The organism is Streptomyces chlorus, from assembly GCF_042655885.1.
GTDB classification, from domain to species: Bacteria; Actinomycetota; Actinomycetes; order Streptomycetales; family Streptomycetaceae; genus Streptomyces; species Streptomyces chlorus.
Window position 1 is genome coordinate 35,109 of sequence record NZ_JBHSOA010000047.1, and the last position, 57,340, is coordinate 92,448.

Here is a 57,340-nt window from a genome sequence, read left to right on the forward strand (position 1 = left end):
CCCGCCGTCGTCGTTTCCCCCGGTCAGGGTTCCCCCTCCGGGCCGCTGCGGCCGCTGTCCTCGGCCATCAGCGCCGGGGCGTACGCCGCAGATCCAGCCGCTCCTTCTCGGAGAGTCCGCCCCAGACGCCGAAGCGCAGGTCGTTGGTCATGGCGTAGTCGAGGCAGGTGGCCCGGATGGGGCACAGGCCGCAGATCCGCTTGGCGTCACGAACCGAGCTGCCGGGCTCGGGGAAGAAGAAATCTCCCCCGGTCTGCGCGCACAGGGCCTCCTCCTGCCACGCGAGGTCGGGCGACGCGATGGTGTCGATGTGCATGCCCGACAGCGTGCCGGGCGGTGAAAAACATTCGCTCAACGACGGATCAACGCGGCGCCCTGGACCTCGGACCCGCGCCCGCCTCCGCCCCCGCGCCCACTCCCACATCGGCACCCGCCCGCTCCGACCGCACGAACGATGCCCGCACCGGCGCCGAAACACACGGCGGCGCGCGGAGCGTTCTCGCGCGAAGGCGCGGGTACCGTCGGGCAGGGGCCGCGGGCCTCACGCGGAGGCGCGGCGTACCAGGGTCGTCGGGAAGATCACGCTGGAGGGGGCCCCGCCCACGGTCTCGCGCGCGGCGGCGGTGCGGTCGAGGCCGCGCAGCAGGAGCCGGGCCATCAGCCGGCCCATCTCCTCGATGTCCTGACGGACGGTGGTCAGCGGGGGGTCGGTCTGCTCGGCGAACGGCAGCATGTCGTCGAAGCCGACCACCGCCACGTCGTCCGGCACCCGCCGCCCGTGCTCGCGCAGCACCCGCAGCGCGCCCACCGCCGTGAGGTCGTTGGCGGCGAACACGGCGTCCAGACCGGGGCAGTTCTCCAACAGCTCCCGCATCGCCCGCTCGCCGCCGGCCAGGGTGAAGTCGCCCTCCGCGACGAGCTGCGGGTCGGCGTCGACCATGGCGTCCCGGTAGCCGTCCAGCCGGTCCACGGCCGAGGTCTGGTCCAGGGCGCCGGTGATGTGCGCGACCCGGCCGCGGCCGAGGCCGAGCAGGTGCCGTACGGCGTCGCGGGCGCCGCCGCGGTTGTCGCTGTCGACGTAGACGACGCCGTTCCCACCGCCGGACCAGTCGGGCCGGCCGCCGAACACGACCGGGACCCCCGCGCGCTGGATCAGCTCGGGCAGCGGGTCGTCGAGATGCAGTGAGAAGACCAGCGCGCCGTCGACATGGCCGCCGGCCAGGTAGCGGGCGACGCGGGCATGGTCGTGGCGGCCCTCGGTGAGCAGCAGTACGAGCTGGTTGTCGTGCGCCGTCAGCTCCCTGCTGATGCCGCGCAGCTGGCGGGCGAAGAAGGGGTCGGCGAAGACGCGGCTCTCGGGTTCGGCGACGACCACGGCGATGGCGTCGTGCCGGTTCGTCACCAGGCTGCGGGCGGCCCGGTTGGGCACGTAGCCGAGCTCCTCCACCGCTTGCCGGACCCGCTCGGCCAGGGGTTCGGTGACGCCGTCGGCGCCGTTGACCACACGGGAGACGGTGGCCCGCGAGACCCCGGCCCGCGCGGCCACGGCCTCCAGGGTGGGGCGCGGCACTGTCTCGGTCACGTCGGGGGCTCCTCACCTGCGGCTGCGGATCAGGATAGCCCCGGTGCCCCGAGCGGTGAGAGCGCTCTCGCCGGAGGGTGCCCCGCTGTACGGCCGTGTCCCCTGACCCGTGCCCCCTGACCCGCGGCCCGAACCCCGTCAGTGCTCGTGTTCCCCGCTCTCGCTCTTTTCCGGGGCGGGCTCCTGGCCGTGCCGGTGTTCGTTCGGGTCGTAGCCGGGGATCGTGCCGTCCGGCTTCTTCACCAGGAACAGCCCGGTCATGCCCATGTCGGAGTGGCTCTGGACGTGACAGTGGTACATCCAGGCGCCCGCCCCCACCCCCTCCCCCGCGATGATCTGGAAGCCGAAGGAGTCCGCGGGTCCGACGATCTTGTTGTCGATGACCTGGCTCGGGTCGTCGGGTCCGGTGAGCATGCCGGTGCGGTTGTCGGCCCAGCGGTGACCGTGCATGTGGAAGGTGTGGTAGTACTCGCCGTGCGTGATCATGACGATCTCGACGCGGTCGCCGACGGTGGCCTCGAGGTCGGGGCCGGTGTGGGCGGGCCTGTTGTTGATCGTCATGTCGTTGAAGACGATCGTGTGCGTGCGGTCCGGCAGGACGTCTCCCTTGCGCCGCACGATCACCGCGCCGTACAGGCCGTTGCGGATGCCGCCGGTGCCGTGTTCCGTACCGACGACGTGGTCGTGGTAGTGCCAGTAGCCGGCGCTGCCCGACCGCCAGGTGCCGTCCGAGCGCCGTCCGGGCTTGTGGGTGCGCCAGGTGTAGGTGCGGGTGCCGCCGGGTGCGACGTCGCTGCGGTTCATCTTGGTGCCGTCGCTGGAGATCTCGTAGTCCAGGCCGTGGACGTGCAGGCTCACCGGTACGTCCATGGTGTTCTCGAACTCGACGTGCAGCGTGTCGCCCTCGTTGAGCTCTATCAGCGGGCCGGGGACGGACGCCTTGCCCTTCTCCAGGCCGTAGCCCATCTTTCCGCCGTCCAGGCGCTCGGCGTACAGCTTGATGTGCCTCACCTCGCCGCCCGCGGGAGCCGTCCTTGCCGGTGTCGGTGCGCTCACCGCCTCGGAGGACCCGAGGGACAACGATGTCGCCGCGACCGCGCCACCCAGCAGCACCCGCCGGTTGAAGCCGCGTCTATCCATGCCGAACTCCCCTTACTGGTACGGGACTCGATGGTGCCGAGCATCGAAAGGCGTGTGCACGCCGGCCGTGAAGTGGCTGTCATGAACCTGAGAGACCGTAGCGGCCACTCCCCCGTTTATCCACACTCAGGACAAAGTTCGTTTCATTGCGGCCATAGGTATTGGCGAGTGACGCAAAGGGGTCTAGCGTCCTTGACGCTGTTGCTGCGACCAAGGAGGGGTGGGTGGCCACGTGCGGTTCACATCGCATCAAGGACCCATGCGCTTGCACGGGTTGAGCACGAGAAGCGCAAGAAGCACGAGAGCGAACAGAACGAGGCGAAGGGCCTGGGCGGCGACCGTTGCCGCCGGGGTCGTCGTCGCCGGACTGCTGTCGGGTCCCGCCGCCCATGCACGCCCGGCCCCGGATCCGGCCCTGACAACGATGTCGATCAAGTCGCCCCCGGGCGGCGCGAACGTACGGGTGCTGCTGTTCCACGGTTCCGCCGCGGCCGGCGACGAGTCGTCGCTGGTGAACGCCGGGATCGAGGCGATCGAGAAGATCGGGCTGTCCGGTCCGCAGAACCAGCGGTTCGAGGTCACGGCGACGGACAACGCCTCGGTCTTCACCAACGACACCAGGCTGAGCCGCTTCAACGCGGTCGTGTTCCTCACCGGCGGCGGGGATGTCCTCGACCCGGCCCAGGAGGCGGGCCTGGAGGCCTACATGGAGGCCGGCGGCGGGTTCGTCGGCATTCATGACGCGGCCCGCGCGGAGCCGTACTCGGACTGGTTCACCGGTCTCATCGGCGCCCGCCCGGCCGCGTCCGGCCCAACGAACGTCCAGCGGGCGACCGTCGAGGTCGGCGACCGGCAGCACCCGGCGGCCAAGGGCCTGCCGCAGGAGTGGAAGCGGCCCGACACGTGGCTGAACTGGACGCGGAACCCCTCCGGCGAGGTGCACACCGTCGCCCGGGTCCGCGAGTCGACCTACCAGCCGGGGGCGAGCGCCAACGGCGCGGACCACCCCGTGAGCTGGTGCCGCGACTACGACGGCGGACGGTCCTTCTACACCGGGATGGGCGGCACGGTGTCGTCGTACGACGAGACCGACTTCCGCGACCACCTGCGCGGCGCGCTGCTGTGGACCACCCGGCTGGTACGGGCCGACTGCAAGGCCACCATCAACGGCAACTACGAGGCCAAGCGGCTGACCCGGCCCAACCAGCCGGGCCAGAACGACCAGATCGGCGAGCCGCACGGACTGGTCACCGCCCCCGACGGCCGCGTCTTCTCCATCGGCCGCGGCGGCGCCGACTCCTCGCAGCCCGTGGTCACCGACTGGAACAACCCGGACATCGGCAAGGGCAAGGGCGAGATCCACGTCTACGACCCGAGGACCGAGAAGGTCACCCTGGCCGGGGCGCTCACCGTCTTCGGCAACAAGGGCGGCGGCGACGAACTGGTCAAGGTCGAGGAGGGCCTGCTCGGCATCGAGCTGGACCCGCGGTTCGAGCGGAACGGGTGGGTGTACCTGCATTACACGCCCCACTCGGAGATCGACCGCGACAAGCGCATGGCCGAACGGCGGGTCTCCCGCTTCACGTTCGACGAGTCCACCGGCAAGCTGGACCTGGCCAGCGAGAAGGTCCTGCTGGACTGGCCGGTGCAGATCCACAGTTGCTGCCACTCGGGCGGCGGGCTGGCCTGGGACTCCAAGGGCAACCTGTACATCGCCACCGGTGACAACAACTCCAGTGGCTTCAGCGGTGGTTACTCGGGCAACAACCCCGAGCCGAACTACAAGGGCGTCTCCTTCGCGGACGCGCGCCGCACGGCCGGCAACACCAACAACCTCAACGGCAAGATCCTGCGCATCCACCCGGAGCCGGACGGCACGTACACCCTCCCCGAGGGCAACCTGTTCACCGGTAAGGAGAGTGCCGAGGGCGGCGGCAAGACGCGCGGCGAGATCTATGTGATGGGCGTGCGCAACCCGGCGCGCATTTCCGTCGATCCGCGGACCGACGTGCTCTACGCCGGCTGGGTCGGCCCGGACGCCGGTCAGCCGTCGACGACCTGGGGCCCGGCCAAGTACGACACCTTCGCCGTGATCACGAAGGCGTCCAACCGCGGCTGGCCCTACTGCATGGGCAACAACCAGCCCTACCGGGACCGCAATCTGCCCGATCCGTCGCGGCCGCTGGGCTGGTACGACTGCGACCACCCGAAGAACGAGTCGCCGAACAACGACGGTCTGGTCAATCTGCCGCCGGTGACCGGCAACAACATCTGGTACTCACCGCAGGGCGGTGGCCCGGACTTCCCCCGCGACGCGAACGGTGTCCCGTCCTACAAGCAGGACGAGGCCACCTACAAGCTGCCCTGGCTCAAGGGCGGCGGCCAGGCCGCGATGAACGGGCCGGTCTACCGCTACGACGAGGCCGGCGGCAGTGACACCAAGTGGCCGGCCTACTGGGACGGCAAGTGGTTCGTCGGCGACTTCTACGACGCCGACCAGCCGCGCAACGCGGTGCTCATGAACCCGAAGACGCAGGGCGACGGCGGACTGCCGGTGCACTCGGAGTCGCTGAAGAAGATCGTGCCGGTCGGCGATGCCGGCATCAAGAACCTGATGGACTGGAAGTTCGGTCCGGACGGCGCGCTGTACGTCCTCGACTACGGCCGCGGCTTCTTCACCTCGGACTCCAAGTCCGCGCTGTGGCGGGTCACCTACACGGGCGGCGGACCGACCCCGGCCGCCGGTCAGCTGGCGAGGAAGGCCGAGTGAAACCAGTGATGCGCCAACAACGAAGAGTCTGGGCCGCCCTGCTGGCCACCCTCCTCATGATGCTCGGCCTGCAGACTGTCTCCGCCGCCGGCGAGCCGGAGGCGGGGCAGGCGGGGAAGGCCGGGGCCGCGGCGGACCAGGTGCTCACCTGGACCGCGGGCAACGGCATCGACAAGTACCTCTCGGCACCGGCGACCGCGGTGGCCGGACCGGCGACGATCGTCTTCGAGAACAGCGTGGCCACCGGCAACACCACCGGTATGCCGCACACGCTGACGTTCGCCACGTCGGACCCCGAGTTCAACAACGACGTCCAGCTGAACATCCTCGCCAACCCCGGTGACGCCCAGGGCGGCCGGCACACCGCCGAGGTCACGCTCACCCCGGGCCGCTACTTCTACCACTGCACGATTCCCGGCCACGGCATGATGCAGGGCATCCTGGTGGTGACCGAGGGCAGCGGGGAGGACACCACGGCGCCGAAGGCGACGGCCGAGGTGACCGGCACGAGGAACGCCGAAGGCGCGTACGTCGGTTCGGCGAGCGTCGCCCTCACGGCGACCGACGAGGGCTCGGGCGTCGACCGGATCGAGTACGCGATCGGCGCCGACGGCGCCTGGCAGCCGTACACCGCACCGGTGGTGGTCGACCAGGTCGGCACGCACACGGTGCGCTACCGCGCCCTGGACAGGGCGGGCAACGTCTCGGCGGAGAAGAGCGTCGAGTTCACCGTCGTCGCCCCGCCGACGGACGACACCACCGCGCCGGAGACCTCGGCGACGGTGGACGGCGAGAAGAACGCCGACGGCGCCTACATCGACATGGCGACCGTCACCGTCAGCGCCTCCGACACGGGCTCCGGTGTCAACACCATCGAGTACGCGGTCGGTGCGGCGGGCGCCTGGCAGGCGTACAGCGGCCCGGTGATGGTGCATCAGGTCGGCACCCACACCGTGCGCTACCGCGCCACCGACCGGGCGGGCAACGTCTCGGCGGCCAAGAGCGTCGCCTTCACCGTCGTCACCGCGCCCCCGCAGGACACCACCCCGCCGGTGACGGGCGTGGGCGTCGAGGGGTCGAAGAACTCCGCCGGGGCCTACATCGGCAGTGCGAAGGTGACCATCAGCGCCACCGACGCGGGCGGTTCCGGCGTCGCGTCCATCGAGTACTCGCTCGACTCCGGGCCCTACCTGGCGTACACAGGGCCCGTGGTCGTCGACCGGGCGGGCCGGCACACCGTGGCGTACCGGGCGCGCGACAAGGCGGGCAACACCTCCGCACCGCTCACGGTGAGCTTCACCGTCGTGACCGGCCAGGTCCCGCCGCCGCCCTGCCCCGAGTACGACGAGCGCCTGACGGTGATCGTCGGCGAGGTCGACTCGGGTGTACCCAATCGGGTCACCAACAACCGGTGCCGGATCGGCGAGTTGATCGAGGACGAGAAGGAGTGGACGTCCAGCGCGCTGTTCCTGAAGCACGTGAAGAGCGTGCTGGACAAGCTCAGGAAGGAAGGTGTCGTCGACCAGCGCGAGTACCGGGCCGTCAACCAGGCGGCCCGCCAGTCCGGGATCGGCGAGCCGGGCCAGACCGACGGCTACCGCAAGATCCTCGACGGCAGCGCGGCGGCGTTCGCCAAGTGGCAGCAGGTGGGCGGTGGTTCGTTCGCGCTGAACCCGGACGGATCGATCACGTCCGGCACCACGAAGTCCGGGCTCGGCATGCTGTGGTTCCCCGAGCGCAAGTACGGCGACTTCTCGCTGAAGCTGCAGTGGCGTGACGACGCCCCGGGTGCCGGGAACGCCAACTCCGGCGTGTTCGTGCGGTTCCCGCAGATCCACGACCACCCGGAGGAGACCCGGCCGGAGTGGGCCGCCATCAAGTACGGACACGAGGTCCAGGTGTTCGACTCGCCCACCGGCGACATGTACAAGACCGGTTCGGTCTACGGCTTCGACCGGGTGGGCCTGGCCGGCGCGGGGGTGACCCAGAAGGGCACCTGGAACGACTACGAGATCCGGGTGGAGGGCCAGCACTACTCGGTCTTCCGCAACGGTGTGCTGATCAACGAGTTCGACAACACCGGTGGTCAGGACTTCACCCCGCCGCGCTCGGACGACCCGGGCACGGACGGGCGGCGGTTCGCCTCCGGTTACCTCGGCCTCCAGGTGCACGGCACGACGGACGTGGTCTCGTACCGGGACGTCCGGATCAAGGAACTGCCGTGAAACCACTGCCGTGAAACGGTTGCGGTAGCACGAACTGCCGTGACACAGCGCTGATTTCCCTGCGAAGGTGAAGCGGTGCGCCGGGTCAGGAAGCCGCGGTTCCGGGCTTCCTGACCCGGCTCGGCTGTACCCGGCCGGGTTCCCCCGGCATCTTCGGATACTCGGGCGGGTAGGGCAGATCGCCGAGTCCGTGGTCGTGCTCGTCCCGTCGGGCGAGTTCGAGCAGGGGTTCGAGCGAGAATCTGTGATCGCCCATGTCCGCGTGCACATCGCCGAGTTCGGCGAAGCGCGCGGGCATGGTCGCGAGATCGAAGTCCCTGGGGTGCGCGACGGGCACCTCGTCCCAGCGCAGCGGCGCCGAGACGGGTGCGTGCGGGCGGGGGCGTACGGAGCAGGCGGAGGCGATGATGCGGTCGCGGGCCGTCTGGTTGTAGTCCACGAAGATCCGCTCTCCGCGTTCTGAGCGGGCGGGGATGTGCCGGACAGGCTATAGGGCCTCTCGTTCGGATCATGCCGGGTTCACGGCTGCATGAGGACCTTGACCGCGCCGTCCCGCTTGCGCTGGAACATGTCGTAGGCCAGGGGTGCGTCCGACAGCGGCAGGCGGTGGGTGGCGAAGTCCTCGACGCCGAGGGGGTCGCCGTCCGTGAGGTGGGAGATGATCTCGTCGCTCCAGTGGCGGACGTTCGCCTGCCCCATGCGCATCTGTATCTGCTTGTCGAACATGGTGAGCAGGGGCATCGGGTCGGCCGTGCCGCCGTAGACGCCGGACACCGAGACGGTGCCGCCGCGGCGCACCAGGTCGATCGCGGTGTGCAGGGCGGCGAGCCGGTCGACGCTGAAGCGTTCGGCCAGGGGGCCGCTGAGTTTCCGGGGCAGCAGCGCCGCGGTGTTCTGCACCATGCGGGCCGCCGCGCTGCCGTGTGCCTCGGTGCCGACGGCGTCGATCACGGCGTCGGGGCCGCGGCCGTCGGTCCGGTCACGGATCGCGGTGACGAGTTCCTTCTCGTCGTCGAAGGAGCGCAAATCGAAGGTTTCCACGCCCCGTTCCTGCGCCCGGCGCAGTCGTTCCGGGACCAGGTCCACGCCGAAGACCCGGTCTGCGCCCTTGAGCCGGGCGACCCGGCAGGCCATGTCACCGATGGGACCGAGGCCGAGCACGGCGATACTGCCGCCCTTCGGGACGTCGGCGTAGGCCACCGCCTGCCAGGCGGTGGGCAGGACGTCGGAGAGGTAGACGAACCGGTCGTCGGGCGGCCCCTCGGGGACCTTGATCGGGCCGTACTGGGCCTGCGGGACCCGCAGGTACTCGGCCTGGCCGCCCGGCACCGCACCGTAGAGGCGGGTGTAGCCGAACAGGGCCGCGCCCATGCCCTCGGCGCTGACCTGGGTGGTCTCGCACTGGGTGGGCAGGCCCGTGAGGCACATCCAGCAGTTGCCGCAGGCGATCTGGAACGGCACGACGACACGGTCACCGGCCTGGAGGTCCGGTACGCCGGCACCGACCTCCTCGACGATGCCCATGGGCTCGTGACCGAGGATGTCACCCGGGGTCATGAACGGGGTGAGCACCTCGTAGAGGTGCAGGTCGGAACCGCACAGTCCGGTGGACGTGACGCGGATGACGGCGTCCGTCGGTTCCTCGATCCGCGGGTCGGGCACCTCCTCCACGCGAACGTCCCGCTTTCCCTGCCAGGTCACTGCCCTCATCGCCGCCTGCTCCCTGCGTCGTCGTGGCCGGTACGCCGTCCGTACGGTCCGCCGGTGCGTGCTGTCTGCCGTCCGTACGGCGGGCGCTCCGGGTACCCGGGTGGCCGATGCCGAACCGCTCCCCCACTGGGCCGATCGGCGGAAGCCACCGCGCGGGAGCACCACCGATCAGGTATGGCCACCGACAATCAGAAAAGCGCACAATCGAGACAACCGATGATGTGAGGCAGGCAGAGTGGCGACGGTGGGCACGGGACGAAGAGCACGCGCACGACGCGTCGCGACGGCGAGAGCGCTGCTGGCGACGCTGCTGGCGGCCGGTCTGGCGGCGGGCTGCACGGCGTCGAACGGTCCGGGTGACGACGGACGCGGCTCGCCGCGTCCGTCGCGCCCGGGCGAAACGGACGAAACCCACGGGGGCGACCGCCCGCCGGTCCTCGCGGTGAAGATCGACAACGTCCCCGCGGCCCGCCCCCAGACGGGCCTGGAGTCGGCGGACGTGGTGTACGTCGAGCAGGTCGAGGGCGGCCTGAGCCGGCTGATGGCGATCTACGCCACCCGGCTGCCCGAGTCCGTCGGGCCGGTGCGCAGCGCCCGGGAGGCCGACCTGGAGCTGCTGCGCCAGTTCGACCGGCCGATCCTGGCGTTCTCCGGGGCGCAGGGCAGACTGCTGCCGCTGATCGACCGGGCGCCGCTGGAGCCCCTGACGCCCGGGACACCCGGCTCGGGGGCGGGCGTCTACGTCCGGGGCACCACGCGGTCCGCCCCGCACAACCTCTTCCTCCAGCCCCGGCAGCTCATGGACGAGCCGCCCGGCCGGGCCTCGCTGACCACCGGCTTCCGCCACGGCCCGCCGCCCCCGGGCGGCGAACCCACGAGCACGCGCACGGTGCGCTATCCGGCGGCCCGCTTCACCTTCAGCTGGTCCGACGCCCGCGACCGCTGGCTGGTCTCCATGGACGGCACCCCCGCGGTCACCGCGCGGGGCGAGCCGGTGGCGCCCGCGACCGTCGTCGTTCAGTACGTGACCGTCCGCCCGTCCGACTACCACGACTCCCGCGGCAACAACACGCCGTACACCGAGACGGTGGGCTCCGGGACGGCCACCGTGCTGCGCGACGGGCGCGCCCACGACGTCCACTGGAGCCGCCCGGACGCCTCGGACGGCACCGCGTTCACGACGGACGACGGCACCGAGGTGAACTTCGCGCAGGGGCAGGTGTGGGTGGTCTACACGAAGGCCACCTGATCAGCTCGGGGCGACCGGCGGGACCACCGGACCCGCCGGACCGCCGGACCGCCGGATCACCGGGCCACCGGGCCACCGGGCCACCGGGCCACCGGGCCACCGGGCCACCGGGCCACCGGGGTACCGGGGTACCGGGGTACCGGGGTACCGGGTTACCGGATCACCGGATCACCGGATCACCGGAGCCGTAGGCTCGCCGGGGTGGCGCAGCCCCTCGGCCGCGTCCGCCACCCGCCGGATCAACGTGAAGAAGGCGGCCTGCTCGTCGGCGTCCAGCGGGCCCAGGAAGATCTGGTTCATCCGGGCGGTGCGCACCGCCAGCTTGCGGTGGGTGCGCAGGCCGTCATCCGTGAGCCGGAGCAGGAAACGGCGTCCGTCCTGCGGGTCACGGACCTTGTCCAGCAGTTCCCGCCGGATGAGCCGGCCGATCACCTCGGCGATGGTGGACCGGTCCAGCCCGACCCGCTCCCCCACGGTGCGCTGGTCCAGGCCCGGCTCGGCGACGAGCGCGTTGAGGACCGCGAACTGCGGGGAGGTGATCTCCTCGGAGACCATCGTGTTCCACAGCAGGTGGTGCGCCTGCTGGAGCCGCCGGGCCAGGTGCCCGGGATGGGTGGTGAGGTCCACCGCGGCCATGTACGCCCCTCACTGCCGATGCCGTCGATCCATTACTGCAGTCGGTTACTGCAGTTCGTTGCTGCGATTCGTTGGTGCACTGAACAATACCCGTGCAAGACCGACCCTGTCTGCGGTCCATACCGACATCGACGCAGGAGGCACCGGGGTATTGACGCCCCTGCCCAGCGATGGCAGCGTGAGGGAACCGCTGCGAAAATACTCAGTGCCCTGACTAATTCGGGACTGGCGACGCAGACCGACGACACGCGTCCGGCCGACCGGGCCGGAAGGGATGGGGTACCTCGGATGGACAAGGTGGTGGCCTCTGTGACGAACGTTCTCACTCAGCACGACATCGACCAGGAGATCGCGGCCGAGCACGCCGCGTACGAGAAGCGGGTGGCGAGCGGTGCCCCGGTCGAGCACCACCCACGCCGCGACTACCGGCCGTACCGTTCGTCGGTGCTGCGCCACCCCCGGCAGCCGGCGATCGCGGTCGACGTGACCAAGGACCCCGAGCTGGTGGAGCTGTCCTCCCCCGCCTGGGGGGAACGGGACGTCACCGAGACCGACAACGACCTCACCCGGCAGCACCCCGGCGAGCCCCTCGGAGAGCGGATCACCGTCTCCGGACGGCTGCTGGACCGCGACGGCCGTCCCGTGCGCGGCCAGCTGGTGGAGGTCTGGCAGGCCAACTCGGCCGGACGGTACGCCCATCAGCGTGAGCAGCATGACGCACCGCTGGACCCGAACTTCACCGGCGCCGGCCGCACCCTCACCGACGCCGAGGGCTTCTACCGCTTCACGACCATCCAGCCGGGACCGTATCCATGGCGCAACCACGTCAACGCGTGGCGCCCGGCGCACATCCATTTCTCCGTCTTCGGCACCGCTTTCACCCAGCGGCTGGTGACGCAGATGTACTTCCCCAGCGACCCGCTGTTCCCGTACGACCCGATTCTGCAGTCGGTGACCGACGACGCGGCCCGTCAGCGGCTGGTGGCGACCTACGACCACAGTCTGTCGGTGCCGGAGTTCTCCCTCGGCTACCACTGGGACATCGTGCTCGACGGGCCGCGGGCCACCTGGATGGAAGAAGGGCGCTGACCGTCATGACGAAGATCGACACGGGCAATCCGGAGAACGTGCTGCCCACCCCCTCGCACACCGTCGGCCCCTTCTACGGCTATGCGCTGCCGTTCCGCGGCGGTGAGGACATCGCGCCGGCCGGCCACCCGGACACCGTCACCGTGCACGGCTACGTGTACGACGGCGAGGGCAACCCGCTGCCGGACGCGCTGCTGGAGGTGTGGGGGCCGGACCCGGAGGGCAACCTGGCGACCGCCGACGGTTCGATGCGGCGGGACCCGGCGAGCGGCGACTTCCTGGGCCGCAACGGGGTGGAGTTCACCGGCTTCGGCCGGATCCAGACCGACGCCGACGGCCACTGGTACGTGCGCACGCTGCGGCCGGGGGCACGGGGGCGAAGCGCGCCGCACCTCAGTCTGTGTGTGTTCGCGCGGGGCCTGCTGACGCATCTGTTCACCCGGATCCACCTGCCGGGCGACGAGGCCGCGCTCGCGGCGGACCCGCTGCTGTCCCGGCTCGACGCGGACCGCCGCGACACGCTGATCGCGGCGGACGAGGGGCGGGGGACGTACCGTTTCGACGTCCGCCTTCAAGGCGAGGGCGAAACGGTCTTCCTGGAGTTCCAGTGACATCAGCCGATGCCGGCACCGGTCTGCTCGCCCCCGGGTGGGCCGGTTCCCCGGCCGCCGCCGAGGCCGGGGACGGTGCCGTCCTGCGGGCGCTGCTCGACGCCGAGGCCGCGCTGACCCGGGCGCAGGCGGCGGCCGGGCTCGCCCCCGCCGAGGCGGCGGCGGCGGTCACGGAGGTGGCCGCCGACCCCGGGCGCTTCGACCTCGCGTCCCTCGCCGAGCGGGCGCGGGGCGGTGGGAACCCGGTGATCCCGCTGGTCGCGGATCTGACCCGGGCGGTGGGCGAGCCCTACGGCCCCTATGTGCACCGGGGGGCGACCAGCCAGGACATCATGGACACCGCTCTGATGCTGGTGGCCCACCGCGCCCTCGGCCCGCTCCTCGACGACCTCGACCGCGCCCAGCGGGCGCTGTCCGGCCTCGCCGCCGAGCACCGCGACACGGTGCTGCCGGGACGCACGCTGACCCAGCACGCGGTGCCGACGACGTTCGGGCTGAAGGCCGCCGGGTGGCGCTCCCTCGTGCTCGACGCCCGCGACCGGACGACGGCCGTACGTGTTTCGCTCCCCGCCCAACTCGGCGGCGCAGCAGGGACGTTGGCCGCGTTCACAGCGTACGGGGCGACGCACCCGACCGGACTTCCCGCGCTCTACGCCCGGGAGCTCGGACTGCGCACGCCCGCTCTCCCCTGGCACACGTTGCGCACGCCGGTCGCCGATCTCGCCGGCGCTCTCGCCTTCACCGCCGGGGCCCTGGGCAAGCTCGCGGCGGACGTGCTCACGTACTCCCGCACCGAGATCGCGGAGGTCTCCGAGGGCAGCGGCGGCGGGTCCTCGGCCATGCCGCACAAGGCCAATCCGGTGCGTTCGACGCTGATCGCGGCGGCGGCCCGCCAGGCGCCGCAGCTCGCGGCCACGCTGTACGGCTCGCTGGTGGCCGAGGACGAGCGGCCGGCCGGGTCCTGGCACGCCGAGTGGGAGCCGCTGCGGGAGCTGCTGCGCCTGGCCGGCGGCGCGGCCCGGAACGCGGCCGAACTCACCGGTGGACTGCGGGTGCACGCGGACGTGATGCGCGAACACCTCGGCCTGACCCATGGGTTGATCGTCTCCGAGCGGCTGTCCGCCGAACTGGCACCCCTTCTCGGGCGCGGCCGGGCGAAGGAACTGCTCACCGGCCTGGCGCGGCGCGCGTACGCGGAGGGCCGTGACCTCGGCACGCTGCTCGGCGACATGCTCGATGAACTCCTCGCGGAGGAACCGGAGCTGGCCGAGCGCCCGGAGTGGAAGGGCTTCGACCTCACCGCCGCGACCGACCCCACCCGTTACACCGGCTCCGCCGGGCCCCTCACCGACCGTGCACTGGAGCGCTCGTGACCGACACTCTCCTCAACCACCGTATCGAAGGCTCCGGTTCCGCTCACCCGCTGCTGCTCGGCCCCTCGCTGGGCACGTCGTACGCCCTGTGGGACAAGGTGGCGCCCGAACTGTCGGCCACGCACCGGGTGGTCCGCTGGGACCTGCCGGGACACGGCGGTTCGGCGCCGGGGCTGATCGGCCCCGGCGCGACCGTCGGCGATCTGGCGGATCTGGTGATCGCACTCGCCGACACGCTCGGCATCGAACGGTTCGCCTACGCGGGGGTGTCGCTGGGCGGCGCGGTGGGTCTTGAGCTGGCCGTGCGGTATCCGCAGCGGGTGTCGTCGCTGGCCGTGATCTGTTCCTCGGCGCACTTCAACGGCGCGAAGGCGTGGGAGGAGCGGGCGGCACTGGTGCGGAGCGAGGGCCTCGCGGGGCTTGCAAAGAGCGCGGACTCCCGCTGGTTCACGCCCGGTTTCACGGTGCCGGAGCTGGTCCGCGACCACCGGGACGCCGATCCCGGGGCGTATGCCGCCTGCTGCGACGCGCTGGCCGCGTTCGATCTGCGGGACCGCCTCGCACAGATCGGGGCGCCGACGCTGCTGGTGGCCGGCCGGGAGGATCCGGCGACGCCCCCGGCGCATCTGCGTGAGATCGCCGACGCGGTGCCGGGGGCGGGGCTCGTCGAGATCCCGGGTGCCTCGCATCTGGCGCCGGCGGAGCGCCCGGAGGCGGTGCTGACGGCGCTGCGGGCCCACTTCGGCGGGGACGCGACGAGCGGGATGCGGGTACGGCGCGAGGTTCTCGGGGACACGCACGTGGACCGGGCCCAGGCGCGGCAGACGCCGTTCACGGCGCGGTTCCAGGACTTCATCTCGCGCTACGCCTGGGGCGAGGTGTGGACCGATCCCACGCTCAGCCGCCGCGAACGCAGCATGATCACGCTCACCGCCCTGGTCGCCCACGGCCACTACGACGAACTGGCCATGCACGTCCGCGCGGCCCGGCGCAACGGGCTGACCCCGGAGGAGATCGGGGCCGTCCTGCTGCAGACGGCGGTGTACTGCGGAGTCCCGGCGGCCAACTCGGCGTTCGCCACGGCCCAGCGGGTGCTGGCGGAGGAGACCGAGGGGCCGTAGTGACACGCTGCCGACCCAGTGGGCGACGGGCAGGAAAGGGTCCGGGACGGCGGGACGCCACGGTCCGTCAGCGGGCGGGCCGTGCGGGCCCGGACCGGCGGGGCGGCCGGTGAACGGGCTGATCCTCTTCCCTCGGTGACGTCGGTGACGTCGGTGACGTCAGTGACGTCGGTGACGAGTCTGCTGCCGCCCAGCACTGTGGACCGGCACCGGTCGGGGCGCGGGCCCGCGGCCGACCGGACGTCCCGGGCAGGTCCTCACCGGCCGGCGCCCCACCCGGGAACATGCGGGTGACACTGCGCCCGGTGGCCGAGCGGGACGCGGTCGGCTGTGAGCCCGAGCGTCACAGGGGCCGGTTGCCCCGCTCTCCTCCCGGGGTCGTGGCCGAGCCGGCGGTCCAGTGCCCTGAGCCGGAGATCCTTGGGCAGTTCCTGCCGGGCGCTCGATGCATCCGCGGTGGCCGAGGGAGGCTGTGGCCAGAGGCATTCGTGAGCTCCACCGGATTCGGCGGATGCATCACATCCGCCGATCTGCCGAGGAATTTCCGGCTCAGGTCACTGGGCCCGGCCGGTCGTCGTGGTCAGTTCGGCCTCGGCGCGGGCGGCCAGGCCGTCCGCGCCGCAGGAGCGTGCGAGAGCCAGGCCCCGTTCCAGGTCGGTCCGCGAGCGGGCGAGGATGCCGTACTCGACGCGGGCCGCCGCGTGTTCGTACTGGCAGGGTGAGGACTCCAGGTAGGCGACGGCCCGGGCGGCGAGCCGCACCGCCCGCCGGCCGGTCTCCAGGGCGGCGGCGCAGCGCAGGGCCTCGCCTATGGCGGTGTCCGTGCCGAAGCGCTCGGCCTGGCTGCGGTACTCGACGGCGAGCCGGGCGGCACGGGCCGGGTCCTCGGTGGCGAGGGCGCGGGCGAGGTCGGCGGCCCAGAACAGGTGGACGGGGTTGTGGTGGCCGCGGGAGGCCGCAGCCTTCTCGGCGGCCTCCAGTTCGTTGATGCCGTCCTTCGTACGGCCGACCGCGAGCAGCAGCCTGCCGCGCACCGAGCGGGGGTCGGGCAGCACGATGGTGGACGGATAGGGCGGCGCGAACCCGTGCCGTTCGGCGACTTCCCAGGCCTCGTCCACATGGCCGCGGACGAGCAGGGTGTCGACCAGGTTGCAGGTCGCCGTCCAGTACAGGGGCAGGCCGCGGCCCACGCGTTCGGCCAGACGCAGGGATTCGCGCAGCGACTTCTCCGCCGCCACGAGGCGGCCCCGCCTGCGGTGCGCGAGACCGACGTAGGCGTGGGCGAGGGCCAGGTGGCCGCCGCTCCAGCCGGCTGTCTCGTAGGAGCGCAGGGCCTCGCTGTAGAGACTTTCGGCGCGGTCGAGGCGGTCGGTGTAGACGTACGTGCCGGCCAGCATCAGCAGCAGTTCGACGCCCCACTCGGCGTCGGTCCAGCCGAGTCCGGGCGCGAGGCGGCCGTTGACGAGGACGCGGTCACTGTTCTCGGCGACCACTTCGGCGTTCTCGCCGCGCATCATGGCGTCGAAGCCGCGCAGAATGAGCAGCGCGCGTTCGGAGTTGTCCCGGCCGGTGCAGGTGGCGGCGAGGGCGGCGAGGCGTTCGGAACGGCCGGGAGCGGTGGTCTCGCCGGCGTGGAGGCCCTCCCACATGAACTGCACGGCCTGCAGCCGCATCCGGGCGGGGCCGGGTTCCAGCCGGGCGGCCTCCTCCTCGACGGTGCGGACGGCCTCCTCCATCTGGTTGTTGTGCAGCAGCGCCTGGGAGAGCCGGACCACGGCGTCCACCCGCGCGTCCCCGTCGAGGCCGGACATGCCGAGCGCGGTCCGCAGATGGCCGATGGTCCGGGCGGGCGCGGTGAGGAAGGTGGCGCAGCCCAGTTCGTAGAGCACGCGCGCGTGGACCTCGGGGCGGGGCGGTTCCTCCAGGGCACGCTCCAGGCAGCGGCGGGCGGCGTCCGGGGCGCCGACGGCGAGGTGTTCACCGGCGGCGTCCCGCAGTTGCCGGACGAGTTCCTCGTCGTCGTCCGGGTGCACTTCGAGGAGGTGGCGGGAGGCGGACGCGGCGCCGCGTCCGGAGTCGGTGACGATCCGGGCGGCGATGCCGTGCATGGCGCGGCGCAGCGCGTCGGGGATGGAGTTGTAGACGGCGGTGGCGATCAGCGGGTGGACGAACTCGAGGTCGGCGGGTCCGGTACGGCCGGTGCAGGGGTCGGGGTCGGTGAGGATACGGGTGCTGCGCAGCCGCTCGGCGCAGCGGATGGCGTCGTCGTGGTCGAGGGTGGCGAGCTCGGCCACCAGGTCGACGGTGATGTCGCTGCCGAGGATGGCGGCGGCCCAGGCGAACCGGGTGGCGTCTATGCCGAGTTCTTCCAGCCGGGCGACGAGCCCGCCGCCGCGGGCGGAGCGGTTCAGCGCGCGCAGTTCACCGGCGTGCGCCTCGACGGGTTCGAGTTCGCTGTCCTGGACCTTGGCGAGGAGTTCCACGGTCTCGTAGGGGTTGCCGCCCGTGACGGCCCACACCTCGCGGCAGAACGCGGCGTCCGCGTTCTCGCCGAGGGTGGCGCGGGTGAGGCCGGCCGCGGCGGGCGGGGTCAGCGCGCTGAGGACAGTGACCGGGTGCTCGGCCGCGGCGGCGATGGCGTCCAGGTGGCGGGTGCTCACCCCAGAGACGCCTCCGGGCCGGCGGGCGACCACGACAAGAACGGGCAGGTCCGCCAGGCTTTCCGCGAAAGCGGAGAGCCAATTCAGAGTCTCCTGGTCGACCCAGTGGGCGTCGTCGATCGTCAGTACCAGCGGCCAGTCCCGGCGGGCCAGCCGGCGCACGGCGGCGACCAGGCCCTCGCAGACGCCCTGCGGGTCGGCGTGCCGGTCGCCGGGCTCGGCGATGCCCAGGGCGGGGCCGGCGATGTCGTACCAGTCGCCGAGGTACTCGCGGGCCTCCTCCGGCAGCATCGACACCAGCGCGGGTTGGAGGAGTTGGCGTACGACGTTGAACGGGACGGTGCGCAGGGTCTCGCCGCCGCGGGCCGACCACACGGTGCAGCCGCGCTGTTCGGCGATGCGCCGGGTCTCGGCGAGCAGCGCGGTCTTGCCCAGCCCCGACTCGCCCCGCAGCACCAGCAGGCTGCCGGGCGAGGAACGGTCCGCGCACAGGGTGTCGACCACCGCGGTGATGGCGGCGATCTCCTCGTCCCGCTCCCAGAGAGAGGCCGATGCCGTGGGCCGCACCTCCGTCATTCCGCTGCCTCCCCAAGTCGCCCGAACGACGTACCGGCGTCGAGCGTAGTCCTCCGACGGCCCCGACGGAGCGGTACCGGCCGGGCTCTTGCCGTGACGGGTGACACCGGGTACAGGGGTCGACGCGCCCTCCCGCTCACCAAGGGAACGATGGTCAACACCTTTCAAAAGACGAGTAGGTGACGGAGTGTCGGATCGTTTCGGCAGGGAGCATGGATGCGGGTCGGGGACTCCCGGGCCGGACCCCCGGGGACCGGAATGCCCGGATGCCCGGATGCCCGGCCGCTCGGGCCGGCGCGCTCACGGGGCACGCACTCGCGGCCCACGGAACCTCAAACTCTCGAACTTACGGACCTCTCTCATCCCTCTTTCACCGACGCCTCATACGGTGGGGGCATGACGCAGGCGACTCCTCCCGGGTGGTACCCCGACCCCGGGCAGACGAATGACGGACCGGCCACCGAGCGCTGGTGGGACGGTACTGCCTGGACGGACCAGGTCCGGCCGACGGGATCGGCACCCGCCTGGGACCCTCCTGGACCGGGCACGGCCGCCGCACCGGCGTATCCGGCCCACCCGGCGTACCCCGCGTACCCGGCGCATCCCGGGTATCCCGGGGTCGTGCAGTCCGGTCCGGGCTCCGGCCGGGGGCGCGGGCTGCGCGTCGGAATAGCCGTGGCAGCGGCCGTCGCGGTGCTGGCGAGCATCGGGGTCAGCGTGTACGCGCTGACCGACGACGGCGGGAACGACAACTCCACCGCCTCGCAGGCGCCAGGCGGGCGGGACAGCGGCCCGGGTGGTTCGGACGGGGGTCCAGGAGGAGGTCCCGAGGGCGGCCCCGACTCGGGCACCTCTGAGCCGCCGCGGGTCGAGAGCGGGTCGGTGACCGACGGGCTGAGCGGAATCAGCCTGCCCATCCCGGACGGCTGGTACGGCCAGGAGGGCCAGGTGGGCGCCCAGATCATGTCGGAGGACACGTACAAATGTCCCGGCGACACCTCCAGCACCTGCACCAAGGGCGGCGCGTACTCGGCACCGGCGCCGGCCCTCGGCACCCGCGGCTCCACCGCGGAGGCGGTAGCCAAGGCGGACATCTCCGCCAACGCCGAGGAGTCGTACGGCGGCGATTCCTACGGGAGGATCAGCTCGCACGAGGTCCTCGAGTCGAAGGCGGTGACCGTCGCCGGGCAGAAGGGCTACCTGGTGCGCTGGAAGGCGGTCACCAGCAAGGGCTCCGACGGGTACGTCCAGTCGCTGGCCTTCCCCTCCCCCGCGCAGCCGGAGCAGATGGTCGTCATCCGCTTCGGTCTGGACACCGACCAGAAGCAGTCCGTCCTCGACGACATCACCAAGGGCATAGAGAAGGCGGAGAGCCGCGGCGGCGGCAACGGCCAGGACGTCTGAGCCCGCCGCCTCGACCGTCCGCCCCGCCGTCCGCCCCGCCGAAAGACGGCCGGGTGGGGCTCCCCTCCGCTCAAGGGGAATCCCACCCGGCCGGTGGTGCGCGCCACCCCCGTCCCCCCGGTGCGGCGCGGTCAGGTCGCCGCCCGGTCATCCGGGAACGGCGGCCCTGGTCTCATTCGAGGCCGAGTACCGGCAGTACGGCGGCCTCCACGAACCGGAGCAGATAGTCCGGGTCCGCGTTCCGCCCCTCCAGGAGGGGCCGCACCCGCAGCACGCCGAAGAACTGGGCCGGGATGTCGGACCGCCTCAGTTTTCCCTCCCGCGCTCCACCTCCGGCCCCTGCGCCTGCCCGTGTACGTGTCCCCGCTCGATCGCGACGATGTCCGGATGGTGCAGGTCGAACGCCGGGGACTCGGAGCGGATCCGCGGCAGGGCGATGAAGTTGTGCCGAGGCGGCGGGCAGGAGGTGGCCCACTCCAGCGAACGGCCGTACCCCCACGGGTCGTCGACGCCGACCTTCTCACCGTACTTGGCGGTCTTCCAGACGTTGCAGAGGAACGGCAGCACCGACATGCCGAGGACCAGGAGCGAGACCGGCTTGATGGCCTCGAACGCCACGTAGCACCAGTGGGAGCGGGGCAGTTGCTCCCCGGCGAGTACGCGGTCGGATCGGCGGTCGAGTGGGGGCCGGATCCCACCGAGTCGGCCTGCCGGCATCACGGCCCCACCACTACGGCGAGCACGGCCACCGAGGCGCCTATCCCCCCAACTGTCATAGCATCAATGATAGTTGCGGCGAGGACGGTGTCGACGAGGTCGAGTGCCCGGAAGGCGACGCGTCCGAGGCCGATACCGCCGACCCGGTGGTCCCGGCCGTGTCGGGGCCGTGTCGGGGCTGCGCCTGGAGCTGCCGTACGAGTTCCACCGTGACGACTACGAGCAGATCCTGCACGATGTACGGCACCTGATCGCCCCGGAGTTGGGCTGGAAGCCCGGCGCCGGAGCGGAATGACCGCACGGCGGGACGATCGCGCTCACCTCTCGGCCCCGGCCCTGTTCCCGGCCCCGTTCCCGCGGGAGGCGGTCCGTGCCGGCCCGGTGATCCACAGGTCCGCCTCGATCCGCGCGACGGTCGCCAGCAGGTGCGGCAGCAGGTCCCGGCGGACGGACTCCACGGAGTTGCGGCCGGCGTGCACCGCGATGTTCACGCCGGCCACCACCGTGCCGTCCCGGTCCCGCACCGGTGCGGCGACCGACCGCAGGCCCTCCTCGAGTTCCTGGTCGACCAGTGCGTACCCCTGGCGGCGGACCCGGACCAGTTCGGCACGCAGGGCGCGCGGCGAGGTGAGGGTCTGGGAGGTGTTCGGCCGCAGGTCGGCGCGGTCGAGCCAGGCGTCGATCCCGTCGTCCGGCAGATCCGCGAGCATGACCCGGCCGACCGAGGTGAGGTGAGCGGGGAAGCGCGTGCCCACCGTGATGGCCGCGCTCATGATGCGCCGGGTCGGGACGCGGGCCACGTAGACGATGTCATCGCCGTCCAGGACGCACAGCGACGACGACTCCCGTACTTGCGCGACGAGTTGTTCCAGATGGGGCTCGGCGATCTCCGGCAGCGTGAAGCTGGCGAGGTAGGAGTAGCCGAGCTCCAGTACGCGCGGGGTGAGCCGGAAGAGCCGGCCGTCGGTGTGGACGTAGCCCAGGTCGGCGAGCGTGAGCAGGAAACGGCGGGCCGTCGCCCGGGTCATCCCACAGGCGCGGCCGACCTCGCTGAGGGTGAGCTGCTGATGGTCGGCGTCGAAGGCGCGGAGTACGGCGAGACCGCGCTCGAAGGACTGTACGAAGTGCGGTCCGCGAATCTCAGCAGTCATGTGGCCTCCGGAATGACGTACGAGTGTACGCGGTGTGCACGTTACGAGCGGGTGACGGATGGTGTCAACGAAATGATCCCTCGGCGACCGTCCGGAGAAACGGCTGGTGAGCAGCGTAGTTGAACACAGAAAAACCCGACCGCGCAGGGGGATTGACCGGCTTTCAAATGGAGCCCTATGTTCCCTCTGAGCACAGGCGTTCTGTCTGCGCACAACTCTTCTGAGTCCCTCACCCCAGTCCCGCAAAGGGGACCCCCTTCATGCGTCGTCGTCTGTTCATCGGTCTCACGGCCGCTTCCGTCCTGGTCACCGCGACCGCGTGCGGCTCGTCCGGCGGGGGTGGCGCCTCCGACTCGGACGCCTCGTCCGGCGGCACCACCGAGGTGAAGGTGGGCCTCATCCCGATCGTCGATGTCGCGCCGCTGTACCTGGGCGAGAAGAAAGGCTTCTTCAGCGAACGCGGCCTGAAGCTGTCGATCTCCAGCGCGCAGGGCGGCGCGGCGATCGTGCCCGGCGTGGCCAGCGGCCAGTTCGAGTTCGGGTTCTCCAACACCACCTCGCTGCTGATCGCCCAGTCCAACAGCGTGCCGGTGAAGGGGGTGGCGAACGGCAACGCCTCGACCAGCGTGGAGGGCGAGGACTTCGCCGCGATCACCGTCAAGGGCAACAGCCCGATCAAGTCGGCGAAGGACCTGGAGGGCAAGAAGGTCGCCGTCAACACGCTGAAGAACACCATGGAACTCGGCGTACGCGCTTCGGTGACGAAGTCGGGCGGCGACCCCGACAAGGTGGACTTCGTCGAGATGACCTTCGACCAGATGCCCGCCGCGCTCGACGGCGGACAGATCGACGCCGCCATGGTGGTCGAGCCGGCGCTGGCCACGATCAAGGGCCAGGGCGGCCGGGAGATCGCGTCGCCCATGGTCGACATCGCCCCGGACCTCACCATCTCCCTGTACTTCACCTCCACGCAGTACGCGCAGAAGAACCCGGAGGTGGTGAAGAAGTTCCAGGAGGCCACCGCCGAGTCCCTCGCGTACGCCGACTCCCACCCGGACGAGGTGCGCGAGATCGTCACCACGTACACGAAGATCCCGCCGGCCGTGCTGAAGCAGGTGACCCTGCCGAAGTGGCCGACCGAGCCCAACCGCGCTTCCATCGAGCAGCTGGTGAAGCTCGGTGAGGAAGGCGACCTGTTCAAGCAGACGCCCGACCTGGACAAGCTGCTCCCGTGAGGGGCGAGAACTCCGCGCTCGGTGCGGCCGGGCTCGCCGGCTTCCTCGTCCTGGGTGAGGTGATCCCGCGGCTCGGCCTGGTCAAGCAGGAGTACTTCCCGCCGATCAGCCGGATCATCGAAGCGCTCGGCACGGAGGTCGGGGACTCCGCCTTCTGGACGGCGCTCGGTGACACCCTCATGGGCTGGGCGCTGGGCCTGGTGATCGCGGTCGTGGCCGGGATCGTCGTCGGTGTGCTCCTGTCGGTGGTGCCGTATCTCCGCGAGGCGACGGCGTCCACCATCGAGTTCCTGCGCCCGATCCCCTCGGTCGCGTTGATCCCGCTGGCGGTGCTGCTCTACGGCACGGAGCTCCAGTCGGTGCTGCTGCTCGTCGTGTACGCCGCGTTCTGGCAGGTCCTGCTCCAGGTCCTGTACGGCGTGCGGGACGTCGACCCGGTCGCCGAGGAGACGGCACGCTCGTACGGGCTCGGCACCTGGGCGCGGGTGCGGCACGTGATGTGGCCGAGCGCGCTGCCCTACGTCATGACCGGGGTGCGGCTCGCGGCAGCGGTGGCGCTGATCCTCGCCATCACCGCCGAACTCGTCATCGGTGCCCCGGGTCTGGGCGCGCGCATCGCGGTCGCCCAGACCTCGCAGGCGGTACCGGAGATGTACGCGCTGGTCGTGGTCACGGGTCTGCTCGGGCTGCTCATCAACATCGGTGCCCGGACGGTCGAGCGGCGCGCTCTGGCCTGGCACCAGTCGGTACGCGGGGAGGTGACGGTGTGAAGGAGACAGTCCCTGGCCGGGCCGGGTCGAGCGTCTGGGGGCGGCTGCTGCGGCAGCTGGCCTTCGTGCTCGCCCTGCCCGTGGTCCTGGTGGCCGTGTGGTGGGTGACGTCGGCCGGCAGCCAGGACGTGTACTGGCCGCCGCTGCGCACCATCGTGGAGGCGTTCCCGGACGTATGGACCGCCGAGCGGTGGAGCGGGGACGTGCTGCCCAGCGTGCTCAGGCTCGCGGCGGGCGTCGCGCTCGCCGCCGTCGTGGGCATCGCGCTCGGCACGGTCATCGGCTCCTACCGGCGGGTGCGGGCGGTGTGCGAACCGGTGCTGGAGTTCCTGCGGGCCGTGCCGCCGCCGGTGCTGGTTCCGGTGATCATGCTGTTCGCCGGCATCGGCGACACGATGAAGATCGTCGTCATCGCGAGCGGCTGTGTGTGGCCCATCCTGCTCAACACCGTCGAGGGGGTACGGGCGGTCGACTCCGTGATGTCCGAGACGGCCCGCTCCTACGGCATCACGGGCGTCGCGCGGCTGCGGGACCTGGTGCTGCCGTCGGCGAGCCCGCAGATCTTCGCGGGTCTGCGCCAGGCCTTGTCGATCGGCATCATCCTCATGGTGATCAGCGAGATGTTCGCCGCCAGCAACGGGCTCGGCTTCACCATCGTGCAGTTCCAGCGGAGTTTCGCGATCCCCGACATGTGGACCGGCATTCTGCTGCTCGGCCTGCTGGGCTTCGCCCTGTCGGTCCTCTTCCAGTTGGCCGAACGGCGGGTGCTCGCCTGGTACCACGGCCTGCGCGACGCCACCAGGGGGTCGTCGTGAACCTCGAGAAAGGAGGGTCCATGCTCGACGTACGCGGCCTGCGAAAGGTCTACGAGGGTTCTGGACGCCGCATTGAAGCGGTCCGCGATCTCACCTTCACGGTCGAGGCGGGTGAACTGGTCTGTCTCGTCGGCCCCTCGGGCTGCGGCAAGACGACCCTGCTGAAGTGCATGAGCGGGCTGCTCGCACCGACGTCCGGCGAGGTGACTCTGGGCGGGCAGAAGGTCGACGGGCCGCCGCCCGGTATGGCGTTCGTCTTCCAGGAGTACGGGCGCAGTCTCTTCCCGTGGATGCGGGTCGGCGCGAACGTCGAACTCCCGCTGAAGCAGAAGGGCCTGAGCGCGGCCCGGCGCAAGGAGCTGGTGGCCGACGCCCTGGAGTCGGTGGGACTGGCGGACGCCGCCGGGGCGTATCCGTGGCAGCTGTCCGGCGGTATGCAGCAACGGGTCGCGATCGCACGGGCGTTGGCGTACGAGCCCGATGTGCTGCTGATGGACGAACCGTTCGCCGCCGTGGACGCGCAGACCCGGGCCGATCTGGAGGACCTGGTGCGCCGGCTGTGGCAGGAGCGGTCGATGACCGTCCTGTTCGTCACCCATGACATCGACGAGGCCATCTACCTCGGCGAACGGGTGATCGTGCTGTCCAAGTCCCCCACAGTGGTTCAGGAGCAGCTGAAGGTCGACCTGCCGCGGGAGCGGGACCAGTTGACGACCCGGGTCACCCCGCGCTTCGCCGAGCTGCGGACCCATGTGTACGAGCAGATCCAGGCGGCGAAGCGGGGAGCGGCGACGCCGGCCGAGGACGCCGGGGTGGCCAAGGCCCCCGGAGCGTCCGAGGACACCACGGGGGACTTCAGGAAGGACACGCCTCCGATTCGCTGAACCGGGCTGCCCGCGTACGGAGCCAGACGGCCGTGTCCCTCGGCAGCCGGTTCCCGGTGTCGAGGGGCCCGCTGGCGAGGAGGATCCCGGCGTGCTCGGGCAGGTCGGCCGGAGTGTCGGCGAGGTTGACGAGGCACTGCAGGCCGTCGGCGCGCTCGAAGGCCAGGACGCCTTCGGGGGCGGGGAGCCAGGTGAGCGGGCCGGTGCCGAAGGCGGGGCGCAGGCGGATCGCCCGGCGGTAGAGGGTCAGCATGGAGCCGGGGTCGTCCTGCTGCCGGTCGACCGCGTACGTCGCCCAGTGGTCCGGCTGCGGAAGCCACGGTGTCTCCCGGGACCCGAATCCCGCGTACGGCTCCTTTGCCGCCCACGGCAGCGGCACCCTGCACCCGTCCCGCCCCGGATCGGTGCCCCCCGAGCGGGCATGCATCGGATCCTGGATGTGCTCCCGTGCCACCTCTGCCTCGGGAAGGCCCAGTTCCTCCCCCTGGTACAGGTAGACCGTGCCGGGCAGTGCCAGCGACAGCAGGGCCGCCGCGCGGGCGCGTCGGGTGCCGAGGGCCAGGTCGGTCGGGGTGCCGAAGGTCTTGGTGGCGAAGTCGAATCCGGTGTCCGAGCGGCCGTAGCGGGTGACCGTACGGGTCACGTCGTGGTTGCACAGCACCCAGGTGGCGGGCGCGCCGACGGGGGCGTGCTCGGCGAGCGTCTCGTCGATGGAGGTCCGCAGCCGCGCCGCGTCCCAGGGACAGGTCATGAAGGAGAAGTTGAACGCCGTGTGCAGTTCGTCGGGGCGCAGATAGCGCGCGAAGCGTTCCGCGTCCGGCAGCCAGACCTCGCCGACGAAGACGGCGCCGTACTCGTCGGCGATGGCCCGCCAGGCCCGGTAGACGTCGTGGAGTTCGTCCCGGTCGACGTACGGGTGCGGGCCCCGGCCCTCGAGGAGGTCCGGCAGCAGGGGGTCCTTGGCCGGCAGGGCGGCGGAGTCGATGCGGACGCCGGCCACGCCCCGTTCGAACCAGAAGCGCAGGATGTCCTCGTGCTCCCGGCGGACCGCGGGATGCGCCCAGTTGAGGTCGGGCTGCTCGGAGGCGAACAGGTGGAGGTACCAGTCGCCGTCGGAATCAACAGGGCCCGAAGGGCCTTCCTTGGAAGGGCGGTGGTGGGAGACGGGCAGGCGGGTCCAGGCGGGGCCGCCGAACTCCGACGTCCAGTTGTTCGGGGGCAGTTCGCCGTGCTCGCCGCGGCCCGGCCGGAAGTGGAACAGGTCCCGTTCGGGGCCGCCCGCCAGGGCGGCGCGGAACCAGGGATGCTGGTCGGAGACGTGGTTGGGCACGATGTCGATGATCGTGCGGATGCCGAGTTCCCGTGCCTCGGCGATGAGTTTCTCCGCCTCGGCGAGGGTGCCGAAGGCCGGGTCGATGGCCCGGTAGTCGGCGACGTCGTAGCCGCCGTCCTTCATCGGGGACTGGTACCAGGGGTTGAACCACAGGGCGTCCACGCCGAGTCCGGCGAGGTAGGGAAGCTTCGCGCGGACTCCGGCGAGATCGCCGGTGCCGTCGCCGTCACCGTCGGCGAAGCTGCGGACGTACACCTGGTGGATGACGGCGGAGCGCCACCAGTCGTCGTCGCTCCGGGCAGGGGTGGGCTGTCCCACGGTTGCGTGCCTTTCTCTTCGGTGAACGGGGTTCGGCGTCAGCCCTTGGTGCTGCCCGCACTGATCCCGGCGATGATGTGACGCTGGAAGACGAGGAACAGCGCGACCATGGGGATGCTGGCGATCACCATCGCGGCGATGAGCACGGTCAGCTGGATGTTCTGCGACAACTGCACCAGGGCCACGCTGATCGGCTGCTTGTCGGTGTCGGAGAAGACCATCAGCGGCCACAGGAAGTCCTGCCACACCGCGACCAGGGCGAAGATCGACACGACACCGAGCACCGGGCGGGACATGGGCAGCACGATCGACCACAGCGTGCGCAGCCGTCCGGCGCCGTCGACCTCGGCGGCCTCGAGGACGTCCCGCGGCAGTTGGTCGAAGAACCGTTTGAGGAGGTAGAGGTTGAAGGCGTTGGCGACCGCCGGCAGCCAGATGGCGAGCGGGTCGTTGAGCAGGCTGGTGTGGATCAGCGGCAGATCGGCGACGACGAGGTACTTGGGTACGACCAGTGCCTGGGCCGGGACCATGAGGGTGGCGAGGATGCCGCCGAGGACCACGTTGCCTAAGGCGGGCCGGAGTCTGGACAGGGCGTAGGCGGCGGCCGTGCAGAACACCAACTGGAACAGCCAGGCGCCGGCCGCCTGCACGACCGTGTTCCACAGGTGGGTGGGGAGCTGCATCAGTTCCCAGGCGTCGGTGTAGCCGCTCGTGTTCCATCGGTCCGGGAGGAGGTCGGGCGGGGTGCGCGCCACCTCGTCCGGGGACTTCATCGCGCCGGTGACCATCCAGTAGACCGGGAAGAGGAAGGCCAGCGCGAAGAGCAGAACGACGCCGGTGAACACGGTCCAGTAGATCGCCCGGCCCCGGGGGCGGGCCAGGACGGCCGGGGAGACGAGGGTGCGGGTGCCGCTCATGCTGCCTCCTGGGAGGAGCGGGTGAGCCGGAGGTAGACGGCGGAGAACAGTCCGAGGAGGGCGAGGAGCATCACGCTCAGCGCGCAGGCACCGCCGAAGTCGTTGTAGAGGAAGGCGTATTTGTAGATGAGGTAGAGGACGGTGACGGTGGAGTTCTCCGGGCCTCCGCCGGTGATCACGAACGGTTCCGTGAACACCTGCATGGTGGCGATGATCTGAAGCAGCATCAGCATCAGGATGACGAACCTCGTCTGGGGAATCGTCACATGCCGGATGCGCTGGAGCAGGTTCGCGCCGTCGAGTTCGGCGGCCTCGTACAGCTCGCCCGGGATGGACTGGAGGGCGGCGAGGTAGATCAGGACGGTGCCGCCCATGGTGGCCCAGGTGGCGACGACGACCAGGGAGACCAGCGCGGTGTCGGCGCCGTTGGACCAGTTGGAGGTGGGCAGGTGCAGGAAACCCAGTGCCTCGTTGGCGAGGCCGGTGCCCGGGTCGTAGAACCACTTCCACAGCAGGGCACTGACCACCGGCGGGATCATCACCGGCAGATAGACCACGACGCGGAAGAACGCCTTGGCGTGCCGGAGTTCGTTCAGCACCAGGGCGAGGACGAACGGGACGGCGAAGCCGATCAGCAGGGCGAGCAGGGTGAAGGTGAGGGTGTTGCGCCAGGCCGCGCCGAACTCGGGGTCGGACAGGACACGGGTGAAGTTGGCGGTGCCCACCCATTCGGGGGGCGAGCCCGGCGTGTACTTCTGGAAGGCGATCACGACGGCACGGATCGCCGGATACCAGGAGAACAGGGCGAAGCAGACGAGGCCGCCCAGGAGGAAGCCGTAGGCGTGTGCCTGGTCGGCGAGGCGGCGCCGTCTTCGGTCCTTGGACGGGGACGGCGCCTTCACCGGGCGGACCGCGGGCTCCGGGGCGGCGGGCCGTGCGGCGGCGGTCTTCGTCATCGTGGGCCGGCCTCGCACGTGGTGGGGTTCATCCTCGGTCAGCCTCGCGCCAGGATGCCGTCGATCTTGGTGGAGGCGTCCTTCAGGAGCCGGTCGATGTCGGCGTCCTCCTTGGTGAGGACCGCGGAGACGACACCGTCGAGGACGGAGTACAGCTGCTGCGCCTGCGGCGGCTCGATCCTCATCTCCAGGCTCTGGTTGCCGTCGAGGAAGGCCTGGTAGTTCTCCACCGGCACGTTGGCGTGGTCCTCCTTGACCTGCTGGTCCTTGGCGTCGGCGGCGCCGGTGAACAGCCGGGGCTCGGGCAGGCCGACCGGCGCGTCGTTCGTCCTGGCGCGGGCGTAGTCGCCGAGGAAGCCGTCGCCGGGAGTGAGGAACATGTGGTCGAGCCACTTCAGGCCGGCCCTGATCTGTTCGGGCGAGGCCTTCTTGTGGAACATGTAGCCGTCGCCGCCGATGAGGGTTGCCTGTCCGCCGGGCATGGGTGCGAGGGCGAGGTCCTTGTACTCGGCACCCTTCTCCTTCACCAGGATCGGAATGTTGTCGGGGGCCGCGAGGTACATGCCGAGTTTGCCGGCGCCCATCATCTGCTGGACGTCGTTGATGACGAGCAGTTGCTTGCTGCCCATGGAGTCGTCCTTCCACCGCATGTCGTGGAGGGTCTGCAGCACCGCACGGCCTTCGGGCGAGTCGACGGCCGCCTTCTTTCCGTCGGGGGTGACGACGTCGCCGCCCTGGGAGTAGAGCTCGGCCGTGAAGTGCCATCCGCCCTGGTTCTGGGCGCTGTAGTCGGCGTAGCCGACGGTGCCGTCGCCGAGTGCGGCGATCTTCTTCGCGGCGTCGCGGACCTCGGCCCAGGTGGTGGGCGGCCGGTCGGGGTCGAGTCCGGCCTGCTCGAAGAGCTGCCGGTGGTAGATCAGCCCCATGGAGTACCCGGTGCGCGGTACGCCGTAGATCTTTCCGTCGACGGTGTAGATGTCCCGCAGCTGCTGCTGGATCGTCCCGTAGCTCTTCAACTCCTTGACGTACGGGGTGAGATCGGCCGCCTGGTTGATGTCGACGACATGACTGGCGTCGGTGAAGTACGTGTAGAACACGTCCTCCATCTGCCCGCCGGCGAGCTTGGCGTCGAAGGTCTTCGGGTCCTGGCAGGGGAACGCGTCGTGCGGGACGACGTCGATGTCCGGGTTCTTCTTCTCGAAGGCGGCGATGTCCTCCTCGAAGAACTGGCGGTCGACCTTGGCGCTCTTGGGTGGCATGCAGTTGACCGTGATGCGGGTCTTGCCGTCGGCGGCCTGGTCGTCGTTCGATCCGCAGGCGGTGAGGGTGAGGGCGCCGACGCCTAGCGCGACGAGGGTGCGGCGGATCCCGGTGCTTCTCATCGGTGGACCCCTCTGGGACAGGAGCGGGTGAACCCCTCGGACAGGAGCGGTGGGCGGGGCACACTCAAGCACCGACGACAGGGGTCCGCAAGATGTCGCGCAGAATTTGAAATTATTCGACAGTCGACCGGAAGCGAAGCGGAATCAGGCCCGAAGCGGGCCGGACCTCCGGGGCAGTGCCGTCCGAACGGCGGAGACGGCGGGGCGGCACTGCCCCTCAGGCCCGGGGAGCCTGCGCGGTCGACCCGCGCACCACCAGTTCCGGCTCGAACAGCAGCTCCTCGGCGGCTACCTGACCCCCGTTGATCTGCGCGTTCAGCAGTTCCACGACGGCCCTGCCCATGGCCTCGATGGGCTGGCGGACCGTGGTGAGCGGGGGATCGGTGCAGTTCATCAGGGCCGAGTCGTCGTATCCGACCACCGAGATCTGCGCGGGGACGTCGAGTCCCCGGCGGCGGGCGGCCCGTACCGCACCGAGGGCAAGGGGGTCGCTGGCACAGATGAAACCGGTGACGCCCCGGTCGATGAGCCGGGAGGCGGCGGCGTGCCCGCCCTCGATGGAGAACATGGCGCGGGCGACGTGCTCGTCGGGCACCTCGCCGGCGACCGCGCGGACGGCGGCCAGCTTGCGGGCCGACGGGACGTGGTCGGCGGGACCGAGCACCAGACCGATCCGCTCGTGGCCGAGCGAGGCCAGGTGCCGCCAGGCCTGTTCCACGGCCACGGCGTCGTCGCAGGAGACGCCCGGGAAGCCGAGGTGTTCTATGGCCGCGTTGACGAGGACGACCGGGATGTTGCGCTCGGCGAGCTGCCGGTAGTGGTCGTGGGGGGCGTCGGCCTGGGCGTAGAGCCCGCCGGCGAAGACGACGCCGGACACCTGCTGCTGGAGCAGCAGCGTCACGTAGTCCGCCTCGGAGACGCCGCCGCGGGTCTGGGTGCACAGCACCGGTGTCAGGCCGAGTTGGGCCAGCGCGCCGCCGATGACCTCGGCGAAGGCGGGGAAGATCGGGTTCTGCAGCTCGGGCAGCACCAGGCCGACCAGCCGGGCGCGCTCGCCGCGCAACTGGGTGGGCCGCTCGTAACCGAGCACGTCCAGGGCGGAGAGCACGGCCTGCCGGGTGGACTCGGAGACTCCCGGCTTGCCGTTGAGCACCCGGCTGACCGTGGCCTCACTGACCCCGACCTTTTTCGCCACCACAGCAAGTCGTCGCGTCATGAACGCAAGAATAGCGCAAGTCGCGCAAGCTGCTTGCGTGAGCGTGCAAGAAACTGGCGCGCCGGGACGGTTCCGGGGTCGAGACAGGGCGGGGCAGGACAGGACACAGTCGACCGCCGGTCGGCCTGCCGGTCGGCCCCCACCCACCGGCTCGCCCTCGTCCGCCGCCCCCTCGGCCCGCCCGTCAGCCCGTCGGCCCGTCAGCCCGCCCGTCAGCCCGTCGGCCGGTCGGCGGCCGGCACCACACTGAGATGGGAGGCGGCGCGCCGGCGTCTGCGGTGGCCGGACGGGGTGCGGCGCGCCTCGCGCAGGACCAGCGTCAGCCGGACGCAGTCCATGTCGTCGAGAATCCTGGTCGTCTCCACGACGAGACGGCAGTCGGTGACCCCCCAGCGCGGATCGGGGTGCCGCAACGGCCGTACGGCGCCGTCGTGTTCGGCGGCCTGTTCGCCGACGGCACGGAGCCAGTGCGGCAGTCCCTGCCGGTAGGCAGCCTCCATGATGGGGTCCTGGGCGATGTCCTGGCGGATGGCCTGCAGCCCGTGGTCGTGGCCGTGCCGCTCCACCGTCTTGGCGAAGTGCGCCAGCATCGGCAGGCACCAGCTCGACTCGTGTTCCCCCAGCACGGTGGCGGCGTCCGGATGGAAGAGGACGAACCGGAGGAAGTTGTCACCGGGCATGGCCGTCGGATGCGGTTCGACATCCTGGAAAAGTGTCCGGAAAGCGGTGTTGGCCAGCAGCACGTCCCAGCGGCGGTCGACCACCAGGGAAGGGAAGGACACCGCATGGAGGAACGCGGCGTAGTCCTCCAGATAGGCCTGCGCCTCGGGAGTCTCGGGGCCGGGCCGCGGTATCGGCCGCTGCCCTCCTGCCTGATGTGCCATCGGGAGGTCACCCCTCTTGCCTGTGCGGCCTTGACGCGGCGCCCCGATCCTGCGGCCCGGACCTCGGGCGTGTCAACTATCGTGGCATTTCATGCCGGTTGACGGCTGAAATTGGCCACAGTTGTGGCGAGACCTGGATGTGAGTTCGAGACACGGGCTAGTCTCCGTGAAGTTCACGGCAACCGCATGTGAGAAGCCTGTGAGAGACGTAGGAGATCTGTCGGTGACGGGTGGCTTCGTGGGTGAGGGTCAGGACACCGCGCCGACGACCGCGCTGCCGGCCGTCGTCGCCCGCGTCGCCGCACTCGCCGACCGGCTCGACGTGCCGCACACCGAGGTCTTCGGCATCGGCCGGCTCTCCGCGGCCTCCGGAGTCCCGGAGCCGGTGGTCAAGGCCCTGTTGAGCGGACGGCCCGCGGGCGAGCCCGAGGTGCAGACCCGGTTCGTGCAGCGCCTGGACCTGCTGCGCCGCACCCGGCTCAAACCGAACGGCCGCAAGTACACGCAGCAGGAGATCGCCGACGGCGCGGGCATGTCCCGGCAACAGGCCGGTGCCCTGATCAACGGCGACCGGCGGCCCACCATGGAGCACTGCGACGCCATCCAGCGGTTCTTCCGGGTGCACGCCGGATTCCTCACCGCCGAGGACCCCGAAGCTCTCGCGAACGCGCTCCAGCACACCGAGCAGGAGCTGCTGCAGAGCCTGGCGGACCGTGAGCGGCGGACCGCCGCGGCGGCCGACGACCCGCTGGAGCGGCTGCTGCAGGACCACGGAGTGCGCGGCATCGCGTGGCGGGCCGCCCAACTCCCCACCGACCAGCACCGCGACAAGGTCGCGGAGTGGCTGGACATGCTCCTGGAGAGCGTCCAGCGGCCCAAGGCCTGAGCTGGGCGGGGCGGGGCGGGGCGCTTCAGCCGGGTGGGCGGACCGGTGTGCGGCACGGACCGGCTGCTCCTATCAGGTCATGTTCCACCTGGCCGGAGCCATGAAGAACGGGCCCCGGCAGCCGGACGGTACAGCCGGAAGACAACCCAGCAGGGTGTCAGTCAGTGGCAGAGCCACGACCACCGGAACTCGCTACGAGGATCAATGTCAGTGGTGGGCGGCAAGCTGGGGGTGCGCCCGCACCGTGCGGGACGCCCGATGCCGGATCATGGCTTGGGGAGAACGAAGCGATACCCACCGCCGTACTGACCGACCGCGAGCGCACCGCCGTCCAGGTCTATCTGCGACTGCTGCACACGGTGCGCGCCGCCTACGGCAGGGAGACCGGACCGCCGGGCACCCGCAGGCCCCCGGTCGTGGCACCCTCCGTTCTCGCGGAGGCGGAGACCGCCCTGGCCCGGGCGGGGCTGTCCGGCAACGAGGAGACCTTCTTCCGGATGCTCCGCGACTGGCACCCGGAGCGGTGACCCGGCCGCACGGCTGACCGGAGCCGGAATAACCGGGGCGGGCACGACGCCGCGCTGTTCCCGGACCCGCCGCCCCGGTCAGCCGTGCGGTACGGCGACCGCGGTCGCGACCAGACCGCCTTCGACGGTCCAGCGGCCGTCGAAGTGGTCGAGGCGGCGGTCGCCCACCCAGGGGCCGGGCACCAGGAGCGCCGCCCGGAACCCACCGCGCACCGAAGCGGCGGAACCATCGAAGGCAGCGCCGCCGGAGCCGGACCCACCGGTGTCGCTGCCGTCGCCGGGTTCGGTGAACAGCTCGATGTCGGCCTCCATGAAGTCCAGCCACTTCCCGGTCAGCGGGAACCACGCCTTGTATACGGCCTCCTTGGCGCTGAACAGCAGCCGGTCCCAGTGCACTTCGGGCCGCTCCAGGGCCAGCCGGCCGATGCGCTCCGTCTCTCCGGGCAGGGCCACGGACGACAACACCCCCTCGGGCAGCGGCCCTTGGATCTCCGCGTCGATGCCAATGGAGGCCAGGTCACCCGTACGGACCAGGGCGGCGGCGCAGTAGCCCGCACAGTGGGTCATGCTGCCGGCCAGCCCGTCCGGCCAGCCGGGTGCACCGCGCTCGCCGGGCAGGACGGGATGCGGGGGTACGCCGAGCTTCTTCATGGCCCGGCGGGCGCAGGAGCGCACCGCGGTGAACTCCCGGCGGCGCTTGTCGACGGCCCGCGCCATGACCTCCGCTTCCTCGGGGTACAGCGGGGCGTCGGTGCCCTCGTCGCCGTAGGCCTCCACGACGACGACCGTCCCGGGCAGCAACTCCCCGATCACCGGCCACCGCCCTCCCCCACCACGGCCCCGGACCCGGCCCCGGTACCGGTACCGGTACCGGTACCGGTACCGGTACCGGACCCCGCCCCGGGCGCCTCCCCCGGCACGATCCGGCGCAGCCGCCCCGGCGGGGTCGGCCGTTTCCGCCATTCGCGGGGATAGCCCACGGACACCTCCTCGAAACGGACGCCGTCCTGCCGGGTGCTCCGCGGGATGTGGAGATGGCCGTAGACCATCGTGTGGACGTTGAACCTGCGGTGCCAGTCGTCGGTGAGGACGGTGCCGCACCACATGGCGAACTCGGGGTACCACAGGACGGCCGTGGGATGCCGGTGCAGCGGGTAGTGGTTGACGAGCACGACGGGCAGGTCGTCGGGCAGTCCGGCGAGCCGCCGTTCGGTTTCCTCGACCCGGGCCCGGCACCAGGCCTCCCGGCTCGGGTACGGGTCGGGGTGCAGCAGGTGTTCGTCGGCGCAGACGACGCCGGTGCCGTGCGCGTACTCCAGCCCTTCGTCCTTGGTGGCGCACCCGGCCGGCAGGAAGGAGTAGTCGTACAGGAGGAAGAGCGGGGCCACGACCGCAGGACCGCCGGGGCCCTCCCAGACGGGGTAGGGGTCCTCGGGGGTGATCACGCCGAGGTCGCGGCACTGTTCGACGAGGTGGTCGTAGCGGGCGACGCCGCGCAGGGTGACGGTGTCCTTCGGGTGGGTCCACAGCTCGTGGTTGCCGGGCGCCCAGACGACCTTCCGAAACCGGCCCGCGAGGGTCCTGAGCGCCCAGCGGATGTCCTCCACGGTCTCCGCGACGTCTCCGGCCACAAGGAGCCAGTCGTCGTCCGACTCGGGGCGCATCCGCTCCACCAGGGCACGGTTCTCGTCGTAGCCGATGTGAAGGTCGCTGATGGCCCACAGCTGTCCGCCGCTGTCTGCCGTTGACGTCACCTGGCGCCCCCTGAGCATGAACGATCAATCCGTACGCACACCATGCACAAAGAGTACGGTCGTAAGGGGACAGGATCGCGGAATCCGTAACACGCCCGTGGTTCGGGAGCACGTGTCGAAGCCGTATGATCGGCCGCAACACGCCGCAATGAAGCCCTCTCGCAGGGCCCTCCGGCGATCCTCCCCACCTTCTGCCCGGGCACGGGCCGCCGAGGCCTGCCCACAAACCGTGAAAGGCGGCCCTGCATGGCCTCTAGCGTACGCGTATGGCTCAACCGCACGTACGCGGAGAACGTGTTCTTCATGGATCAGCTGAGGAAGAATCCCAGCGACCGGGCCGTCGAGATCCATGCCACTCACGGCGACCCGGACTCCCCCGTACTGGCCGCCGCCGACACCGCCGAGCTGGAGCCCGAGGGTCTGTCCCCGGCGGCGTACGTCGAGTACGCGCTCGCCCAGTGCGCGCGGCGCGGCATCGACGTGTTCGTGCCCCGGCTGCACCAGGGAACGATCGTCGCGCACCGCGCGGAGTTCGAGGCGGCCGGTACGGCGCTGCTGGCTCCGCCGCCCGAGGCGGTGGCCGTCTTCCACGACAAGGTGATCGCCTACGAGGCCGTCCAGGCGATCGGGGTGCCGGTGCCGCCGTGGTGGCGGGTGCGGTCGGCGGACGAGCTGGTCCGCGCGGTGGACGAGCTGGAGGCGCGGGGGCACCAGGCCTGCTTCAAGCCCGCGTCCGGCGCCGGCGGTGTGGGCTTCCGGGTGATCACCCGGACTCCCTTCTCGCTCACGCAGCTGAACGGCTTCCCCAGCCCGTACGTGCCGCTGGATCTGGTGCTGGAGGCGGTGCGGCAGGCCGAGGAGCCGGTGGACTGGCTGGTGATGCCGGTGCTGGAGCAGCCGGAGGTGTCGGTGGACTGCCTCACCGGGCCGGACAACCGGGTCCGGCTGGCCGTCGGCCGCACCAAGAACGGCCGCCGCAGGGGGTTCACCGTGCACGAGCGCTGGCTGGAACCGGCCCGGCGGATCGCGGAGGGTTTCGGGCTGCACCACCTGTCCAACATCCAGTTCCGGATGTTCGGCGAACGGCCCGTGCTGATGGACGTCAACACCCGCCCGGCCGGCGGGCTGCACCAGCTGTCGCTGTGCGGGGTGAACGCGCCGTGGGCCGCCGTGCGGCTGGCGCTCGGTGACGATCCGGGTGAGATGTCCCCGCCGTTCCTGGGCCAGGACTACTCGGTGGTGTCGGGGCCGCGTCCGCTGCGCCCGGTGTCGATGCCGCAGCAGCGCGCGGACGTGCCCGCGGACGTCCCCACACCCGCGCTGGGCGGTGTGCCGGCCCCGGCCGTGTCCGCCGGGCCGCGGGCCGCGGCCGACTCCGGTCAGGTACGCGCCACCGCCGCGGACGCCGTGGCCGGGGGCCCCGCCTGGGGAACGCACCACCGCTAGAACCCGAATGTCGTCCGCACTCCTTCCCCACTGACCGGTCCCGGCGCGCTTCCTGTGCCGGGACCGGATTTTTTTTCGGGAATTTCCTCCGGAGGATGTATCAGGCGGCGGGTGTCGCGCTCTTAACGGTGAAGGGCGACGGGGGAACCCCTTTCCGGGGGACGGGGAAGCCTTTCCGGGGGGACGGGGGAAGCACGGGGGAGGGAAGCACGGGGGAACGGGGGGGCTCGGGTCGGTCGGCCGCTGTCACGGGGAGCGACCGGCCGGCCCGATGCACACCGTCAGTCCCGCCCCACCGCCAGGGCCTGTCCGGCGGGTCAGGCCGGAGAGTACTTACGGTGCCTGTCCAACGAGGATGAAGTGCTCTCCTCCTGAAGTGCTCGCCCCGCACGGCTACTTGAGATAGGCGAGGCCGGGGTGGACGGCGGTGTAGCCGTCGACGAGGCGGCGGGCCACGTTCACGGAGTCGACGAGCGGGTGCAGCGCGAACGCCTTGACCGCATGGGTACGGGAGCCGGACTCGGCGGCACGGAGCACCTCACGCTCGACCGCCTTGACCGCGCAGACCAGGCCGGTGGCGTGGTCCGGCAGCGGATCGACGGAGACGGGGTGCGCTCCCTGGGCGTCGACCAGACAGGGGACCTCGATGACCGCGTCCCCGTCCAGCGCCGAAAGGGTGCTGCGGTTGCGGACGTTGAGGATCAGGGTGGTGCGTTCGTCGCGGGCGACGGCCCGCATCAGGGCGAGGGCCACTTTCTCGTAGCCGCCGGACAGGTCGCCCTCGTCGCGGTCGCCGGCGCCGGCGGTCTCGCGGTTCTCGGCCATGTAGGTGGCCTCGCGTTCGGCGCGGGTGCGGTCCCAGGTGGCGAGAGCGGGGATGTCCGGGTTGCCCACCTGCGTGTAGAAGCGGGCCTGTTGGTCGTGGAGGAAGGCGCCGCGGGTCTTCTCGGCCTGCTGGTAGGCGCGTACGGTCTCCCGGTTGTAGTAGTAGTAGTGCAGGTACTCGTTGGGGACGGCGCCCAGGGACTGGAGCCAGTCGGCACCGAAGAGCCTGCCCTCCTCGAAGGAGCCGAGCAGGGGCAGGTCGGCGAGCAGGCGCGGGAGTTCGTCGCGGCCCTTGACGTACAGGCCGCGCACCCAGCCGAGGTGGTTGAGGCCGACGTAGTCGATCCACGCTTCCCGCGGGTCCGCGCCGAGGACCCGGGCGATACGACGGCCGAGGCCGACCGGCGAGTCGCAGATGCCGATGACCCGGTCGCCGAGGTGACGGGACATGGCCTCGGTGACCAGGCCCGCCGGGTTGGTGAAGTTGATGACCCAGGCGTCGGGGGCGAGCCGGGCCACCCGCCGGGCGATGTCCACGGCGACGGGGACGGTACGCAGTCCGTAGGCGATGCCGCCCGCGCCGACCGTCTCCTGCCCGAGGACGCCCTCGGCGAGCGCGACCCGTTCGTCGTTCGCCCGGCCCTCGAGGCCGCCGACGCGGATCGCGGAGAAGACGAAGTCGGCGCCCCGCAGTGCTTCGTCCAGGTCGGTGGTGGTGCTCACCTCGGGAGCGTCGGGCACGCCGGCTGCCTGTTCGGCCAGTACACGGGCGACTGCATACAGTCGACGGTCGTCGACATCGTGGAGAACGACCCGTGTCACCCGTCCCTCGGCGTGGTCCCCGAGGAGCGCGCCGTACACCAGCGGGACCCGGAATCCCCCGCCGCCCAGAATCGTCAGTTTCACGTCCGCACCCTTCCCACCGCGGCGGCGTCGACGTCTGCCGAGCCGATCGTCCACCACGTCACTGCCCTCGATCATGACGCCTTCGGCCGGCAGCGGGGCACCCGTCCGGGCTCGGGGACGTCCCTCTCTCCGGTGAGGCCCCGCCCGCGGGTGCCGGCGAAGGTCCGAGACCAAGCGGTGCACATGTGCCCGGCATGTGGTCGAACGGAAAGCCGCGCGCGGCGCCCGGTCACCGGACGGGAGCCGCTTCGTACGGCCGGGCGTGGCGCTGTTGCACCCCTTCGCGTCAATTCATGAGATGAACCCTCCTCGCACGCAAGGACTTTCTCGGTTACACCTCTTGACGGCCACGGGGTCGCGGAGCACATTGGCGACACCGTGAGAGCGCTCTCAGAGCCGATGAGCAGGGCTCTTAGGCACTCCCCGTACCTGGCTCCGCACCTGGAACCGAACGCGGGTCCGCACCTGGATCCGTCCATGGATCGACCAACGCATCCACATCCGTCTCCGTCTCCGTCTCCGTCTCCGAGAGGCATCCCCACATGAGTGACACCTCCGGCACCCCCCGCAGACCCCGCGTCCCGCGCGGATCCCGCCCGCTGCGGCGGGCGCTGCTGGCCGCCGTCGGCACCCTCGGGCTCGCGCTCGCGGCCTCCACCATCGCCCTGCCGTCGGCGAGCGCCTCCGCCCCGGCTCCCCCGTCGGGCTGGAACCAGGTCTTCGTCGACGACTTCAACGGCGCCGCGGGCAGCGGCCTCAACACCTCCAACTGGCGGTACGCGACCGGCAAGGGTTATCCGGGCGGTCCCGCCAACTGGGGCACCGGTGAGATCGAGACGATGACGTCGAGCCCGGAGAACGTCTCCCTCGACGGCAACGGCAATCTCCGTATCACCCCGCGCCGGGACGCCTCCGGGAACTGGACCTCCGGCCGTGTCGAGACCAACCGTGCCGACTTCGAGCCTCCGGCCGGCGGCACCCTGCGCGTCGAGAGCCGCATCCAGGTGCCGAACGTGACCGGTGCCGCCGCCAAGGGCTACTGGCCGGCGTTCTGGATGCTGGGCGCGCCGTACCGGGGCAACTACTGGAACTGGCCGGCTGTCGGCGAGCTGGACATCATGGAGAACACGCAGGGCAACAACACCGTCTTCGCCACGGTGCACTGCGGCACCGCGCCCGGCGGGCCGTGCAACGAGAACAGCGGTATCGGAAGTTCGACCACCTGTCAGGGAACGACCTGTCAGGCCGGATTCCACACCTACCGGCTGGAGTGGGACCGTTCGACGAGCGTGGAGGAGATCCGCTTCTCCCTCGACGGCAACACCTTCCACACCGTGCGGAAGAACCAGGTCGACGCGACGACCTGGACGAACGCCACCGACCACGGCTTCTTCATCATTCTCAACGTGGCGATGGGCGGCGGCTTCCCCGACGCCTTCGGCGGCGGCCCGGACGCCGGTACGCAGCCCGGACACTCGATGCTCGTCGACTACGTCCAGGTCCTGGCCTCCGGCGGCGGTGGCACCACGCCCCCGCCGACCGGCAACCGCGACGCGTACGGCACCATCCAGGCCGAGTCCTTCGACGGCCAGTCCGGCACGATCACGGAGACCACCTCGGACTCCGGCGGCGGTCAGAACGTGGGCGCGCTGGCCAACGGTGACTGGCTGCAGTTCAAGGGTGTCAACTTCGGCTCGTCCGCGGCCAGGCAGTTCTCGGCCCGGGTGGCGAGCGGTGCGCCCACCGGGGTCAGCGGTCTGGTCGAGGTGCGGCTGGACAGCCGCGGCAACGCCCCCATCGGGAGTTTCTCGGTGGGCAACACGGGCGGCTGGCAGTCCTGGCGGACCGTCCCGGCGAACATCGCGTCCGTGACGGGCACGCACGACGTGTATCTGACCTTCACGAGCGGCCAGCCGCAGGACTTCGTGAACGTCAACTGGTTCACGTTCGGCCGCTGACCACCGGCCGGCCCACGTGACCGGCCGCTGACCCGAACCACCGACTTCCCCGACCGGCCGAGGGGCCCCACGCACGCGTGGGCCCCCCTCACCCATGTCCGCGACCCGACGCTTTCCCGGGACGCCCGCACCGCAGGGCCGCCCTCCCGCGAATACTTCATACTTTTACTGGTAACCATGTTACGGAGGTGAAGGTTCGGGCGTACCGGGACACCCTGTAGGTGGAGAAGGAGGACCGAGGGCGTCACGAAGGACGGGCACGCCCGGCAGGAATCCGCGGCAACGGTGGGGCAGGCCCTCGACCACCTCGACGACAAGGAGCTGACGGGAATGACCGAGGAGACGACCGAGGCTCCGCACAAGGAGACGCCCGGGGATCCGGCCGGTACCGAATGGTCCAATCCCCTGCGTGACTCGCGCGACCGCCGTCTCCCGCGCATCGCCGGCCCCTCCGGGCTCGTCATCTTCGGGGTGACCGGTGACCTGTCCCGCAAGAAGCTGATGCCGGCGGTGTACGACCTCGCCAACCGGGGTCTGCTGCCGCCGGGCTTCTCGCTGGTCGGTTTCGCCCGCCGGGACTGGGAGGACCAGGATTTCGCGGAAGTGGTGCACGACGCGGTCGAGGAACACGCCCGCACGCCGTTCCGCGAGGAGGTCTGGCAGCAGCTCGCCGAGGGCATGCGGTTCGTGCCGGGTGACTTCGACGACGACACGGCGTTCGAGCAACTGCGCTTGACCGTCGACGAGTTGGACAGTTCCCGGGGCACCAGCGGCAACTACGCCTTCTACCTCTCCGTACCGCCGAGGTTCTTCCCGAAGGTGGTCCAGCAGCTGAAGAAGCACGGGCTGGCCGACGCGCCCGCCGGCGCCTGGCGGCGGGCGGTGATCGAGAAGCCGTTCGGCCACGACCTGAGGTCGGCCAAGGAGCTCAACGCGATCGTCCACGAGGTGTTCGCCCCGGACCAGGTCTTCCGCATCGACCACTACCTGGGCAAGGAGACCGTCCAGAACATCCTGGCCCTGCGCTTCGCGAACACGATGTTCGAACCGATCTGGAACCGGTCCTTCGTCGACCACGTGCAGATCACCATGGCCGAGGACATCGGCATCGGCGGCCGGGCCGGCTACTACGACGGCATCGGCGCCGCCCGTGACGTCATCCAGAACCACCTGCTCCAGCTCATGGCGCTGACCGCCATGGAGGAGCCGGCCTCCTTCGACGCGGCGTCGCTGCTCACCGAGAAGCTGAAGGTGTTCCGGGCCGTGCGGCTGCCGAAGGACCTGGGCCGGCACACCGTGCGCGGGCAGTACGAGGGTGCCTGGCAGGGCGGCAGGCGGGTGTGCGGTTACGCGGAGGAGGACGGCATCGACGCGGGTTCCACCACCGACACGTACGCCGCGATCAAGCTGGGCGTGGACAACCGCCGCTGGGCGGGCGTCCCCTTCTACCTGCGTACCGGCAAGCGGCTGGGCCGCCGGGTCACCGAGATCGCGGTCGTCCTGCAGCGGGCGCCGCATTCGCCGTTCGACTCCACGGCAACCGAGGAGCTCGGGGAGAACGCCGTCGTCATCCGGGTGCAGCCGGACGAGGGCGTGACGGTGCGGTTCGGCTCCAAGGTGCCGGGCACCTCGATGGAGATCCGGGACGTGTCGATGGACTTCGCCTACGGCGAGTCGTTCACCGAGTCCAGCCCGGAGGCGTACGAGCGGCTCATCCTCGATGTCCTGCTGGGGGACGCCAACCTGTTCCCCCGCCATCAGGAAGTGGAAGAGTCCTGGAGGATCCTCGACCCGGTCGAGGAGTACTGGGCATCCCACGGCAGCCCGGCGCGGTACGCCTCGGGCGGCTGGGGACCCGCGGAAGCCGACGAGATGCTCGCACGAGACGGACGGAGCTGGCGCAGACCATGAAGATCGATCTGACCGACACCACGGCAAGCGATGTCAACAAGGCGCTGGTGCGGGGTCGCCGCGCCATCGGCACCCCCGCGGTGGGCATGGTCCTGACGATGGTGATCGTCACGAACGAGGAGAACGCCTACGACGCGATCAAGGCCGTCGAGGAGGCCTCGCACGAGCACCCCTCGCGCATGCTGGTCGTCATCAAGCGGCATGCCCGCACCCCGCGCGAGCGCACCCATCCGAGGCTGGACGCCGAGGTTCGGGTCGGCTCGGAGGCCGGTACCGGCGAGACCGTCATCCTGCGGACCTACGGCGAGGTGTCCGACCACGCCGACTCCGTGGTGCTGCCGCTGCTGCTGCCGGACGCGCCGGTGGTGGTCTGGTGGCCGGCCGACGCGCCCGAGCACCCCTCGAACGACCCGCTGGGCGCGCTGGCCCAGCGCAGGATCACCGACCTGTACGCGGTCGAGAACCCCCTGGAGGTCCTGTCGGCCCGGGAGCGGACCTACGCGCCCGGGGACACCGACCTGGCCTGGACCCGGCTGACGCCGTGGCGTTCGATGCTGGCGGCCGCCCTGGACCAGGCCCCGCTGACGGTGACGTCGGCGGCCGTGGAGAGCGAGGCCGAGAACCCCAGCGCGGAGCTGCTGGCACGCTGGCTCGAGGCCCGGCTGAACGTGTCGGTCGAGCGGGTGATGACGGCCGGCCCGGTGGTCACGGGGGTACGGCTGGGCACGGTGGACGGCGAGATCGTCATCGACCGTCCGGAGGGCCCGATGGCCACGCTCTCGCTGCCGGGGCAGCCCTCGCGGCGGCTCGCGCTGAAGATCCGCCCCCTGTCCGAGCTGATCGCCGAGGAGCTCCGGCGGCTCGACGCGGACGAGATGTACGCCGTCGCCCTGCGCGGCGAGACCGCAGAGGAGGCCACCGCCCCTGCCTGAGACTCCCCGCCCGCGCCCGAGGCCCTCGCTCCTGCCCCGGGCCCGCTCATGGCTGAGGCCCCCGGCCGGCCCGACGCCCACGACACGTCCGCACCGACCCGCCGCCCCGGTGGGCCGCCCATCACGACATCGGGAAGTGAACTGACATGCAGATCGGCCTTGTTGGTCTCGGCAAGATGGGCGGCAACATGCGCGAGCGCATCCGTGCCGCCGGGCACACCGTCGTCGGCTACGACACCAATCCCGACCTCTCCGACGTCGGCCATCTGTCCGACGTGGTCGACCGGCTCGACGGGCCGCGCGCGGTCTGGGTGATGGTCCCGGCCGGGGCGGTCACCCAGCACGTCATCGACCAGCTGGGAAGCCTGCTCAAGCCCGGTGACACCGTCGTCGACGGCGGCAACTCCCACTGGAGGGACGACGAGAAACACGCCAGGGAGCTGGGGGCCCGGGGCATCGGCTTCGTCGACGCGGGTGTCTCGGGCGGTGTGTGGGGGCTGGAGAACGGCTACGCCCTCATGGTCGGCGGCGAGGAGGAACACGTGGAGCGCCTGAAGCCGATCTTCGACGCGCTGAAGCCGGACGGCCCGTACGGCTATGTCCACGCGGGCCGGGTCGGTGCCGGGCACTTCGCGAAGATGGTCCACAACGGCATCGAGTACGCGATGATGCAGGCCTACGCCGAGGGCTGGGAGCTGCTGGAGAAGGTCGACTCGGTGGACAACGTCCGCGAGGTGTACCGCTCCTGGCAGGACGGCACGGTCATCCGTTCCTGGCTGCTCGACCTCGCGGTCAACGCCCTCGACGACGACGCGCACCTGGAGAAGGTGCGCGGGTACGCCGACGATTCGGGCGAGGGCCGCTGGACCGTGGAGGCGGCCATCGACAACGCGGTGCCGCTGCCCGCGATCACCGCCTCGCTGTTCGCCCGGTTCTCCTCCCGGCAGGAGGACTCGCCGCAGATGAAGATGGTCGCGGCGCTGCGCAACCAGTTCGGCGGGCACGCGGTCGCGTCCGCGGATCGGCCCGACCGGAAAAGCCCGGCGAGTCCGGGAAGTCCGGGAAGTCCGGGAAGTCCGGACGAGGCGTAGCGGCCGTGGGCGATCTGCTGCTCGCCCGGCACGGTGAGACGGAGTGGAGCAGGTCGGGGCGGCACACCGGCCATACCGACCTGCCCCTGACCGAGGGCGGTGAGGCACAGGCCAGGGCACTGATCCCGCTGCTCGAAGGCCGTGCCTTCACCCTCGTCCTCACCAGCCCGCTGGTCCGCGCCCGGCGTACCGCCGAACTGGCCGGTCTGTCGGGGGCGTTGCCGGAGCCGGACCTGCGGGAGTGGGACTACGGCGGCTACGAGGGCGTCACCACCGCCGACATCCGCCGCACCCGGCCCGACTGGGACCTGTGGACCGACGGGGTGCCGGCCGGGACCGAGTTCCCCGGCGAGTCCCCCGGCCAGGTCGGCGAGCGGGCCGACCGGGTGCTGTCCGCGGTGGCCGGGGCGCTCGACGCGGGCGATGTGCTGCTGGTGGCGCACGGCCATCTGCTGCGGGTCCTGACGGCACGCCGGCTGGGCCTGCCGCCCGCGGACGGACGGCTGTTCCGGCTGGGTACGGGCACGCTGAGCCGGCTGTCGCTGGAGCACGGCAGTCCGGTCGTCGCGGAGTGGAACATCCGGCCGTGACCGGGGACTGGAGGCAGGCACCGCCGCGGGACCGGCTTCGCCGACCTCGCCGGCCGTCGGCTCCTCGGCTCCTCAGCCGGCCCCGCCGAGGGCGCTCGCGGTCCGTACGGCGTGCTGGGCGGCCAGCCGTACCGGCGCGTTGCGGGCGCCGTAGCCGCGGTGGCCGCCGTCACGCTGGATGAGTTCGAAGAACATCCGGCCGACGGTGCGGGTGTAGCAGTGCCGCAGGCTGCCCCCGTGCTCGTCGCGGTCGTAGAGGATGCCCAGTTCGCGGTAGGTCTCCAGCTCACCGTCGGCGAACTCGTAGCGGGCCGCGAGGTCGTCGTAGTAGTTGGCCGGGATCGGCAGCAACGGGGCGCCTGCGTCACGGAGCCGGCGGGCGGCGGCGACCACGTCGTCGGTGGCGAACGCGATGTGCTGGGCGTGCACGGTGTCGTCGGTGGGCGCGGCGCCGACGGTGAGGACGATCCGTACGGTGCCGTCGGCGTTGCTGAGCGCGCGACTGCGCTGCAGGCCGTAGGGATCGGCGACGTCGACACTCTCCTCGGCCTTCAGTCCGAGCACGCTGCGGTGGAAGAGGGCCGCCTCGTCGAAGTGGTGCCAGGGCTGGGTGAGCGCGAGATGGTCGATGCGGCGGACACCGGGAACGGCCGGGGCCTGTCCGACGTCCTCGAAGTCGGCCCGCCAGTCGGTGTGTCGGGTGTCGCGCCGGGCGTCGCAGAAGAACAGTTCGGTGCCGTCGGGGGCGGCGACCGCGTCCAGCGGGGCGTCCTCGGGGGCGCGGCGGCGGGGCAGCACGGGCGCCAGCAGGGCCTCCGCGCGGTCGGCGGCACCGCCGGGGTCGGGTGACTCCAGGCCCACGGCGGCGAGTTGGGCCCCGTCGCGGCGTACGACGGCTCCCGTGTTGACGAGGATCCGGGCCTCGCCCTGCTGCCAGAGGTCGACGGGCTTGCTGCGGTGGCGGGCGGTACGGGCGAAGCCCAGGGCGGCAAGCAGCCCGGTGAGGGGTTCGGCGTCGGCGGCGACGAGTTCGGCGAAGGCGAAGCCGGTGGGGACGACGGGGACGGGGATGACCGGGGTGGCCGTGAGCGGGGCGGACGTGACCGGGGCGGACGGCGGCTTCTCCTCCGCCGCCCCCACCTCCTCCTGCAGCGCGAGCAGGGAGCGGCGGGCGTCGACGGCGGTCGGGGCTGCCTCGGCCTGCCGGAACACGTCGTTGAACACCTCGAGGGACAGGGGCCCCGCGTAGCCGGTGCGCAGTACGTGCCGGACGAGACCGGCGACGTCGAAGCCGCCCTGTCCGGGGAAGCAGCGGTGGTGGCGGCTCCACTGGAGCACGTCCATCGCGGGCAGCGGGGCGTCGGCCAGCTGGAGGAAGAAGATCTTCTCGCCGGGGATGTCCTCGATGCCCTTCGGGTCGGAGCCCCGGGAGAGGATGTGGAAGCTGTCCAGACAGGTGCCGAGCGCCGGATGCCCTGCCGCCTCGACGATGCGCCAGGCGTGGTCGTACGTACTGACGTGCCGCCCCCAGGCCAGCGCCTCGTAGGCGACGCGGATGCCGAAGTTCTGGGCCAGGTCGGCGAGTTCGCGCAGGTGCGCGGCGGCGAGGGCGTCGTCGTCGACCGCCTCGGGGTCGACGCTGGAGCAGACGAGCACGGTGTCGGCGCCGAGTTCGCGCATCAGCCCGAACTTGTGCCGGGCGCGCCGCAGATTGCGGGCGAACAGCTCGGCGGGCACCGCCTCGATGTCCCGCATCGGTTGATAGAGGTCGACGGTGAGTCCCAGGTCGGCGCAGCGGGCGCGGATCTCCCGCGGAGTGAGCCGGCTGGCGAGCAGATCGTTCTCGAAGATCTCCACGCCGTCGAAGCCTGCGCGGGCGGCGGCCGTGAGCTTCTCGGTGAGGGTGCCGCTGAGGGAGACGGTGGCGATGGACGTACGCACGTCGGTACCTCTGTTTCCGTGACGTTCCGTGGAGTGCCTGCGGTTCACGAGGCTCATGAAGGTCCGCTGAGGGCTACTTGGGGGCGGGCACCGGGCCGGTGAGGTCGGTGAGATGGGCGAGCATGCGGGCACGGTCGGGTTCCCGGCCGGTGAACAGGCGAAAAGCGTCGGCGGCCTGGAAGGCTGCCATGCCGCCGCCGTCGAGGGTGGCGCAGCCCGCGGCGCGGGCGGCACGCAGCAGGTCCGTCTCGAGCGGCCGGTAGACGACCTCGGCGACCCACAGTCCGGGGTGCAGCAGCTTCGCGGGCAGGGGCAGGCCCGGGTGGGCGGCCATGCCGGTGGGGGTCGCGTGCACCAGGCCGCCGTTGCCGTCGGCCCGGGCAAGGAGTTCGGGCAGCAGGGCCGAGGGTGCGGCGGTGGCGCGGTCGGCACCGAAGGTGCGGTTCAGGGAGCCGGCGAGTTCGTCGGCCCGCTCCGGCAGGGCGTCGACCACGGTGACCCGTCCGGCGCCGAGGGTGAGGACGGCGTGCGCGACGGCGGCGCCGGCGCCGCCCGCGCCGATCTGCACCACGCGCTCCAGTGGCACGTCGGGCAGGCCGCGGGCGAAGGAGGCGGCGAAGCCGGTGACGTCCGTGTTGTGGCCGACGGCCCGGCCGTCCTCGAAGACGACGGTGTTGACCGCGCCGAGCGCCTCGGCCTGCGGATCGAGCGCGTCCAGGTGCTCGACGACGTGCCGCTTGCACGGGTGGGTGATGTTGAGCCCGTCGAATCCGAGCAGCCGGGCCGCGTTCAGCAGCTCGCCCACACCCTCGGGCGGTAGGCCGATCGTGTCCAGGTCGAGGAGCCGGTACAGACAGCGCAGGCCCTGCCGGTTGGCCTCCCGCTCGTGCAGCGCGGGGCTGAGCGACGGGCCGATGCCGGAGCCGATCAGCCCGACGAGATACGAGTCCTTGAGCACCGGCGCCTCCAGAGAGCGGCCCACTAATGTACGAACCAGTACGTTAGCTATATCAGCCGGTCGGGCGGCACGGAAGACCCGATGGGCCGGGAACGGCCCCCTTCTACAATCACGGGCACTGCCCTCTCACCCGAAGGAACCCATGACCAGCGCCGAAGAACCGGCACGGCCCCGCGAGCGCGAGCGTGTCCGTGACGCCGCCCGCACCAGGGCCGAGATCCTCGACGTGGCGACCCGGGAGTTCGCGCGGGCCGGCTACGACGGTGCCCGCGTCGACGAGATCGCCGCCCGCACCCGCACCACCAAGCGGATGATCTACTACTACTTCGGCGGCAAGGAGCAGCTGTTCACGGCCGTGCTGGAGCGCGCGTACGGCGTGATCCGGGAGGCCGAGCAGGAGCTGGACGTCGATCACCTGGACCCGGTGGCGGCCATCCGGCGCCTCGCCGAGGTGACCTTCGACCACCATGAGCAGCACCCGGACTTCATCCGCCTGGTGAGCATCGAGAACATCCACGACGCACAGCACATCGCGGCCTCCGAGAAACTCGGCCGGATGGGTTCGCCCGCGCTCGACGTGATCCGCCGGATCCTGGCCGCCGGACAGAGGTCGGGCCTGTTCACGACCGATGTGGACGCCGTCGACCTGCACGCGATGATCAGCGCGTTCTGCTTCTTCCGGGTGTCCAACCGGCACACCTTCGGCGCGCTGTTCGGCCGCGACCTGGTCGACGCGGACCGGCGCGAGCACTACCGGGCGATGCTGGGCGACATGGTGATCGCGTACCTGACGGCGGAGCGGGCGGCGGACTGACCTGCGCACGGTGCGCGTCGGCCCCCGCTCCGGCGGGTCCCGGACCAAGTCCGTACGACGCCACCCCTTGACACCGTGGACGGTCGGGCGCAGCATCCGTATCCAGCCGCGACTAACTATCCAGTGGGTTAATTAGCACTGCGGCGTCTCCCCTCCGCTCGTCCTCCGCGTACTGTCGCGGAGTCCCCCGAAGGAGCCCGCCGTGTCCGTCCCCAACCCGCCCCGCGACTCCGCTCCGCCCGGACAGCTGTCCGAACAGCCGCCCGGACAGCCGAAGAAGGCGGCGACCGCCGCCTGGATCGGCAGTGCCCTGGAGTACTACGACTTCTTCATCTACGGCAGCGCGGCGGCGCTGATCTTCCCGGAGGTCTTCTTCGACGACTCCGACCCGGCCACCGCCACCCTGCTGTCACTGGCGACGTTCGGTGTCGCGTACGCGGCCCGGCCCGTCGGCGCGCTGTTCCTCGGCCACTACGGGGACCGGGTCGGCCGGAAGAAGATCATGGTCTTCACCCTGATGCTGATGGGCCTGTCGACGTTCCTCATCGGCTGTCTGCCCACCCGTGACCAGGTCGGCACCCTCGCGCCGGTCCTGCTGGTGCTGTGCCGCATCCTGCAGGGCATCTCGGCGGCGGGCGAGCAGGCCAGCGCGAACTCGATGACCCTGGAACACGCGCCGCCCCACCGGCGCGGCTTCTTCACCAGTTTCACCCTGAGCGGCACGCAGGGCGGTCAGCTGCTTGCCACGCTGGTCTTCATCCCGGTGGCCTCGATGCCCGAGGAGCAGTTGCTCTCGTGGGGCTGGCGGGTGCCGTTCTGGATGAGCGTCGCGGTCGCCGTCGTCGGGTACGTGATCCGCCGCAAGCTCGACGAGACGCCGGCCTTCGAGCAGCAGACCGCGACCGAGGGTGTCGCGAAGCTGCCGCTGGTGGTGCTGCTGCGCGAGCACTGGGCGGACGTCCTGCGGGTGATCGCGGGTGCGCTGGTCGCCTCGGTCAGCACGATCTTCACGGTGTGGGCGCTGGCGTACGCGACCAGTGACTCGGTCGGCATGTCCCGTACGTCGATGCTGTGGGTGGCCGCGCTGGCGAACGTCGCCGCGCTCGCCGCGATCCCGCTGTGGGCCACGCTCTCCGACCGGATCGGCCGCCGGCCGGTCTACCTGGTCGGCGCCGCGGGCAGCGCGGTGGCGATGTTCGTCTACCTGTGGGCCATCTCCACCGGCAACTTCGCGCTGACGATGCTCCTGGGCATCATCACCTTCGGTGTCGTCTACAGCGCCGCGAACGGTGTGTGGCCCTCCTTCTACGGCGAGATGTTCCCGACCCGGGTGCGGCTCTCGGGCATGGCGATCGGCACCCAGATCGGGTTCGCGGTGGCCGGGTTCGCGGTCACCTTCGCCGCGCAGATCGCGGGTCCTGACGGCGACGGCTGGATGGCGGTGGCGCTGTTCACGGCCGCCCTGTGCGTGCCGCCGGTGATCGCGGCGCTCTCCGCCCGGGAGACGCACCGCGTTCCGACCGAACTGCTCGGCGAACGCACGTCCGATGGCGGCGCGGCCCAGCCGGAGAAAGTGACGGCCTGACCCACCGGAAGTGACGGCCCGACCCGCCGGCTTCGGCCCCCGGAGCCGTACCCCGGCTCCGGGGGTCTCGCGTCGGCATCGGCCGTCCGGCGGGGCCCGGGGGCCTACGACTCGCCGCGCCGCGGAATCCCGTACACCCGTTCCACCCGCAGCCGCAGTACGAGGCGGCCGTCGCGGACCATGGCGGCGCGGTAGTCGTCCCAGTCGGGGTGTTCGCCGTTGACGTCGCGATAGAGCCGGATGAGTTCCTCCACCGTCTCGTCGTGCGGGTCGGCGGCGACGGGCGACAGCTCGGCGGTTCCCTCGGCGACCGTGTACGCCCACCGGTCGGAGGTCGTCACGTGGTAGGACGCCCGGGGGTCGCGCCGCAGGTTGCGGGTCTTGGCGCGGTCGTCCGTGATCGAGACGCGGATCACCCGTTCGTCGGGGTAGTAGGCGTGATTGACGTTCGACAGCTGAGGCCGTCCGTCCTGCTTCAGGGTGACGAGCACTCCGCCGTCCTCGTCGCCGATCAGCTCCAGCAGGGCCCGCTGTGTGTCCTGTGTCATACCCGGCTCAACGGGGCACGCGGGGTCGGGTGTTCCCGGCGGGGTTCGCCGGTGTGTTCCCGTGCTCCGGCGAGGTCCGACATGGTCCGGGCTGGGTATGCCGCAATCGTTTTGTGAGCGTGATCGAAGGAGTGCCATGGGACTGCTGCGGCAAGAGGCCGACCCGGAGGAGACCGGTCTGGACGCGAAGGCGCTGCGCCGGCTGGACCGGCACTTCGCGCACGAGGTCGACGAGGGGCGGCTGCCCGGATTCCTGGTGTCCGTCGCGCGGGGCGGGCGGATCGCCCACCTCACGGCGTACGGGCGGCGGGACGTCGCGGCCGGGCTTGTGGTGGAGAGCGACACACTGTGGCGGATCTACTCGATGACCAAACCGGTGACGGCCGTGGCCGCGCTGATTCTCGTGGAGGAGGGCCGGCTGTCCCTGGACGACCCGGTCGGCCGCCACCTGCCGGCGTTCGCCGAGCCCCGCGTGTACGAGAGCGGCTCCGGCGACGGGATGCGGACGCGTCCCGCCGCGGGCCCCCTGCTCGTACGGCATCTGATGTCCCACACCGCCGGGCTGACGTTCGCCTTCTACCACGCCCATCCCGTGGACGGCCTGTACCGCGAGGCCGGGCTGGAGTCGTCCGTGGCGCCGGGAACGGACCTCGCCGGGACGGTCGACGTGTACGCGCGGCTGCCGTTGCAGTTCGACCCGGGGACTCAGTGGAACTACTCGGTCGCCTCCAATGTGCTGGGGCGGATCATCGAGGTGGTCTCCGGGCAGCCGCTCGACGTCTTCTTCGCCGAGCGGATCCTCGGCCCGCTGGGGATGACGGACGCCGGGTTCCACGTCACCGGCGAACAGGCCGGGCGACTCGCGGAGTTGTACGGGGAGACGGACGGCTCCGGCGACGGTGACAGCCGCGGCCTCGAGCCCGTCGCCGGGCTGCCGCTGCACGGCCGGCCCCGGTTCCTGTCCGGCAGCGGTGGCATGGTGGCTTCGGCCCACGACATGCACCGATTCGTGGAATTCCTGCGGCGGCGAGGCGAGTTGGACGGGGTCCGGCTGCTCGCTCCACAGACCGTGGACCTGATGACCCGCAACCAGCTTCCCGGCGGCGCCGATCTGCGCGCCTTCGGCAGCCGTCCGGCCCACGACGAGCCCGGCAACGAGGGCGTCGGTTTCGGCCTCGGCGTCTCCGTCGTCGTCGACCCGTCCCGTACGCGGGCCCCGTCCGGCCTCGGCACGTACGGCTGGACGGGGGTCGCCACCACGGCGTTCTGGGTCGACCCGGGCCGCGACCTGACCGTGCAGTTCTACACGCAGGTGCGGCCCCGGTCCTCCCACACGGTCTTCCGGGACCTCAAGCGGCTCGTGCACGAGGCCGTGACCGGCTGAACCCGCTGCTGTCCGGCCGGGGGCACCGTCAGGACCAGTGCGCCACCGCGTCGAGGTGGGGCAGGTTGTGGTCGAGGCGCTCCCGCTTGGTGCGCAGGTACGTGATGTTGCTCTCGCACGGCGGGATCAACAGCGGTACCTGCTCGGTGACCTGGATACCGTGCTGCTGCAACGCGTCGCGTTTGCGCGGGTTGTTGGACATCAGCCGGACCGACTCCACGCCCAGGTCCTGGAGGATGCCGGCGGCGACGCCGTAGTCGCGGGCGTCCACCGGCAGGCCGAGGGCGAGGTTCGCCTCGACCGTGTCCAGGCCCTCCGCCTGCAGGGCCATCGCGCGCAGCTTCGCCAGCAGGCCGATGCCGCGGCCCTCGTGCCCTCTCAAGTAGACGACGACGCCCGCTCCTTCGGCGGCGACGGCGCGCAGCGCGGAGGCGAGCTGGTCGCCGCACTCGCAGTGCTGGGAGCCGAACGCGTCCCCGGTCAGGCATTCCGAGTGCAGCCGGGTGAGGACCTGGTCCGTGCCGATGTCTCCGTAGACCAGGGCGACTTGTTCGTCACCGCGGTCGTGGTCCAGGTAGCCGACTGCCTGGAACTTTCCGTACACGGTGGGCAACGGCGCATTCACGACGCGTTCCACGCCGGTCCGCTGCGAGGGCTTCTTGCCGAGTACGCCTATGTTTTCTGTCATGATTCTCGAGTTCCTAAGCAGAGACGAAAGGCCGTGAGGATATGAGTGGTTCACCAAAGCGGTCGGCGGCATACGGCCCGGTCCACGGTCTGTTGCCGGCGGATACTACAGAAGATGTACGGAAGCGGGGCGCCGACGTCTCACGGCAGATCGCGGTCCTTCCCGTCGGCAGTTTCGAGCAGCACGGCCCGTTCCTGCCGCTGGCGACCGACACGCTGGTGGCGTGTGCCGTCGCGCGGGAGATCGCCGACGCGTACCCGGTGCATCTCCTGCCTCCGGTGACGATCGGCTGCTCGCACGAGCATGCGGCCTGGCCGGGGACCGTCTCCATCTCCTCCGTGACCCTTCACGCGGTGGTACGGGACATCGCCGACTCGCTGCGCCGGTCCGGCGTGGACACCCTGGTGGTGGTCAACGGACACGGCGGAAACTACGTACTCGGCAACGTCGTTCAGGAATCCTCCGCCCGCGGCGAGCACATGGCGCTGTTCCCCGCCCCGGAGGACTGGGAGACCGCGCTCCGGCACGCCGGCGTGGAAACCTCACTGCTCACCGACATGCACGCGGGGGAAATCGAGACCTCCATCCTTCTGCACACTCATCCCGAATTGCTCCGACCCGGTTATGAGAACTCCGATCATGTCGCCGACGACCGGCGCCAGTTGCTCACGCTGGGAATGTCCGCCTATACCGATTCCGGTGTCATCGGCCGCCCTTCGCTGGGCTCCGCGGAAAAGGGCAGGGAACTTCTGGTGAGCCTGGTGGATTCCTTCGGCGCGTATTTCTCGATGCTCGCCTCCGGTGGCGGCAGCGGCGCGTAGTTTGGGGCGAGCGGCGCGCGGTTCGGTTCGAACGGTGCGCGGTCGGGGGCGTCCTGGGCATGGGGGACGGGTGCGGGTACGGGTGCGGGTGCTGCTGGGGCCGTGGTGGTGGCGGCCGTCCGACGTCCGGCGCGCAGGCCGGCGTACCAGCGGACGACGAGCACGATCACGCCGGGCAGACTCGCCGCGAGGCTGAGCACTCCGTAGACCACGGCGACGGTCAGGCCCCGGCCCGCGCCCAGCCCCGCGGCGCCGAACGCCCAGGCGGCGACGCCCTCGCGGGGCCCCCAGCCGCCGACGTTCAGCGGCAGCGACATGGCGAGCAGCGCCAGGACGGCCAGCGGCAGCAGTTCGGTCACCGCCGCGCCGACTCCGGCGACACGGGCGGCGAGCACGAACATCGCCAGGTATCCGGCGAGGACGACGGCGGAGGAGACGAGGACGCCCGGCCCGTTGCGCCGGGACAGCAGCCCTTCGCGTGCCTCGGCGAGCGCCGACCGCAGTGCCCTGCCCCGGCGGGACGGCGTCGGCCGGTTCATGCGCAGGGCGAGGACGACGGCGCAGGCGCCCAGTGCGGCGAGTCCCGCCAGCGGTGCCGTCTGCCGGATGTCGTCCCGGACCGGGGACGGCATGGTCAGCAGCATCACGGCCCCGGCGGCGAACAGCGCGAGCTGCCCGGCGGCCCGCTCCAGGACGACGGACCGCACCCCGCGGCCCAGGTCACCGGTGCTCTGCCCGTGCCGCACCGCGCGGTGGACGTCGCCGAGGACGCCACCGGGCAGCGCCGCGTTCAGGAACAGGGCACGGTAGTAGTCGGCGACCGCCGGAAGGAGCGGCAGCCGGATGCGCAGGCCACGGGCCACCAGCGCCCAGCGCCAGGCACTGAACACCGTGGTCACCAGCCCGATCCCGAGCGCCGCCAGCAGGGACGGCCCGTCGATCCGGCGCAGCCCGTCGACGAGGACACCGGTGCCCAGGCGCCACAGCAGCACGGCGAGGATGACGACGCCGGCGAGGGCGCCGAGACGGGTGCGTACGGCGGGGGTGTTGAGCCGGGCGAGGAAGGCGCGGGGGCCGGCGCCGGTGCCGACGCCGGTGCGTACGGAGTCCGGCGGGGATGTCTCCGTCCCCGTCCCCGAGGCCGCTGTCTCCGGAACCCGCAGGCCCGTTACCGGAGACTCCACCGCCCTGGCAGTCACGCCGCGCCGCCCGCCGGCCGGCACAGGGCGAGCAGGTCGCTGTGGTGGACGACGACCCGCAGGTCGCCCGCCGCGCAGGCTTCCAGGCGCTCGGCCAGGTAACGGCCCGCGGGCTCCGCCAGTTCGGGGCGTTCCTCCACCGCCGCGCCGACCCAGCCCCGCAGCCACTGTGCGGTCAGCTCGGCGTGCTCGGGACCGAGCCGCCAGGGGCTCGGGTTGAGCCGTACGGTCGCCCCGTGCTCGGAGAAGGCCTCCGCGGCCGCGGTGGCCGCGTCCGGGCCGAGCAGTCCGCCTCGCTTCTGGTGGGCGTTGAACGCCTCGGTGATCTCCTGGTCCAGCGGGTGCGGCGCGGTCAGTTCGACGCGTCCGGCCACCGACAGCGTCAGCAGCGCCGGGCAGCCGGCTCCGGCACAGGCGGCGGCGAGGGCGTCGACGTCCTCGCGGGTGAGGACGTCGAGGAGTGCGGACGCCGTCACCAGGGAGGCGCCGGCCAGGGCGTCCGCGGTGAGCCGGGCGACGTCACCGCGCCGGGTCTCCACGCTGACGCGACTGCCGTCGGCGGCGGACCGCGGGGAGGCGACGGCCGCGAAGTGCAGGAGGTAGGGGTCCCGGTCGTGCAGGACCCAGTGCTGGGCGCCGTCCAGGCGGGGCGCGAGCCAGCGGCCCATCGAGCCGGTTCCGCAGCCGATGTCGTGGATGATGAAACCGTCGGCCCGTTGGGGCAGGTTGGCGAGCCGGATGCGCAGTGGGTCGAGCAGATCGTGGGCCCGCGCGAAGGCGTCGGCGGGCTCGCGCAGCTGGAGCCACTCGGGCGCGTACCGGGCGGGTTCTTCGGCCTCGGAATCGATGTCGCTCCCCGTCCCGCGCAGTCGGAGGATCGCCCGTTCACCGGGACGCAGTGCGGGGCCGGCGCCGGGGATGACGGAATGCGCGGCCTCGTCGTCCCGGGGACCGGGCTGGGCCGGGATCGCACCGCCCGGCGTACCGGTGCCGGGGCCCGCACCCGTAGCCATAGCCGTAGCCGCACTCGTGCCGATGTCCGTGCCGGCGCCAGTGCCGCTGCCGGCCTGCTGTGTCGTCGCCTGGTCGGTCATGCGGCCCTCCGGGGTTCGGTAGGAAGCCGGCGCAGTACCGTCGCCAGGCTCTGTGCGGTGCTCGCCCAGCCGCCGAGCGCGGCACGCCGGCCGCGCGCGGCCGCCTTCAGCCGGCGGCGGACGTCCGCCTCGCCGAACCAGCCGCGCAGTTCGACGGCGATGGCGGCGGGATTCTCCGGCGGGACGAGGATGCCGGGCACCCCGCCGTCGGGGGCGCGGCCGACCGCCTCGGGCAGGCCGCCGACATCGGTGGCCAGGACCGGGATGCCCCGCGCCAGCGCCTCGGTGACCGCCATGCCGTACGTCTCGGCGTACGAGGTGAGGACCATCAGGTCGGCGGCGGCGTAACTGGCGTCGAGGTCGGCGCCGGCCTTCGGCCCCGTCAGTTCGAGCCGGTCCTCAAGACCGTGCTTGCCGATCAGGTACCGCAGATGCGTGACGTACTCGGGGTCGTGGGCGAGCCCGCCGACCAGGGCGCAGCTCCACGGCAGGTCGGACACCGAGGCCAGTGCCTCCACCAGCCGGTGCTGTCCCTTGCGCGGAGTGACGGCGGCGACGCAGAGCAGCCGGGAGACGCCGTCGGTGCCGGAGGCGAGGGGCGCGATGTCGGCGCCGGGAGCGGCGACGTGGACGCGGTCGGGCGCGAGTCCGTGGTGGGAGACCAGGCGGCGTACCGCCCAGTCGCTGGTGCCGATCACGGCGGGCACCGCGCGCAGCACCGTACGCTCACGGGCGTCCAGGTCGGCGGCGACCGCCGG

47 protein-coding genes and 4 pseudogenes (1 of these 51 running past the window's edge) are annotated in these 57,340 nt (G+C 71.3%); 25 read left to right on the plus strand and 26 right to left on the minus strand.

Annotated elements, in window-relative coordinates:
* Window positions 1–67: 67 nt before the first annotated feature.
* The 3 genes from ACFPZI_RS21920 to ACFPZI_RS21930 all read right to left on the minus strand — a co-directional run bounded on the left by ACFPZI_RS21920 (window position 68) and on the right by ACFPZI_RS21930 (window position 2,722).
* Window positions 68–316: a WhiB family transcriptional regulator gene (locus tag ACFPZI_RS21920; RefSeq protein ID WP_381214154.1), complete on the minus strand. Its 249-nt coding sequence runs from the start codon at window positions 314–316 to the stop codon at window positions 68–70.
* Between the two features lie 225 nt (window positions 317–541).
* Window positions 542–1,582 carry a LacI family DNA-binding transcriptional regulator gene (locus tag ACFPZI_RS21925; protein WP_381365526.1) on the minus strand — a complete coding sequence of 347 codons (1,041 nt, stop codon included), beginning with the start codon at window positions 1,580–1,582 and terminating at the stop codon, window positions 542–544.
* Window positions 1,583–1,720: 138 nt separating this feature from the next.
* Entirely contained in the window at window positions 1,721–2,722 is a 1,002-nt protein-coding gene (locus ACFPZI_RS21930; RefSeq protein ID WP_381365529.1) for a multicopper oxidase domain-containing protein, read from the minus strand.
* 259 nt (window positions 2,723–2,981) lie between these two features.
* On the opposite strand from ACFPZI_RS21930, the gene ACFPZI_RS21935 reads away from it, so the two are divergent.
* Window positions 2,982–5,492 carry a ThuA domain-containing protein gene (locus ACFPZI_RS21935; RefSeq protein WP_381365532.1) on the plus strand — a complete coding sequence of 837 codons (2,511 nt, stop codon included), beginning with the start codon at window positions 2,982–2,984 and terminating at the stop codon, window positions 5,490–5,492.
* An 8-nt stretch (window positions 5,493–5,500) separates the two neighbouring features.
* Window positions 5,501–7,717, plus strand: a complete 2,217-nt coding sequence (locus tag ACFPZI_RS21940; RefSeq protein WP_381365675.1) for an OmpL47-type beta-barrel domain-containing protein — start codon at window positions 5,501–5,503, stop codon at window positions 7,715–7,717.
* Window positions 7,718–7,802: 85 nt separating this feature from the next.
* Here ACFPZI_RS21940 and ligD read toward each other — a convergent pair.
* Together ligD and ACFPZI_RS21950 are read right to left on the minus strand one after the other, a co-directional pair.
* Window positions 7,803–8,183, minus strand: a pseudogene (ligD, locus tag ACFPZI_RS21945) (non-homologous end-joining DNA ligase LigD); the annotation flags it as partial.
* 53 nt (window positions 8,184–8,236) lie between these two features.
* Window positions 8,237–9,427 carry a zinc-dependent alcohol dehydrogenase gene (locus ACFPZI_RS21950; RefSeq protein ID WP_381365535.1) on the minus strand — a complete coding sequence of 397 codons (1,191 nt, stop codon included), beginning with the start codon at window positions 9,425–9,427 and terminating at the stop codon, window positions 8,237–8,239.
* 235 nt (window positions 9,428–9,662) lie between these two features.
* Between ACFPZI_RS21950 and ACFPZI_RS21955 the strand changes: the two genes are divergently transcribed.
* Complete coding sequence (locus ACFPZI_RS21955) at window positions 9,663–10,676, plus strand: DUF3048 domain-containing protein (protein ID WP_381365538.1); 1,014 nt, start codon at window positions 9,663–9,665, stop codon at window positions 10,674–10,676.
* A 168-nt stretch (window positions 10,677–10,844) separates the two neighbouring features.
* On the opposite strand, the gene ACFPZI_RS21960 is transcribed toward ACFPZI_RS21955, so the two are convergent.
* On the minus strand, window positions 10,845–11,312 hold the full coding sequence (locus ACFPZI_RS21960) for a MarR family winged helix-turn-helix transcriptional regulator (RefSeq protein WP_381365541.1): 468 nt from the start codon (window positions 11,310–11,312) through the stop codon (window positions 10,845–10,847).
* Between the two features lie 288 nt (window positions 11,313–11,600).
* Between ACFPZI_RS21960 and pcaH the strand changes: the two genes are divergently transcribed.
* From pcaH to pcaDC, 4 genes are read left to right on the plus strand one after another with little or no spacing between them, the layout of a single operon-like run.
* The gene (gene pcaH / locus ACFPZI_RS21965; protein ID WP_381365544.1) at window positions 11,601–12,401 is read left to right on the plus strand and encodes a protocatechuate 3,4-dioxygenase subunit beta; all 801 of its coding nucleotides are present in this window, start codon (window positions 11,601–11,603) and stop codon (window positions 12,399–12,401) included.
* Between the two features lie 5 nt (window positions 12,402–12,406).
* Window positions 12,407–13,012, plus strand: coding sequence for a protocatechuate 3,4-dioxygenase subunit alpha (pcaG, locus tag ACFPZI_RS21970; protein WP_381365547.1), 606 nt, complete (start codon window positions 12,407–12,409; stop codon window positions 13,010–13,012).
* Window positions 13,009–14,385 carry a 3-carboxy-cis,cis-muconate cycloisomerase gene (gene pcaB, locus ACFPZI_RS21975; protein ID WP_381365550.1) on the plus strand — a complete coding sequence of 459 codons (1,377 nt, stop codon included), beginning with the start codon at window positions 13,009–13,011 and terminating at the stop codon, window positions 14,383–14,385. The genes pcaG and pcaB overlap by 4 nt, the downstream gene beginning before the upstream one ends.
* Window positions 14,382–15,506, plus strand: a complete 1,125-nt coding sequence (gene pcaDC, locus ACFPZI_RS21980; protein WP_381365553.1) for a bifunctional 3-oxoadipate enol-lactonase/4-carboxymuconolactone decarboxylase PcaDC — start codon at window positions 14,382–14,384, stop codon at window positions 15,504–15,506. Before pcaB ends, pcaDC begins: the two co-directional genes overlap by 4 nt.
* Before the next feature lie 554 nt (window positions 15,507–16,060).
* Here pcaDC and ACFPZI_RS21985 read toward each other — a convergent pair.
* Window positions 16,061–18,742 (minus strand): ATP-binding protein, encoded by a 2,682-nt coding sequence (locus ACFPZI_RS21985; RefSeq protein ID WP_381365556.1) that lies wholly within the window; start codon window positions 18,740–18,742, stop codon window positions 16,061–16,063.
* Window positions 18,743–19,138: 396 nt separating this feature from the next.
* Between ACFPZI_RS21985 and ACFPZI_RS21990 the strand changes: the two genes are divergently transcribed.
* Window positions 19,139–20,146, plus strand: coding sequence for a DUF2510 domain-containing protein (locus tag ACFPZI_RS21990; protein ID WP_381365559.1), 1,008 nt, complete (start codon window positions 19,139–19,141; stop codon window positions 20,144–20,146).
* 172 nt (window positions 20,147–20,318) lie between these two features.
* Here the strand turns inward: ACFPZI_RS21990 and ACFPZI_RS21995 are convergent.
* Window positions 20,319–20,441: pseudogene (locus tag ACFPZI_RS21995) on the minus strand (TetR family transcriptional regulator); the annotation flags it as partial.
* Window positions 20,442–20,452: 11 nt separating this feature from the next.
* Window positions 20,453–20,803, minus strand: a pseudogene (locus ACFPZI_RS22000) (aa3-type cytochrome oxidase subunit I); the annotation flags it as partial.
* Window positions 20,804–21,032: 229 nt separating this feature from the next.
* Here ACFPZI_RS22000 and ACFPZI_RS22005 point away from each other — a divergent pair.
* Window positions 21,033–21,158, plus strand: a complete 126-nt coding sequence (locus tag ACFPZI_RS22005) for a hypothetical protein (RefSeq protein WP_381365562.1) — start codon at window positions 21,033–21,035, stop codon at window positions 21,156–21,158.
* A gap of 22 nt (window positions 21,159–21,180) precedes the next feature.
* Here the strand turns inward: ACFPZI_RS22005 and ACFPZI_RS22010 are convergent, their stop codons facing one another.
* A complete protein-coding gene (locus ACFPZI_RS22010) occupies window positions 21,181–22,014 on the minus strand; it encodes an IclR family transcriptional regulator domain-containing protein (protein WP_381365564.1) in 834 nt (277 codons plus the stop codon).
* 260 nt (window positions 22,015–22,274) lie between these two features.
* On the opposite strand from ACFPZI_RS22010, the gene ACFPZI_RS22015 reads away from it, so the two are divergent.
* From ACFPZI_RS22015 to ACFPZI_RS22030, 4 genes are read left to right on the plus strand one after another with little or no spacing between them, the layout of a single operon-like run.
* Window positions 22,275–23,249 (plus strand): ABC transporter substrate-binding protein, encoded by a 975-nt coding sequence (locus tag ACFPZI_RS22015; protein ID WP_381365567.1) that lies wholly within the window; start codon window positions 22,275–22,277, stop codon window positions 23,247–23,249.
* A complete protein-coding gene (locus tag ACFPZI_RS22020) occupies window positions 23,246–24,019 on the plus strand; it encodes an ABC transporter permease (protein WP_381365570.1) in 774 nt (257 codons plus the stop codon). The genes ACFPZI_RS22015 and ACFPZI_RS22020 overlap by 4 nt, the downstream gene beginning before the upstream one ends.
* On the plus strand, window positions 24,016–24,834 hold the full coding sequence (locus tag ACFPZI_RS22025) for an ABC transporter permease (protein WP_381365573.1): 819 nt from the start codon (window positions 24,016–24,018) through the stop codon (window positions 24,832–24,834). Before ACFPZI_RS22020 ends, ACFPZI_RS22025 begins: the two co-directional genes overlap by 4 nt.
* Before the next feature lie 20 nt (window positions 24,835–24,854).
* The gene (locus ACFPZI_RS22030; protein WP_381365576.1) at window positions 24,855–25,718 is read left to right on the plus strand and encodes an ABC transporter ATP-binding protein; all 864 of its coding nucleotides are present in this window, start codon (window positions 24,855–24,857) and stop codon (window positions 25,716–25,718) included.
* On the opposite strand, the gene ACFPZI_RS22035 is transcribed toward ACFPZI_RS22030, so the two are convergent.
* The 6 genes from ACFPZI_RS22035 to ACFPZI_RS22060 all read right to left on the minus strand — a co-directional run bounded on the left by ACFPZI_RS22035 (window position 25,690) and on the right by ACFPZI_RS22060 (window position 32,724).
* On the minus strand, window positions 25,690–27,369 hold the full coding sequence (locus tag ACFPZI_RS22035) for a glycoside hydrolase family 13 protein (RefSeq protein ID WP_381365579.1): 1,680 nt from the start codon (window positions 27,367–27,369) through the stop codon (window positions 25,690–25,692). The genes ACFPZI_RS22030 and ACFPZI_RS22035 overlap by 29 nt on opposite strands.
* A gap of 38 nt (window positions 27,370–27,407) precedes the next feature.
* Window positions 27,408–28,286 carry a carbohydrate ABC transporter permease gene (locus tag ACFPZI_RS22040; protein WP_381365582.1) on the minus strand — a complete coding sequence of 293 codons (879 nt, stop codon included), beginning with the start codon at window positions 28,284–28,286 and terminating at the stop codon, window positions 27,408–27,410.
* Window positions 28,283–29,242 carry a carbohydrate ABC transporter permease gene (locus ACFPZI_RS22045; RefSeq protein ID WP_381365584.1) on the minus strand — a complete coding sequence of 320 codons (960 nt, stop codon included), beginning with the start codon at window positions 29,240–29,242 and terminating at the stop codon, window positions 28,283–28,285. Before ACFPZI_RS22045 ends, ACFPZI_RS22040 begins: the two co-directional genes overlap by 4 nt.
* A gap of 38 nt (window positions 29,243–29,280) precedes the next feature.
* Window positions 29,281–30,624 carry an ABC transporter substrate-binding protein gene (locus tag ACFPZI_RS22050; RefSeq protein WP_381365587.1) on the minus strand — a complete coding sequence of 448 codons (1,344 nt, stop codon included), beginning with the start codon at window positions 30,622–30,624 and terminating at the stop codon, window positions 29,281–29,283.
* A 217-nt stretch (window positions 30,625–30,841) separates the two neighbouring features.
* Window positions 30,842–31,840: a LacI family DNA-binding transcriptional regulator gene (locus tag ACFPZI_RS22055; RefSeq protein WP_381365590.1), complete on the minus strand. Its 999-nt coding sequence runs from the start codon at window positions 31,838–31,840 to the stop codon at window positions 30,842–30,844.
* Window positions 31,841–32,052: 212 nt separating this feature from the next.
* On the minus strand, window positions 32,053–32,724 hold the full coding sequence (locus ACFPZI_RS22060; protein WP_381365593.1) for an MmyB family transcriptional regulator: 672 nt from the start codon (window positions 32,722–32,724) through the stop codon (window positions 32,053–32,055).
* Between the two features lie 223 nt (window positions 32,725–32,947).
* Between ACFPZI_RS22060 and ACFPZI_RS22065 the strand changes: the two genes are divergently transcribed.
* Window positions 32,948–33,610, plus strand: coding sequence for a helix-turn-helix domain-containing protein (locus tag ACFPZI_RS22065; protein ID WP_381365678.1), 663 nt, complete (start codon window positions 32,948–32,950; stop codon window positions 33,608–33,610).
* A 290-nt stretch (window positions 33,611–33,900) separates the two neighbouring features.
* Window positions 33,901–34,137, plus strand: coding sequence for a hypothetical protein (locus tag ACFPZI_RS22070; protein ID WP_381365681.1), 237 nt, complete (start codon window positions 33,901–33,903; stop codon window positions 34,135–34,137).
* 78 nt (window positions 34,138–34,215) lie between these two features.
* Here the strand turns inward: ACFPZI_RS22070 and ACFPZI_RS22075 are convergent, their stop codons facing one another.
* Window positions 34,216–34,950, minus strand: coding sequence for a 4'-phosphopantetheinyl transferase family protein (locus tag ACFPZI_RS22075; RefSeq protein ID WP_381365595.1), 735 nt, complete (start codon window positions 34,948–34,950; stop codon window positions 34,216–34,218).
* Entirely contained in the window at window positions 34,947–35,891 is a 945-nt protein-coding gene (locus tag ACFPZI_RS22080; protein WP_381365597.1) for a metallophosphoesterase family protein, read from the minus strand. The genes ACFPZI_RS22075 and ACFPZI_RS22080 overlap by 4 nt, the downstream gene beginning before the upstream one ends.
* 246 nt (window positions 35,892–36,137) lie before the next feature.
* On the opposite strand from ACFPZI_RS22080, the gene ACFPZI_RS22085 reads away from it, so the two are divergent.
* A complete protein-coding gene (locus ACFPZI_RS22085; protein ID WP_381365600.1) occupies window positions 36,138–37,337 on the plus strand; it encodes an ATP-grasp domain-containing protein in 1,200 nt (399 codons plus the stop codon).
* A gap of 393 nt (window positions 37,338–37,730) precedes the next feature.
* Here ACFPZI_RS22085 and ACFPZI_RS22090 read toward each other — a convergent pair whose 3' ends face one another.
* Entirely contained in the window at window positions 37,731–39,068 is a 1,338-nt protein-coding gene (locus ACFPZI_RS22090; protein WP_381365603.1) for a 6-phospho-beta-glucosidase, read from the minus strand.
* 542 nt (window positions 39,069–39,610) lie between these two features.
* Between ACFPZI_RS22090 and ACFPZI_RS22095 the strand changes: the two genes are divergently transcribed.
* The 5 genes from ACFPZI_RS22095 to ACFPZI_RS22115 all read left to right on the plus strand — a co-directional run bounded on the left by ACFPZI_RS22095 (window position 39,611) and on the right by ACFPZI_RS22115 (window position 45,550).
* On the plus strand, window positions 39,611–41,026 hold the full coding sequence (locus ACFPZI_RS22095; RefSeq protein ID WP_381365605.1) for a glycoside hydrolase family 16 protein: 1,416 nt from the start codon (window positions 39,611–39,613) through the stop codon (window positions 41,024–41,026).
* Between the two features lie 330 nt (window positions 41,027–41,356).
* Entirely contained in the window at window positions 41,357–42,937 is a 1,581-nt protein-coding gene (gene zwf, locus ACFPZI_RS22100) for a glucose-6-phosphate dehydrogenase (protein WP_381365683.1), read from the plus strand.
* Entirely contained in the window at window positions 42,934–43,869 is a 936-nt protein-coding gene (gene opcA / locus ACFPZI_RS22105) for a glucose-6-phosphate dehydrogenase assembly protein OpcA (RefSeq protein ID WP_381365607.1), read from the plus strand. Before zwf ends, opcA begins: the two co-directional genes overlap by 4 nt.
* 146 nt (window positions 43,870–44,015) lie before the next feature.
* The gene (gene gnd / locus ACFPZI_RS22110; RefSeq protein ID WP_381365610.1) at window positions 44,016–44,960 is read left to right on the plus strand and encodes a phosphogluconate dehydrogenase (NAD(+)-dependent, decarboxylating); all 945 of its coding nucleotides are present in this window, start codon (window positions 44,016–44,018) and stop codon (window positions 44,958–44,960) included.
* 5 nt (window positions 44,961–44,965) lie between these two features.
* Entirely contained in the window at window positions 44,966–45,550 is a 585-nt protein-coding gene (locus ACFPZI_RS22115; protein WP_381365613.1) for a histidine phosphatase family protein, read from the plus strand.
* A 72-nt stretch (window positions 45,551–45,622) separates the two neighbouring features.
* Here ACFPZI_RS22115 and ACFPZI_RS22120 read toward each other — a convergent pair whose 3' ends face one another.
* Together ACFPZI_RS22120 and ACFPZI_RS22125 are read right to left on the minus strand one after the other, a co-directional pair.
* Entirely contained in the window at window positions 45,623–47,491 is a 1,869-nt protein-coding gene (locus ACFPZI_RS22120; RefSeq protein WP_381365616.1) for a bifunctional sugar phosphate isomerase/epimerase/4-hydroxyphenylpyruvate dioxygenase family protein, read from the minus strand.
* Window positions 47,492–47,564: 73 nt separating this feature from the next.
* Entirely contained in the window at window positions 47,565–48,449 is an 885-nt protein-coding gene (locus ACFPZI_RS22125; protein ID WP_381365619.1) for a shikimate dehydrogenase, read from the minus strand.
* 142 nt (window positions 48,450–48,591) lie between these two features.
* Between ACFPZI_RS22125 and ACFPZI_RS22130 the strand changes: the two genes are divergently transcribed.
* Entirely contained in the window at window positions 48,592–49,263 is a 672-nt protein-coding gene (locus tag ACFPZI_RS22130; protein WP_381365622.1) for a TetR/AcrR family transcriptional regulator, read from the plus strand.
* A 202-nt stretch (window positions 49,264–49,465) separates the two neighbouring features.
* Window positions 49,466–50,848 (plus strand): MFS transporter, encoded by a 1,383-nt coding sequence (locus ACFPZI_RS22135; RefSeq protein WP_381365624.1) that lies wholly within the window; start codon window positions 49,466–49,468, stop codon window positions 50,846–50,848.
* 104 nt (window positions 50,849–50,952) lie between these two features.
* On the opposite strand, the gene ACFPZI_RS22140 is transcribed toward ACFPZI_RS22135, so the two are convergent.
* Entirely contained in the window at window positions 50,953–51,396 is a 444-nt protein-coding gene (locus tag ACFPZI_RS22140; protein WP_381365627.1) for a PPOX class F420-dependent oxidoreductase, read from the minus strand.
* Between the two features lie 136 nt (window positions 51,397–51,532).
* Between ACFPZI_RS22140 and ACFPZI_RS22145 the strand changes: the two genes are divergently transcribed.
* Window positions 51,533–52,780, plus strand: a complete 1,248-nt coding sequence (locus tag ACFPZI_RS22145; protein WP_381365630.1) for a serine hydrolase domain-containing protein — start codon at window positions 51,533–51,535, stop codon at window positions 52,778–52,780.
* Between the two features lie 28 nt (window positions 52,781–52,808).
* Here ACFPZI_RS22145 and ribA read toward each other — a convergent pair whose 3' ends face one another.
* A complete protein-coding gene (gene ribA, locus ACFPZI_RS22150; RefSeq protein WP_381365633.1) occupies window positions 52,809–53,468 on the minus strand; it encodes a GTP cyclohydrolase II in 660 nt (219 codons plus the stop codon).
* A gap of 41 nt (window positions 53,469–53,509) precedes the next feature.
* Between ribA and ACFPZI_RS22155 the strand changes: the two are divergent.
* A pseudogene (locus tag ACFPZI_RS22155) lies at window positions 53,510–54,268 on the plus strand (creatininase family protein); the annotation flags it as partial.
* Here the strand turns inward: ACFPZI_RS22155 and ACFPZI_RS22160 are convergent.
* The 3 genes from ACFPZI_RS22160 to ACFPZI_RS22170 form a co-directional block, all read right to left on the minus strand.
* Entirely contained in the window at window positions 54,154–55,473 is a 1,320-nt protein-coding gene (locus tag ACFPZI_RS22160; RefSeq protein WP_381365635.1) for a lysylphosphatidylglycerol synthase transmembrane domain-containing protein, read from the minus strand. The pseudogene ACFPZI_RS22155 and the gene ACFPZI_RS22160 sit on opposite strands and share 115 nt — an antisense overlap.
* An 11-nt stretch (window positions 55,474–55,484) precedes the next feature.
* Window positions 55,485–56,501, minus strand: coding sequence for a class I SAM-dependent methyltransferase (locus ACFPZI_RS22165; RefSeq protein WP_381365686.1), 1,017 nt, complete (start codon window positions 56,499–56,501; stop codon window positions 55,485–55,487).
* Between the two features lie 77 nt (window positions 56,502–56,578).
* A protein-coding gene (locus ACFPZI_RS22170; RefSeq protein ID WP_381365638.1) for a glycosyltransferase family 4 protein crosses the window boundary here: on the minus strand, window positions 56,579–57,340 show its 3' portion. Its footprint extends 516 nt past the window's final position; 762 of the gene's 1,278 nt are visible here — the last part of the coding sequence; its start codon lies off the right edge, out of view; its stop codon occupies window positions 56,579–56,581.

Coding starts and splice junctions, on each gene's coding strand:
- ACFPZI_RS21985 (WP_381365556.1), bottom strand. CDS start 18,742: ATGACGGAGGTGCGGCCCACGGCATCGGCCTCTCTCTGGGAGCGGGAC.
- ACFPZI_RS22045 (WP_381365584.1), bottom strand. CDS start 29,242: ATGACGAAGACCGCCGCCGCACGGCCCGCCGCCCCGGAGCCCGCGGTC.
- ACFPZI_RS21940 (WP_381365675.1), top strand. CDS start 5,501: ATGCGCCAACAACGAAGAGTCTGGGCCGCCCTGCTGGCCACCCTCCTC.
- ribA (WP_381365633.1), bottom strand. CDS start 53,468: ATGACAGAAAACATAGGCGTACTCGGCAAGAAGCCCTCGCAGCGGACC.
- ACFPZI_RS21950 (WP_381365535.1), bottom strand. CDS start 9,427: ATGAGGGCAGTGACCTGGCAGGGAAAGCGGGACGTTCGCGTGGAGGAG.
- ACFPZI_RS22055 (WP_381365590.1), bottom strand. CDS start 31,840: ATGACGCGACGACTTGCTGTGGTGGCGAAAAAGGTCGGGGTCAGTGAG.
- gnd (WP_381365610.1), top strand. CDS start 44,016: ATGCAGATCGGCCTTGTTGGTCTCGGCAAGATGGGCGGCAACATGCGC.
- ACFPZI_RS21920 (WP_381214154.1), bottom strand. CDS start 316: ATGCACATCGACACCATCGCGTCGCCCGACCTCGCGTGGCAGGAGGAG.
- ACFPZI_RS21990 (WP_381365559.1), top strand. CDS start 19,139: ATGACGCAGGCGACTCCTCCCGGGTGGTACCCCGACCCCGGGCAGACG.
- ACFPZI_RS22030 (WP_381365576.1), top strand. CDS start 24,855: ATGCTCGACGTACGCGGCCTGCGAAAGGTCTACGAGGGTTCTGGACGC.
- ACFPZI_RS22095 (WP_381365605.1), top strand. CDS start 39,611: ATGAGTGACACCTCCGGCACCCCCCGCAGACCCCGCGTCCCGCGCGGA.
- ACFPZI_RS22040 (WP_381365582.1), bottom strand. CDS start 28,286: ATGAGCGGCACCCGCACCCTCGTCTCCCCGGCCGTCCTGGCCCGCCCC.
- ACFPZI_RS21935 (WP_381365532.1), top strand. CDS start 2,982: ATGCGCTTGCACGGGTTGAGCACGAGAAGCGCAAGAAGCACGAGAGCG.
- ACFPZI_RS22140 (WP_381365627.1), bottom strand. CDS start 51,396: ATGACACAGGACACACAGCGGGCCCTGCTGGAGCTGATCGGCGACGAG.
- ACFPZI_RS22015 (WP_381365567.1), top strand. CDS start 22,275: ATGCGTCGTCGTCTGTTCATCGGTCTCACGGCCGCTTCCGTCCTGGTC.
- ACFPZI_RS22010 (WP_381365564.1), bottom strand. CDS start 22,014: ATGACTGCTGAGATTCGCGGACCGCACTTCGTACAGTCCTTCGAGCGC.
- ACFPZI_RS22130 (WP_381365622.1), top strand. CDS start 48,592: ATGACCAGCGCCGAAGAACCGGCACGGCCCCGCGAGCGCGAGCGTGTC.
- ACFPZI_RS22145 (WP_381365630.1), top strand. CDS start 51,533: ATGGGACTGCTGCGGCAAGAGGCCGACCCGGAGGAGACCGGTCTGGAC.
- zwf (WP_381365683.1), top strand. CDS start 41,357: ATGACCGAGGAGACGACCGAGGCTCCGCACAAGGAGACGCCCGGGGAT.
- ACFPZI_RS21930 (WP_381365529.1), bottom strand. CDS start 2,722: ATGGATAGACGCGGCTTCAACCGGCGGGTGCTGCTGGGTGGCGCGGTC.
- pcaG (WP_381365547.1), top strand. CDS start 12,407: ATGACGAAGATCGACACGGGCAATCCGGAGAACGTGCTGCCCACCCCC.
- ACFPZI_RS22165 (WP_381365686.1), bottom strand. CDS start 56,501: ATGGCTACGGGTGCGGGCCCCGGCACCGGTACGCCGGGCGGTGCGATC.
- pcaH (WP_381365544.1), top strand. CDS start 11,601: ATGGACAAGGTGGTGGCCTCTGTGACGAACGTTCTCACTCAGCACGAC.
- ACFPZI_RS22060 (WP_381365593.1), bottom strand. CDS start 32,724: ATGGCACATCAGGCAGGAGGGCAGCGGCCGATACCGCGGCCCGGCCCC.
- ACFPZI_RS21960 (WP_381365541.1), bottom strand. CDS start 11,312: ATGGCCGCGGTGGACCTCACCACCCATCCCGGGCACCTGGCCCGGCGG.
- ACFPZI_RS22050 (WP_381365587.1), bottom strand. CDS start 30,624: ATGAGAAGCACCGGGATCCGCCGCACCCTCGTCGCGCTAGGCGTCGGC.
- ACFPZI_RS22085 (WP_381365600.1), top strand. CDS start 36,138: ATGGCCTCTAGCGTACGCGTATGGCTCAACCGCACGTACGCGGAGAAC.
- opcA (WP_381365607.1), top strand. CDS start 42,934: ATGAAGATCGATCTGACCGACACCACGGCAAGCGATGTCAACAAGGCG.